The sequence below is a fragment of the Cryobacterium sp. TMT1-2-1 genome (assembly GCF_004403955.1).
GTDB lineage: Bacteria > Actinomycetota > Actinomycetes > Actinomycetales > Microbacteriaceae > Cryobacterium > Cryobacterium psychrotolerans.
This window is the reverse complement of the sequence record NZ_SOHC01000020.1, coordinates 1-57,671: the sequence shown is the minus strand read 5'-3', so window position 1 is coordinate 57,671 and position 57,671 is coordinate 1. Positions and strand designations below refer to the sequence as shown.

44 protein-coding genes, 4 tRNA genes and 1 pseudogene (1 of these 49 running past the window's edge) are annotated in these 57,671 nt (G+C 68.5%); 15 read left to right on the top strand and 34 right to left on the bottom strand.

The genetic code is table 11. From position 1 onward, the window contains the following. The 5 genes from alaS to E3T33_RS02670 form a co-directional block, all read right to left on the bottom strand. Positions 1-1,238 carry the start of an alanine--tRNA ligase gene (gene alaS, locus E3T33_RS02690; RefSeq protein WP_134574683.1) on the bottom strand. Its footprint begins 1,417 nt before the window's first position, so 1,238 of the gene's 2,655 nt are visible here — the first part of the coding sequence; it begins with the start codon at positions 1,236-1,238; its stop codon lies off the left edge, out of view. A 48-nt stretch (positions 1,239-1,286) separates the two neighbouring features. Then, positions 1,287-1,520, bottom strand: a complete 234-nt coding sequence (locus tag E3T33_RS02685; RefSeq protein ID WP_092322064.1) for a hypothetical protein — start codon at positions 1,518-1,520, stop codon at positions 1,287-1,289. 79 nt (positions 1,521-1,599) lie between these two features. Next, positions 1,600-1,974 (bottom strand): DUF948 domain-containing protein, encoded by a 375-nt coding sequence (locus tag E3T33_RS02680; protein WP_092322065.1) that lies wholly within the window; start codon positions 1,972-1,974, stop codon positions 1,600-1,602. 127 nt (positions 1,975-2,101) lie between these two features. Further along, positions 2,102-2,731, bottom strand: coding sequence for a 30S ribosomal protein S4 (rpsD, locus tag E3T33_RS02675; RefSeq protein WP_092322067.1), 630 nt, complete (start codon positions 2,729-2,731; stop codon positions 2,102-2,104). A gap of 191 nt (positions 2,732-2,922) precedes the next feature. After that, positions 2,923-4,308 carry a replication-associated recombination protein A gene (locus tag E3T33_RS02670; protein ID WP_134574682.1) on the bottom strand — a complete coding sequence of 462 codons (1,386 nt, stop codon included), beginning with the start codon at positions 4,306-4,308 and terminating at the stop codon, positions 2,923-2,925. A gap of 149 nt (positions 4,309-4,457) precedes the next feature. Here E3T33_RS02670 and E3T33_RS02665 point away from each other — a divergent pair, with 149 nt between their 5' ends. The 3 genes from E3T33_RS02665 (at position 4,458) to E3T33_RS02655 (ending at position 7,333) form a co-directional block, all read left to right on the top strand. Beyond that, positions 4,458-5,252, top strand: coding sequence for a peptidylprolyl isomerase (locus tag E3T33_RS02665; protein ID WP_134574681.1), 795 nt, complete (start codon positions 4,458-4,460; stop codon positions 5,250-5,252). 104 nt (positions 5,253-5,356) lie between these two features. Next, the gene (locus tag E3T33_RS02660) at positions 5,357-6,589 is read left to right on the top strand and encodes a DUF349 domain-containing protein (RefSeq protein WP_134574680.1); all 1,233 of its coding nucleotides are present in this window, start codon (positions 5,357-5,359) and stop codon (positions 6,587-6,589) included. A gap of 84 nt (positions 6,590-6,673) precedes the next feature. Continuing rightward, complete coding sequence (locus tag E3T33_RS02655; protein ID WP_134574679.1) at positions 6,674-7,333, top strand: hypothetical protein; 660 nt, start codon at positions 6,674-6,676, stop codon at positions 7,331-7,333. Between the two features lie 95 nt (positions 7,334-7,428). Here the strand turns inward: E3T33_RS02655 and E3T33_RS02650 are convergent, their stop codons facing one another. The 17 genes from E3T33_RS02650 to E3T33_RS02570 all read right to left on the bottom strand — a co-directional run bounded on the left by E3T33_RS02650 (position 7,429) and on the right by E3T33_RS02570 (position 22,555). Continuing rightward, a complete protein-coding gene (locus E3T33_RS02650) occupies positions 7,429-9,681 on the bottom strand; it encodes a bifunctional (p)ppGpp synthetase/guanosine-3',5'-bis(diphosphate) 3'-pyrophosphohydrolase (protein ID WP_092322074.1) in 2,253 nt (750 codons plus the stop codon). 155 nt (positions 9,682-9,836) lie between these two features. Then, positions 9,837-10,853, bottom strand: a complete 1,017-nt coding sequence (gene secF, locus E3T33_RS02645) for a protein translocase subunit SecF (RefSeq protein ID WP_134574678.1) — start codon at positions 10,851-10,853, stop codon at positions 9,837-9,839. Further along, the gene (gene secD / locus E3T33_RS02640; protein WP_092322077.1) at positions 10,853-12,580 is read right to left on the bottom strand and encodes a protein translocase subunit SecD; all 1,728 of its coding nucleotides are present in this window, start codon (positions 12,578-12,580) and stop codon (positions 10,853-10,855) included. Before secD ends, secF begins: the two co-directional genes overlap by 1 nt. A 66-nt stretch (positions 12,581-12,646) precedes the next feature. After that, positions 12,647-13,048 carry a preprotein translocase subunit YajC gene (gene yajC, locus E3T33_RS02635; protein WP_092322079.1) on the bottom strand — a complete coding sequence of 134 codons (402 nt, stop codon included), beginning with the start codon at positions 13,046-13,048 and terminating at the stop codon, positions 12,647-12,649. Positions 13,049-13,122: 74 nt separating this feature from the next. After that, positions 13,123-14,172: a Holliday junction branch migration DNA helicase RuvB gene (gene ruvB / locus E3T33_RS02630; RefSeq protein WP_134574677.1), complete on the bottom strand. Its 1,050-nt coding sequence runs from the start codon at positions 14,170-14,172 to the stop codon at positions 13,123-13,125. Beyond that, positions 14,169-14,807: a Holliday junction branch migration protein RuvA gene (ruvA, locus tag E3T33_RS02625; protein WP_134574676.1), complete on the bottom strand. Its 639-nt coding sequence runs from the start codon at positions 14,805-14,807 to the stop codon at positions 14,169-14,171. The genes ruvB and ruvA overlap by 4 nt, the downstream gene beginning before the upstream one ends. Continuing rightward, a complete protein-coding gene (gene ruvC / locus E3T33_RS02620; RefSeq protein WP_134574675.1) occupies positions 14,804-15,409 on the bottom strand; it encodes a crossover junction endodeoxyribonuclease RuvC in 606 nt (201 codons plus the stop codon). Before ruvC ends, ruvA begins: the two co-directional genes overlap by 4 nt. 7 nt (positions 15,410-15,416) lie before the next feature. Continuing rightward, positions 15,417-16,181, bottom strand: a complete 765-nt coding sequence (locus E3T33_RS02615; protein WP_134574674.1) for a YebC/PmpR family DNA-binding transcriptional regulator — start codon at positions 16,179-16,181, stop codon at positions 15,417-15,419. A 187-nt stretch (positions 16,182-16,368) separates the two neighbouring features. Next, positions 16,369-16,902: a DUF1697 domain-containing protein gene (locus E3T33_RS02610; RefSeq protein WP_134574673.1), complete on the bottom strand. Its 534-nt coding sequence runs from the start codon at positions 16,900-16,902 to the stop codon at positions 16,369-16,371. Between the two features lie 13 nt (positions 16,903-16,915). Further along, entirely contained in the window at positions 16,916-17,518 is a 603-nt protein-coding gene (gene pdxT, locus E3T33_RS02605; RefSeq protein ID WP_092322088.1) for a pyridoxal 5'-phosphate synthase glutaminase subunit PdxT, read from the bottom strand. Between the two features lie 11 nt (positions 17,519-17,529). Continuing rightward, positions 17,530-18,432: a pyridoxal 5'-phosphate synthase lyase subunit PdxS gene (gene pdxS, locus E3T33_RS02600; RefSeq protein ID WP_092322089.1), complete on the bottom strand. Its 903-nt coding sequence runs from the start codon at positions 18,430-18,432 to the stop codon at positions 17,530-17,532. A gap of 81 nt (positions 18,433-18,513) precedes the next feature. After that, positions 18,514-19,074: an HIT domain-containing protein gene (locus E3T33_RS02595; RefSeq protein ID WP_092322091.1), complete on the bottom strand. Its 561-nt coding sequence runs from the start codon at positions 19,072-19,074 to the stop codon at positions 18,514-18,516. Between the two features lies 1 nt (position 19,075). Further along, a complete protein-coding gene (thrS, locus tag E3T33_RS02590) occupies positions 19,076-20,998 on the bottom strand; it encodes a threonine--tRNA ligase (RefSeq protein WP_241982808.1) in 1,923 nt (640 codons plus the stop codon). Positions 20,999-21,122: 124 nt separating this feature from the next. After that, entirely contained in the window at positions 21,123-21,827 is a 705-nt protein-coding gene (locus E3T33_RS15420; RefSeq protein WP_198417235.1) for an HIRAN domain-containing protein, read from the bottom strand. A gap of 437 nt (positions 21,828-22,264) precedes the next feature. Then, a tRNA-Val gene (locus E3T33_RS02580) sits at positions 22,265-22,336 on the bottom strand. Between the two features lie 26 nt (positions 22,337-22,362). Next, positions 22,363-22,436, bottom strand: a tRNA-Cys gene (locus E3T33_RS02575). 47 nt (positions 22,437-22,483) lie between these two features. After that, positions 22,484-22,555, bottom strand: a tRNA-Gly gene (locus E3T33_RS02570). A 160-nt stretch (positions 22,556-22,715) separates the two neighbouring features. Between E3T33_RS02570 and E3T33_RS02565 the strand changes: the two genes are divergently transcribed. The 5 genes from E3T33_RS02565 (at position 22,716) to E3T33_RS02545 (ending at position 28,002) form a co-directional block, all read left to right on the top strand. Then, a tRNA-Val gene (locus tag E3T33_RS02565) sits at positions 22,716-22,788 on the top strand. A gap of 167 nt (positions 22,789-22,955) precedes the next feature. Beyond that, positions 22,956-24,206 (top strand): amidohydrolase, encoded by a 1,251-nt coding sequence (locus E3T33_RS02560; protein WP_198417234.1) that lies wholly within the window; start codon positions 22,956-22,958, stop codon positions 24,204-24,206. Between the two features lie 169 nt (positions 24,207-24,375). Then, positions 24,376-25,689 carry a phosphoribosyltransferase gene (locus E3T33_RS02555; protein WP_198417233.1) on the top strand — a complete coding sequence of 438 codons (1,314 nt, stop codon included), beginning with the start codon at positions 24,376-24,378 and terminating at the stop codon, positions 25,687-25,689. Beyond that, entirely contained in the window at positions 25,686-26,996 is a 1,311-nt protein-coding gene (locus tag E3T33_RS02550) for an erythromycin esterase family protein (protein WP_134574669.1), read from the top strand. Before E3T33_RS02555 ends, E3T33_RS02550 begins: the two co-directional genes overlap by 4 nt. A 10-nt stretch (positions 26,997-27,006) precedes the next feature. After that, entirely contained in the window at positions 27,007-28,002 is a 996-nt protein-coding gene (locus E3T33_RS02545; protein WP_134574668.1) for a CapA family protein, read from the top strand. Between the two features lie 39 nt (positions 28,003-28,041). Here E3T33_RS02545 and E3T33_RS02540 read toward each other — a convergent pair whose 3' ends face one another. The 8 genes from E3T33_RS02540 to zapE all read right to left on the bottom strand — a co-directional run bounded on the left by E3T33_RS02540 (position 28,042) and on the right by zapE (position 43,089). After that, positions 28,042-28,908 carry an ABC transporter permease gene (locus E3T33_RS02540; RefSeq protein ID WP_134574667.1) on the bottom strand — a complete coding sequence of 289 codons (867 nt, stop codon included), beginning with the start codon at positions 28,906-28,908 and terminating at the stop codon, positions 28,042-28,044. 25 nt (positions 28,909-28,933) lie between these two features. Further along, positions 28,934-29,938, bottom strand: a complete 1,005-nt coding sequence (locus E3T33_RS02535) for an ATP-binding cassette domain-containing protein (RefSeq protein ID WP_241982801.1) — start codon at positions 29,936-29,938, stop codon at positions 28,934-28,936. Then, on the bottom strand, positions 29,931-31,007 hold the full coding sequence (locus E3T33_RS02530) for a DUF2092 domain-containing protein (protein WP_174843266.1): 1,077 nt from the start codon (positions 31,005-31,007) through the stop codon (positions 29,931-29,933). Before E3T33_RS02530 ends, E3T33_RS02535 begins: the two co-directional genes overlap by 8 nt. A gap of 99 nt (positions 31,008-31,106) precedes the next feature. Beyond that, positions 31,107-31,838, bottom strand: coding sequence for a DUF2071 domain-containing protein (locus tag E3T33_RS02525; RefSeq protein ID WP_134574666.1), 732 nt, complete (start codon positions 31,836-31,838; stop codon positions 31,107-31,109). Between the two features lie 2 nt (positions 31,839-31,840). Further along, on the bottom strand, positions 31,841-38,488 hold the full coding sequence (locus tag E3T33_RS02520; protein WP_134574665.1) for a PxKF domain-containing protein: 6,648 nt from the start codon (positions 38,486-38,488) through the stop codon (positions 31,841-31,843). A gap of 217 nt (positions 38,489-38,705) precedes the next feature. Further along, on the bottom strand, positions 38,706-40,148 hold the full coding sequence (locus E3T33_RS02515; protein WP_134574664.1) for an HNH endonuclease signature motif containing protein: 1,443 nt from the start codon (positions 40,146-40,148) through the stop codon (positions 38,706-38,708). 481 nt (positions 40,149-40,629) lie between these two features. After that, entirely contained in the window at positions 40,630-41,850 is a 1,221-nt protein-coding gene (locus tag E3T33_RS02510; RefSeq protein WP_134474319.1) for an ammonium transporter, read from the bottom strand. A 186-nt stretch (positions 41,851-42,036) separates the two neighbouring features. Then, on the bottom strand, positions 42,037-43,089 hold the full coding sequence (gene zapE, locus E3T33_RS02505; RefSeq protein ID WP_092324723.1) for a cell division protein ZapE: 1,053 nt from the start codon (positions 43,087-43,089) through the stop codon (positions 42,037-42,039). A 147-nt stretch (positions 43,090-43,236) separates the two neighbouring features. On the opposite strand from zapE, the gene E3T33_RS02500 reads away from it, so the two are divergent. From E3T33_RS02500 to E3T33_RS02490, 3 genes are read left to right on the top strand one after another with little or no spacing between them, the layout of a single operon-like run. Beyond that, positions 43,237-44,145, top strand: a complete 909-nt coding sequence (locus tag E3T33_RS02500) for a sulfurtransferase (RefSeq protein ID WP_092324721.1) — start codon at positions 43,237-43,239, stop codon at positions 44,143-44,145. Continuing rightward, positions 44,142-44,582: a SufE family protein gene (locus E3T33_RS02495; protein WP_092324719.1), complete on the top strand. Its 441-nt coding sequence runs from the start codon at positions 44,142-44,144 to the stop codon at positions 44,580-44,582. Before E3T33_RS02500 ends, E3T33_RS02495 begins: the two co-directional genes overlap by 4 nt. Continuing rightward, the gene (locus tag E3T33_RS02490) at positions 44,579-45,361 is read left to right on the top strand and encodes a dihydrofolate reductase family protein (RefSeq protein WP_241982800.1); all 783 of its coding nucleotides are present in this window, start codon (positions 44,579-44,581) and stop codon (positions 45,359-45,361) included. The genes E3T33_RS02495 and E3T33_RS02490 overlap by 4 nt, the downstream gene beginning before the upstream one ends. Here the strand turns inward: E3T33_RS02490 and E3T33_RS02485 are convergent. Further along, on the bottom strand, positions 45,273-46,514 hold the full coding sequence (locus E3T33_RS02485; protein ID WP_134574663.1) for an alpha/beta fold hydrolase: 1,242 nt from the start codon (positions 46,512-46,514) through the stop codon (positions 45,273-45,275). The two genes, E3T33_RS02490 and E3T33_RS02485, sit on opposite strands and share 89 nt — an antisense overlap. Positions 46,515-46,579: 65 nt before the next feature. Here E3T33_RS02485 and E3T33_RS02480 point away from each other — a divergent pair, with 65 nt between their 5' ends. From E3T33_RS02480 to E3T33_RS02465, 4 genes and pseudogenes are all read left to right on the top strand, one after another. After that, positions 46,580-47,179: a DUF3000 domain-containing protein gene (locus tag E3T33_RS02480; RefSeq protein WP_134474324.1), complete on the top strand. Its 600-nt coding sequence runs from the start codon at positions 46,580-46,582 to the stop codon at positions 47,177-47,179. Next, positions 47,172-48,368, top strand: a pseudogene (locus E3T33_RS02475) (ribonuclease D). Before E3T33_RS02480 ends, E3T33_RS02475 begins: the two are co-directional and overlap by 8 nt. 78 nt (positions 48,369-48,446) lie before the next feature. Next, positions 48,447-49,652: a thiolase family protein gene (locus E3T33_RS02470; protein WP_134574662.1), complete on the top strand. Its 1,206-nt coding sequence runs from the start codon at positions 48,447-48,449 to the stop codon at positions 49,650-49,652. Further along, positions 49,649-51,805: a 3-hydroxyacyl-CoA dehydrogenase NAD-binding domain-containing protein gene (locus E3T33_RS02465; protein WP_092324709.1), complete on the top strand. Its 2,157-nt coding sequence runs from the start codon at positions 49,649-49,651 to the stop codon at positions 51,803-51,805. Before E3T33_RS02470 ends, E3T33_RS02465 begins: the two co-directional genes overlap by 4 nt. Before the next feature lie 88 nt (positions 51,806-51,893). Here E3T33_RS02465 and dxs read toward each other — a convergent pair whose 3' ends face one another. From dxs to E3T33_RS02450, 3 genes are all read right to left on the bottom strand, one after another. Continuing rightward, the gene (dxs, locus tag E3T33_RS02460) at positions 51,894-53,849 is read right to left on the bottom strand and encodes a 1-deoxy-D-xylulose-5-phosphate synthase (RefSeq protein ID WP_134574661.1); all 1,956 of its coding nucleotides are present in this window, start codon (positions 53,847-53,849) and stop codon (positions 51,894-51,896) included. Positions 53,850-53,953: 104 nt separating this feature from the next. Beyond that, positions 53,954-56,788 (bottom strand): aconitate hydratase AcnA, encoded by a 2,835-nt coding sequence (gene acnA / locus E3T33_RS02455; RefSeq protein ID WP_134574660.1) that lies wholly within the window; start codon positions 56,786-56,788, stop codon positions 53,954-53,956. A 183-nt stretch (positions 56,789-56,971) separates the two neighbouring features. Beyond that, positions 56,972-57,671: DUF3159 domain-containing protein (locus tag E3T33_RS02450; RefSeq protein ID WP_134574659.1), on the bottom strand; the 700-nt coding region annotated here is incomplete at its 5' end.

Here is a 57,671-nt window from a genome sequence, read left to right as displayed (position 1 = left end):
TCCGCCATCTCGAGGGTCAGTTCGATCGGGAAGCCGTAGGTGTCGTGCAGCAGGAACGCGGTGTCCCCCGGCAGTTCGGCCCCGGCCGCCTTCTTCGTTTTGGCCACGGCGACATCCAGCACGGCGCTGCCGCTGGTCAGCGTGCGGAGGAACGTCTCCTCCTCGGCGTACGCGGCCTGGCTGATCCGGTCGTAGTCGGACTTGACCTCCGGGTAGGCGTCGCTCATCGCGTCGCGCGACGCGGGGAACAGCTCGGGGAAGGTCGCGCCCTCGACACCGAGGAGTCGCATCGCACGCACGGTGCGGCGCATCAGGCGGCGCAGGATGTACCCACGGCCTTCGTTGGACGGCATGACGCCGTCGCTCATCAGCATCAGCGAGGAGCGCACGTGGTCGGCCACGATGCGCATCCGCACGTCGTCCTCATGGTCGGCGCCGTAGGCACGCCGGGAGAGCGCTGCGGCGCGGTCGAGGACCGGGCGGACCTGGTCGATCTCGTACATGTTCTCGACGCCCTGTTTGAGGAAGGCGACGCGCTCCAGGCCCATGCCGGTGTCGATGTTCTTCTTCGGCAGGTCGCCGAGGATTTCAAAGTCGTCCTTGCCGGTGCCCTCGCCGCGGAGGTACTGCATGAAGACGAGGTTCCAGATCTCGACATACCGGTCGTCGTCGGTGGCCGGGCCGCCGTCGGCGCCGTAGGCGGGGCCGCGGTCGAAGAAAATCTCCGAACACGGACCGGCGGGCCCTGACTGGCCGGTCGACCAGTAGTTGGATTCCTTGCCGAGACGCTGGATGCGGTCGGCGGGCACGCCGATCGCCCGCCAGTAGCCGAAAGCCTCATCGTCGTCGAGGTAGATCGTGACCCAGAGGTCCTTCTCGAGGAAGCCGTAGCCGCCTGCCGACTCCGGCGTGGTGAGGAGCTCCCAGGCGTACTGGATCGCCTGCTCCTTGAAGTAGTCGCCGAACGAGAAGTTTCCGGCCATCTGAAAGAAGGTGCCGTGGCGAGGAGTCTTGCCGACCTCTTCGATGTCGTTGGTACGGATGCACTTCTGCACGCTGGTGGCCCGCGGGTAGGGCGGCGGCACCAGGCCGGTCAGGTACGGCACGAACGGGACCATACCGGCCACGGTGAAGAGGAGGGTGGGGTCGTCGCTGACGAGGGACGCCGACGGCACGACCGTGTGTCCACGATCGGCGAAGAAGGCGAGCCAGCGCCCGCGAATTTCAGCAGTCTGCATGGGTTCCGTTGCTTGAAGAGAGGGCGAAAAAAGTGGAGGGGGTGCTGCCTACGGCTTCGTCACGCCGTCGAGGGCCTTGTCGACGGCCGTGTCGACGTCGCCGAGGGCGGCGCGCAGTTCGGCCTCCCGCTCGCGGTAACCATCCGAAATGGCTTCACCGAACTCGCGGGCCTTCGCGTCGAGGTCGTTGAAGAACTGCTTGCCCTGCTGGGTCTTGTTCGCCTCGTGCGCGAGGACGAAACCGACTGCTACGCCAACGGCCAGCCAGATGACATTCTTCATTTCGGTACTCCCTGATGTGTGTTGCGACTGTTCGGCGACTCGCGGCGGAGACGCAACGATCTGAATCCAGCGTAGCGGTCTAGGCTCGCCGGCGGCGGGCGCCGCCGGGGCGGCCGGCCCGGAACGCCGCACGCACACCGGCCGAGAAGCCGGCCAGCTTGATCAGCGGGCCACCCACCGTTGACGCGAACAGGGCGACGAGGGCGGAGGCGTTGCCGGTGGCATCCGCGATATTGCTGGTGATGGTGTCGACCCTGGCAAGCTGCTGGTTCGTTTCCCGGATGGTCGTCGTGCCTTCCTGGAGCAGGGGCGCGACCTCGCGGCTCAGCTCGCGGATGGCCAGGGTGGTCTCGTCGAAAACGCGCCCGAGCTTGACCAGCGGCAGGGCGAGGACGCCCACCAGGACCGCGAAAACTCCTGCGGCGATCAATCCGGCGATATCTCCACCTGACATTGACAACACCTTCCATTCCGGAATCGGCATGCATTGGTCGCGAAATACGCGAAGGGCGGGCCACCCACTGGGTGACCCGCCCTCAAGCGTAGTTCAGACGCGACACCCCAGGGGGGTGCCCGGTGAGCTAGCGCGCTGCGTAGTACTCGACGACGAGCTGGACTTCACACGTCACGGGGATTTCGATGCGCTTGGGGCGACGCACGAGGCGGGCCTGCAGCTTGTCGAGTTCGACCTCGAGGTAGACCGGGAGCTTGGGGAGCAGGTCGACGTGGCCGCCGGCGGCTGCAACCTGGAACGGCTCCATGCCCTCGCTCTTGGGCTTGACGTGCATGAGCTGACCCGGCTTCACGCGGAAGGACGGACGGTCGACCAGCTGGCCGTCGACAAGGATGTGACGGTGCACGATCATCTGACGGGCCTGGGCGGTCGTGCGGGCGATGGCCGAGCGCACGAGGAGAGCGTCGAGACGGGTCTCGAGGATCTCGACCAGGTTCTCACCGGTCAGGCCCTGGGCGCGACGCGCTTCCTGGAAGGCGATCTTGAGCTGAGCCTCGCGGATGCCGTACTGGGCACGCAAGCGCTGCTTTTCGCGTAGGCGCACGGCGTAGTCCGAGTCGGTCTTGCGCTTGGTACGGCCGTGCTCGCCCGGAGCGTACGGACGCTTCTCGAGGTACTTGGCCGCCTTCGGGGTCAGGGCGATGCCCAGTGCACGAGAGAGGCGGGTCTTGCTGCGGGTACGTGACTTGGTAGACACGGGTTCCTTTCGATGGAGACTCAAACACAGGGAAGCCAGGGCGCACGCGCTACAAACACACGGGCGTCATGGGAGATCAGAGGGTTGGTGCCACGGGCCGCTCGGCTACAGAGCGAATCCCATCCAAACCGGAGTTGGGCGCAGCCGCACGCCAAAACCAGTTGTAGGCAGCCTTCAGACTAACACAGCGTCTAACCGCCGCGGATGATCCGGCGCAGCTTCGCGAGGCGCGACGAGACCTCGCGCTCATGGCCGTGTTCGGTGGGTTCGTAATAACGCACGGTCTTGAGCTCGTTCGGCGGATACTGCTGGGCGAGCACGCCGAGCGCGTCGTCGTGCGGGTACTTGTAGCCCTTGCCGTGGCCGAGTCGCTTGGCGCCCGGGTAGTGCCCGTCGCGCAGGTGCTTGGGCACCCGGCCGGTCTTGCCCGCCCGCACGTCGGCGATGGCGGCATCCAGCGCCAGGTAGGCGGCGTTGGACTTGGGGGCCGTCGCGAGGTGCACCACGGCCTGGGCGAGCGGAATCCTGCCCTCGGGCATGCCGATGTACTGCACGGCGTCCGCGGCGGCGATCGCGATCACGAGCGACTGCGGGTCCGCCATCCCGATGTCTTCCGAGGCGAGAACGATGATGCGACGGCAGATGAAGCGCGGGTCTTCCCCGGCCTCGATCATGCGGGCCAGGTAGTGCAGCGACGCGTCGACGTCGGAGCCGCGCACCGACTTGATGAACGCGCTGATCACGTCGTAGTGCTCATCGCCATTGCGGTCATAACGGAGCAGCGCGCGGTCGACGGCGAGCGAGACGATCTCCGTGGTGATCACGGGCCTGGTGTCGGTGCCCTCATCGGTGGTCGTGGCGGCACTGGTCGTGGCGGCACTGGCCGTGGCGGCACTGGTTGTGGCGGCACTGACGGAAGCCGCCTCGAGCGCGGTGAGCGCGCGCCGGGCGTCTCCGGACGCGAGCCGGATGATCGCCGCGCGCGCCTCGCCGTCGAGCACGAACTTGTCGGCGAGACCCCGGGGATCCACGACGGCGCGGTCGACCACGATGGCGAGGTCGTCGTCGCTGAGCGTTTCGAGGGTCAGCAGGAGCGACCGGGACAGCAGCGGCGAGATGACCGAGAAGGAGGGATTCTCGGTGGTCGCCGCCACGAGGATGATCACCCCGTTCTCCACGCCCGGAAGCAGGGCATCCTGCTGGGCCTTGCTGAAACGGTGGATCTCGTCGAGGAAGAGCACCGTCGACAGCCCGTAGAGGTCGCGGCTGGTGCGTGCCTCCTCCATCACCTGGCGGACATCGCGCACACCGGCGGAGACGGCCGAGAGTTCGACGAAGCGGCGGCCGGAGCTGTGGGCGATGGCCTGGGCCAGGGTCGTCTTGCCCGTCCCGGGCGGGCCCCAGAGGATGACCGAAACCGAGCCCCGCTCCCCCGTCTTGTCACTGGCCAGGCTGACCAGCGGCGAGCCGGGGGTCAGCAGGTGCCGCTGACCGGCGACCTCGTCGAGGCTTTTCGGGCGCATCCGCACGGCGAGGGGGGTTGCGCCACTGCGCAGTCCCGGTTGGGCATCCGACATGACTCCAGCGTAGTTTGTGCCGCCGACCGCGGCTGCCCGGTCCCCGCGCGGCACTCTGCCCGCTTCCGCCGGGTTGCGTAGAATTCAAGCGGCGGCACCGCTGCCCCCTTTTTGCCTACCCGCCCGGTGGCGGCCCCTGGAGGATTGACGTGGTTCCGAGCACCAGGCAAGACCGTGTGTCCCGCGAGGCCAGGGCCAGGGCGCGCGCCTACCAGGCGCGGCAGGCCGTGCACGAACACCAGCAGAAGCGCCGGAAGCGCGACAACGTGCTCGCCTGGAGCGCGCTCGGCCTGGTGCTGATCCTCGCCGTGGGCGCGCAGCTGCTCTTCTTCACCGGCGGGCCGGGCACCCCGGCCCCGAGCGCGGGCGCGACGCCCACGCCCAGCTCGTCGGCCCCGGCGGGGGCGAACTCGGGCGACGTCCCGCCCAGCAGCCTGGCCGAGGGCCGCACCTGGACGGGCTCACTCACCCTCAACGACTCGGCTCTCGGTTTCGAACTCGACGGCAAACTGGCCCCGCAGGCCGTGTCGTCAACGGTCGACCTGGTCAGGACCGGCTTCTACGACGACGTTTCCTGCCACCGGCTCACCATGGGCGGCTTTTTCGTGCTGCAGTGCGGCGACCCCGACGGCACGGGCTCGGGCGGCCCCGGCTACAGCTACGGTCCGGTTGAGAACGCCCCGGCGGACGACGTGTACCCGGCGGGCACGATCGCCATGGCCCGCCAGGGCGGCAACGCGTACAGCATGGGCAGCCAGTTCTTCATCGTCTACGAGGACACGACCATCCCGGCCGACGCGGCCGGCGGATACACCGTGCTGGGCAAGATCACGAGCGGCCTCGATGAGTTGAAAGCAAAAATCACGGATGCCGGGACCAAGGACGGCAAAACGGACGGCGCGCCGAAGGTCCCGACCGCGATCACGGCGATAACAGTTCAGTAGTTTCAGGCGAGCGACGCGCGGGCTTGCAATAGGCTGGGTGCAGTATTGCCCCGTTCGGGGCCACGCAACTACTCAGCACGCAACTATTCAGCAAGGTGAGGCTCTTGACTCCGACAGATCAGCAACCATGGGGTCGCGTAGACGAAACCGGCACGGTCTACGTGCGCGAAGCGGCGGGCGAACGCGCCGTCGGCCAGTACCCGGACGCCACCCCCGAAGAGGCCCTGGCCTACTTCGAACGCAAATACGTTGAACTGAACGGGCAGGTCACCCTGCTCGAGCAGCGCGCCAAGGGTGGCGCTCCGGCCGCGGACATCGCCAAGACCGTCGCCAACCTGACCGCGACGGTGGCCACCGCCAACGCCGTCGGCAACCTCGCCGCCCTCGCCGAGCGGCTCGCCGCCCTCGGCGGCGCCGTGACCGAGCTCACCGAGCAGCAGGGCGCCGAGGCGAAGGCCGCCGCCGGTGCCGCGATCGCCGAACGCGCCGCGATCGTCGAAGAGGCCGAACGCCTCGCCGCCGAAGACCCCGCCAAGACGCAGTGGAAGCAGGCCAGCGCGGCGCTGGACGAGCTGTTCACCAAGTGGCAGGCCCACCAGCACGACGCGCCCCGCATCCCCAAGGGTGAGGCCAACGAACTGTGGAAGCGATTCCGCGCGGCCCGCACCACCATCGAACAGAACCGCAAGGCGTTCTTCGCCGACCTCGACAGTGCCCACAAGGACGTCCGCAACCGCAAGCAGCAGCTGATCGAGAAGGCCGAGGCCCTCGCGCCCAAGGGCGCCGACGGCATCCCGGCCTACCGGGGCCTGTTGGAGGACTGGAAGAACGCGGGCCGCTCCGGCAAGAAGCAGGACGACGCCATGTGGGCGAAGTTCAAGGCGGCCGGTGACGTGCTGTACGGCGCCAAGGGCGAAATCGACGCCCAGGACAATGAGGAATTCGCCGGCAACCTCACCACGAAGCTCGAACTCCTGACCGAGGCCGAGGCGCTCCTGACCGAAACCGACCGCACCAGGGCGCGCGAGACGCTCACGTCGATCCAGCGTCGCTGGGACGCCATCGGCAAGGTTCCCCGCGACCAGGTCAAGGTCGTCGACGAGCGCCTGCGCAAGGTGGAAGCCGCCGTGCGCAAGCTCGACGACGACCACTGGAAGCGCAACAACCCCGAGACGAAGGCGCGCGCCGAAGGTCTCGCCGGCCAGTTGAACGACGCCATCGCGAAGCTCGAAGCCGAGCTGGCCACGGCTCAGGAGAGCAAGGACGCCCAGGCGATCGCCGAGGCCACGGAGGCGCTCGAAACCCGCAAGGCGTGGCTGAAGGCCATCGGCCAGTAGTATCCACGCTGTCGAGTCCGGTGATCTGTCCACAGATCACCGGATCCGTCGGTTAACGGCACGATTGGCCCGCACTCTGGTCGGATGACCGGCATCCTTGCCCCGGTGCTCACTCCGGATGACCTTCCCCTCGCCGAACTGTGCGGCGCCCGTCTCGACGGCGAGGTCTACGCTCTCGGCGATTCCTGGTGCCCGGTCGACGAAGTGGACGGGCCCGTCGCCCGCGCCCTCGCCGCCGGCCTGCTCGTCCCCGGCCGGGCGATCGCCGAGCGGATGACCGCCGCCTGGGTCTATGGTCTCGCGCCCGAGCCGCACCGGCACCACTTCTGCGTCGATCTCGGCGCGCGCACCCACGTGCCGCCGTCACCGCGCCTTCAGCTGCGAGAGGTGCGCTGCCGGCCGGACGAGACCCTGGTGATCGCCGGGCTGCGGGTGACGACTCCCCTGCGCACCGTCATCGACCTGGCCCGGTCGCCGGGCCCCGACGTGTCGCGTCGCGACTGGTCCGACCCCGACGCCACCGGCCCAGTCTCGTCCGGCACCGACTCGGAACGGGGGCTCGTCGCGCTGCTGGCGGCACTCCTCCGGCTCGGCGGTTTCGCCGACGCCCACGCCGCGGAGCAGCTGTGCCGGCGCCAGAACCTGCCGCATAAGGTGATCGCGCTGGCGAGGCTGGAACGCGCCTCACAGCTGCTCGCCGCCGCGGCCGGCGCACGCGGCCCTCGAGTCTCGGCCCTGAGTTGACCCGTTGCGGTCGAGTTTGACTGGCACACCAGCCAACCTCGACCGGAACCGTCAAGGTCGGCGCAGGGCCGAACGGGCAGAGGGGAACGGACGGACTAGCCGTCACTGACGCGGTACACGTCGTACACGGTGTCGATCCGGCGCACCGCGTTCAGCACCCGGTCCAGGTGGGTCACATCGCCCATCTCGAAGACGAACCGGCTGAGGGCCAGCCGGTCGCTCGAGGTGTTGACCGTGGCGGAGAGGATGTTGACGTGGTGCTCGGACAGCACCCGCGTCACGTCCGAGAGCAGACCGGACCGGTCGAGGGCCTCGATCTGGATGTGCACGAGGAAGAGGCTCTTGGAGGTGGGCGCCCATTCCACGTCGATCATGCGCTCGGGCTCCTTGAGCAGCGAGTGCACGTTGTGGCACGCGGCCTGGTGCACCGACACCCCGGACCCGCGGGTGATGAAGCCGACGATCTTGTCACCCGGAACCGGGGTGCAGCAGCGGGCGAGCTTGACGAGGATGTCCGGGGCGCCCCGCACGAGCACCCCGGAGTCGCTGTTGCGCAGGGTCTGTGTGCGGCCACGAGGGGCGACGGGGAGGTCGGTGCTGTCGCTTTCTTCGACGCTTTGCAGCGAAGCCACGACCTTCTCGAGCACCGACTGGGTCGAGACATGGCCCTCGCCGACGGCGGCATACAGCGCCGAGACGTCCTCGTACTTCATCATCGCCGCGACTTCGGCGAAAGAATCCTGGTTCATCAGCTTCTGCAGCGGCAGGTTCTGCTTGCGCATCGCCCGGGCGATCGAGTCGCGACCCTGTTCGATGGCCTCGTCGCGGCGTTCCTTGGTGAACCACTGCCGGATCTTGTTCCGCGCCCGGGGGCTCTTGACGAAGTTCAGCCAGTCCTTGCTGGGGCCTGAGTCGGGGTTCTTCGACGTGAACACCTCGACCACGTCGCCGGTCTCGAGGGTGCTCTCAAGCGGCACGAGCCGCCCGTTGACCTTGGAACCCATGGTGCGGTGACCGACCTCGGTGTGCACGGCATAGGCGAAGTCGACCGGGGTCGCGCCGGCCGGCAGGCCGATGACGCGACCCTTCGGCGTGAACACGTACACCTCTTTGGCGCCGATCTCGAACCGGAGGGAGTCCAGGAACTCGCCGGGGTCTGCGGTCTCGGCCTGCCAGTCGGAGATGTGCGCCAGCCAGGCCATGTCGGTGTCGCTCTGCGGGCCGGGCCCGGTGCTCTTGCCGGTGGTCTGGTCCTTGTACTTCCAGTGCGCCGCGACGCCGAATTCGGCGCGCTGGTGCATCTCCTGGGTGCGGATCTGGATCTCGACCGGGCGACCGTTCGGCCCCAGGACCGTCGTGTGCAGCGACTGGTAGAGGTTGAACTTGGGCGTGGCTATGTAGTCCTTGAAGCGGCCGGGCAGCGGCGTCCACCTCGCGTGGATCGCACCCAGCACGGCGTAGCAGTCGCGCACCGAGTTAACCAGCACACGGATGCCCACCAGATCGTAGATCTCGTCGAACTCGCGGCCGCGCACGACCATTTTCTGGTAGATCGAGTAGTACTGCTTCGGGCGCCCGGCAACCTTGCCGCGGATCCGCGCCGCCTTGAGGTCGTCGTTGATCGACTCGATGATCTGCTGGACGAATTCCTCACGCTGCGGCGTGCGCTGTTTGACCAGGCTCTCGATCTCCGCGTAGAGCTTGGGGTAGAGCACGGCGAAGGAGAGGTCTTCGAGCTCCCACTTGATCGTCTGGATGCCCAGGCGGTGAGCCAGCGGCGCGTAGATCTCCAGCGTCTCCGTCGCCTTCCGCGTGGCGGATTCGGCCGGCACGAAGCCCCAGGTGCGCGCGTTGTGCAGGCGGTCGGCGAGTTTGATGATCAGCACGCGGATGTCCTTGGACATCGCGACGATCATCTTGCGCACCGTCTCGGCCTGCGTACTGTCGCCGTACTTGACCTTGTCGAGCTTGGTGACGCCGTCGACAAGCATCGCGATCTCGTCGCCGAAGTCGACCCTCAGGGCATCGAGCGTGTAGGCGGTGTCCTCGACGGTGTCGTGCAGCACCGCGGCGGCAATCGTCTTCGGCCCGATGCCGAGGTCGGCCAGGATCTGGGCGACGGCCACCGGGTGGGTGATGTACGGTTCCCCGCTCCGGCGAACCTGGCCCTCGTGGGCACGTTCGGCAGCGGTGTACGCACGCTCGATCACACCGAGATCGGCCTTGGGATGATGCATCCGCACGGTCTTCAGCAGGGTGTCGACGGCCCCGACCGGCTGGGCGCGGGAAAAGATGCGCGGTACCAGGCGGCGCAGTGAAGCGGTGGATGGCGTTGTTGTCTCCGTCATCGCTTCACCTCACTCTCCTCGGCCTATTATCGCTGATCCAGCCGAGAACATCGCCCGGGATCCCCTCCGGCCAGTATTGGCGGCCGGGACGAGGCGGCTGGCCTCCGGCGCGCCCGGCGAGGCATCCACCTCGGCCTACGCGTCCGGAGACCGGATCATACGGTCAGGTTCTCCTGCCTCGGCGCGGCCACGCCCGCCTTGGCGCGGAGGGCGAGCGCCTTCTTGTCGCGCTTGCGAACCTCCGGCTCCGCGGTACGGAGCTGTGCGTAGAGCGGAGCAGCAACGAAGATCGTCGAGTACGTGCCGACGAAGATGCCGATCAGGAGCGCCAGGGCGATGTCGCGCAGGGTTCCGGCCCCGAGGACGAAGGCGCCGATGAACAGAATGGACGCAACCGGGAGCATGGCCACGACCGAGGTGTTGATCGAGCGCACCAGGGTCTGGTTCACGGCCAGGTTGACCGACTCCGCGAACGTGCGGCGGGATTCGGGTCCATCCTCCGCGGTGTTCTCCCTGATCTTGTCGAAGACCACCACGGTGTCGTACAGCGAGTAACCCAGGATCGTGAGGAAGCCGATGACGGCCGCCGGCGTGATCTCGAAGCCGGTCAGGCCGTAGAAGCCGGCCGTGAGGATGAGGTCGTGCAGCAGGGCGACCATGGCGGCCAGGGACATCTTCCAGGTTCGGAAGTACAACGCCATGACGACGGAGGCGAGCACGAGGAACACCAGCAGGCCGCGGAGCGCCTGACCGGTGATGTCCGCGCCCCACGACGGGCCGATGAAGGACGATGTCACCTGGGTCTCCGGGACCGCGTAGGCCTCGGCCAGCGCAGCGCGCACCTCGCGGGACGCCCCAGGCTCCAGCTGATCCGTCTGCACCCGGACGCCCGAGTTGCTGACCGAAGAGATCTTCGGCACGGCCGCCGGGTCCACGCTGGCGACGGCTTCGGCTGCCGGAGCCTGGTCCTGCGTCTTGGCGTCGGACACGACGAACTCGGAACCGCCCGTGAACTCGATGCCGAAGACGAAGCCGCCGCGCAGCAGCGGTCCGACGACAGCGATGAGAATCATCACCGCGGCGATCAGGTACCAGAGCTTGCGGCGGCCGACGATGTCGAAGGAACGCTTGCCGGTGTAGAGGTCGTTGCCGAACTGGGCAAAGCTGGCCATTAGGAATCCTTCCCGTCGGTCGACCGATTCGTGCTGGAACCGACCTTTTCTGTCGCCTTGCGTTCGGCGATGGTCTGGCGTTTCGCGGCCTCACGGCTCGACGCGGCCGACTTCGAGGAGGCAACCTGCGGGGCGGGCAAGAACTTGGCCCGACCCCGATAGACGGCACCCAGGGCCCGCGGGTCGAGCCCGCTGAACCGGTGGCCCTCGGCGAAGAATCTCGTCCGTGCGAGGAGCTGCAGCATCGGGTGCGTGAACAGCATGACCACGATGAGGTCGACGATGGTGGTGAGGCCGAGGGTGAACGCGAATCCGCGCACGTTGCCGACGGCGAGGATGAACAGGACCGCGGCGGCGAGGAAGTTGACCGCGTCGGAGGCGATGATCGTGCGGATGGCCCGCCTCCAGCCGCTCTCGACCGCGGACTCGAGTCCGCGACCGTCCCGCAGCTCGTCCCGAACACGTTCGAAGTACACGATGAACGAGTCGGCGGTGATACCGATAGCCACGATCAACCCCGCGACACCGGCGAGGGACAATCGGTAGCCTTCCCGCCAGGACAGGATCGTGATCAGAAGGTAGGTGATCACCGCGGCCACGACGAGTGACGCGACGGTGACGAGCCCGAGCAGCCGGTATTGCGCGATCGAGTACAGCACGACCAGGACGAGCCCGATCAGGCCGGCGATCAGACCGCTGGTCAGCTGGGCGGTTCCGAGAGTCGCCGAAATCGTGTCCTGGCTCTGCACGGCGAAGCTCAGCGGCAGCGCGCCGAATTTGAGCTGGTCGGCCAGTGACTTGGACGTCACCTGGGTGAAGTTTCCGGTGATCTGCGGCTTGCCGTCGGTGATCACCGCGAGCGTGCGCGGCGCGGAGATGACCGAGCCGTCGAGCACGATCGCGAACTGGTTCTGCACACCCTGCAGCCCGCTCAGGCGGGTCGTGACGGTCGCGAAGTCCTTGGTGCCTGCGGCGTCGAAGACCATGTTCACGGCCCACTCGCCGGTGGTGGCTCCGGACTGTGTGGTCACCTGGCCGTTGGTCGCGTCCGCAATGTTGGAACCGCTGACTTCGACCGGGCCGAGCACGTACTTGACGGAGCCATCGGCCTCACAGGTAACGAGCGGCTTGTCGGCCGGGGCGACGACGGCGTTGTCGATCTTGCTGCAGTCGAAAGCGTCGTACTGCGCCTGGAGCGCCGGGGTGACGTAGTTGAGGTCGCTGGCGTTGGTGGGCTTGACGCTGGGCGTGCTCGGGAGGCTGCCCGGGTCGACGCTGGGCGTCGGAGTGGGCGTCGCCGCAGCGCCGTCCCCGCCGACGCTGTCTCCGGAGGGAGCCCCGGCCAGGAGCACCGGCCGGAACTCGAGCTTGGCCGAAGATTCGATCCGGTTGATCGTCGCGTCATCGGGAGTGCCCGGGATCGACACGACAATGTTCTTGCCACCCTGGGTGTTGATCTCCGACTCGGACACACCGGCGGAGTTGATGCGCTCCCGGATGATCGACACGGCCTGGTTCAGCTGCTCGGGCGAGACGGACTGGCCCGACTCGAGCTTGGGAGCCAGGATGATCTGAGTGCCGCCCTCGAGATCGAGCGCAAGCTTGGGCGCCCAGGAACCGCTACCGCCCATGACACCGGCCGCATTGAGGGCGAACAGGCCGACGATAATCACGCCTAACCAGGACAGGGAACGCCAGGCCTTCTTGACCGGGGTCGACTTTGCCACCTGTGAACTCAGCTTTCTATGCTCGTGCCCGCGCCCGTGAGGGCGCGGGCACGGGAGAGGGTTGTGTTACGCGTCGCCCTTGGCGCGCGTGCTGCCATCGATGCCGTCTTCGCCTGCTGCGCGCTGGCCGAACTCCGGCTCACCCATGACGGTGCCGCTGTCCTGGTTGAGCTCGGCGACGGGAGCCTCGTCGGCCTCGACGACGGTCGGCTCGACGACGCGGGCGATCGTCTGGCGGTGGATGTTGACCACGGTGCCCGGTGCGATCTCGAGCGCAACCTTGTTCTCGGCCTCGTCGATCGACACGATGGTGCCGTACATGCCGAAGTTGGTCATGACCTCGGCGCCGGCGACCATCTTGGACTGGAGGGCCTCGAGGTCCGCCTTGCGCTTGCGCCCGTTGCGGAACATGAAGAACACGAGGACCGCCAGGACGGCGAGCATGAGGATGGTGGTGATGTCTGGCATGAAACTTTTGTACCTTCCGATTGCGGTACGACGACCGCTACAGGTGAGTGCGGATCGCGGCGGACCAACTTGAATTATAGGGGATCGAGGTTCAGGCCGGCCTGAGGGCTGCTGAGACCGAAGTGTTGCCACGCCGCGGGTGTTGCCACCCGCCCCCTCGGGGTGCGCGTGAGGAAGCCTATCCGCACCAGGAAGGGCTCGACGACCGCTTCGACGGTTTCGGACTCCTCGCCGACGGAAACCGCCAGCGTATTCAGGCCAACCGGGCCTCCCCCAAAACGAGTCAGGATGATCCGCATGACTTCACGGTCGAGCCGATCCAGGCCGATCGGGTCGACGTCGTACAGCTCGAGCGCCGCATGGACGGCGGCCAGGTCTGCCTCTCCCCCGTGCACGAGTGCGTAGTCGCGCACGCGCCGGAGGAGCCGGTTCGCGATGCGCGGCGTTCCCCGGCAGCGGCCCGCGATCTCGGCGAGGGCGTCGCGGCCGATCGGCAGTTCGAGCAGTTTTGCCGCCCGGCCGAGCACCTGTTCCAGCTCGGCCTCGGAGTAGAACTCGAGGTGGGCGGTGAAGCCGAATCGGTCCCGGAGGGGGTTGGGCAGCAGTCCGGAGCGGGTGGTCGCCCCGACGAGCGTGAAGGGCGCCAGTTCCAGCGGCACGGAGGTCGCCCCCGCGCCCTTGCCCACCATGATGTCGATGCGGAAGTCTTCCATCGCCAGGTAGAGCATCTCTTCGGCCGAGCGCGCCATCCGGTGGATTTCGTCGATGAAGAGCACTTCGCCGGGCACGAGCGAGGAGAGCACCGCCGCGAGGTCGCCGGCGTGCTGGATGGCGGGCCCGCTGGACATGCGCAGCGGACGGTTGCCCTCGAAGGCCACGATCATGGCCAGCGTGGTCTTGCCGAGCCCAGGCGGGCCGGCCAGCAGGATGTGGTCGGGGGTGCGGCTCTGCATCGTCGCCGCGGTGAGCAGGAGCTGCAGCTGGCCGCGCACCTTCTGCTGGCCGACGAACTCGGCCATGCTGCGGGGCCGGAGGGCGCCTTCGAACGCGAGCTCGGCATCCCCTTCAAGCACCGGGTTCGTCACTTCGACACCCGGATCGTTGGCCAGTCCCTGGCCGGTCATGACCGGCGCTCCGACGACTGGTGAGCGGGGCTCTGGTGTGCGGGGCCCAGCCGGGCCAGGGCCAGGCGCAGCACGGTCGCGACGCCGGGATCCGCGCCGGATGCCTCGGCCAGCGTTTCATCGACGGCCTGCGCCGCCACTCGTTCCGACCAGCCCAGGCCGATCAGGGCGGCCTGCACGTTCGCGGCGACCGTGGCGGAACCGGCCGGACGCGGGTTCGCGGGCGCCCCGCTGGTCACCTGCACCTTGCCGGCCAGCGACAGGACGATCAGCTTGGCGGTCTTGGGTCCGATGCCGCTGACCTTGCGGAACGCCGCGTCGTCCTCGGCCTGGACGGCCAGGGCGATCTGGTTCGGGGTGAGCACCGCGAGCACGCCGAGGGCGGACTTCGGGCCGACACCGGTGACGCCGACGAGCAGCTCGAACACCGCAAGCTCCGGTGCGGTCGGGAAGCCGTAGAGGGCGAGGGAGTCTTCGCGCACGACCAGCGTCGTCGCGAGCCGGGCCTCGGCGCCGACGCGCACGGACAGCGCGGTCGTCGGGGTGACCTGCAGGGCGAGGCCGACTCCGCCGACCTCGATCACGACGGTCGAGCCCAGGGCGGACAGGACGGTGCCACGTACGGAGGAGATCACCGCTTAAGACTACGCGGCGGCACCGACGCTGCCGCGCTACGCTCCGCGGCGAGCCATGCCTTCTGGGCTGGGGTCTGGGCGCCCGGGGCGAGCGAAGCGGCCGTGGGCAGCGTTCCGCCGGAGGCCCCGGTGCGCCAGGCGTGGCAGATGGCCAGGGCGAGCGCGTCGGCGGCATCGGCCGGCTTGGGGATTTCGGCGAGGCCGAGGATGCGCGCGACCATCGTGCCGACCTGTTTCTTGTCGGCCGAGCCGTACCCGGTGATGGCCGCCTTGACCTCGCTCGGCGTGTGCAGCGACACCGGCAGGCCCCGCCGGGCGGCGAGCATCAGGGCGACGCCGCTGATCTGCGCGGTGCCCATGACCGTGCTCACGTTGTGCTGGGCGAACACGCGCTCGATGGCCACGAACGCGGGCTGGTGACGGTCGAGCATGTCTTCGATGCCGTCGCTGATCAGCAGCAGCCGGCGCTCGAGGGCCAGGCCGGGGTCGCTCCGCAGCACGGTGACGTCGACGAGGGTCGCCGAGCGGTTGCCGGAGACGTCGACGACGCCCACGCCGCAGCGAGTGAGGCCAGGGTCGATCCCGAGCACCCTGACCGGCATCGCGGCGTTACGCTGACTCGGCCTGGAGCTCCGCCTGCACCTCGGGCGACAGGTCGTAGTTGCTGTAGATGTTCTGCACGTCGTCGAGTTCCTCGAGGGCGTCGATGAGGTGGAAGACCTTGCGGGCGGTCTCGGCATCCACCTCCACCTTGAGCGACGGCACGAACGCGATGTCGGCGGAGTCGTAATCGACGCCCGCGTCCTGCAGCGCGGTGCGGGTGGCGACGAGGTCGTGGGCCTCGCTGAAAACCTCGAACTTGTCGCCGTCGTCGACCACCTCTTCGGCGCCGGCGTCGAGAACGGCGAGGAGAACGTCATCCTCGGTGAGGCCGTCGCTCTTGGGAACGACGACGATGCCCTTGCGGTGGAAGTTGTAGGCGACGCTGCCCGGGTCGGCCATGTTGCCGCCGTTGCGGGTGACCGTGGTGCGCACTTCGGCTGCCGCACGGTTCTTGTTGTCGGTGAGGCACTCGATCATGATGGCCACTCCGTGAGCCGCGTAGCCCTCGTACATGATCGTCGTGTAATCGACGGCGTCGCCGGTCAGGCCGGCGCCGCGCTTGACGGCGCGGTCGATGTTGTCGTTCGGAACGGAGGTCTTCTTGGCCTTCTGGATGGCGTCGACCAGGGTCGGGTTGCCGGAGAGGTCTGCGCCGCCCATGCGGGCCGCGACCTCGATGTTCTTGATCAGCTTTGCGAAGGCCTTGGCGCGCCGCGAATCGGTGATCGCCTTCTGGTGCTTCGTTGTCGCCCATTTGGAATGCCCGGACATACATCTCCCGTTTGTTTCACTCGTGTGCTGCCGCTGGTGTGTTGCAGCTGCCGCGTTGCAGCGCTGCTGTGTTGCAGAGCCTGTGCGGCGATCTGGCGCCGCCATGCGTGGTCGTCGCACCCGCCGGGTGCCCGCCCATTCTAACCCGGGGCACCCCGAACCGGCCGGAAGCCCCGGCCAACACGGCTCAGGCGATGAGCTTGTGCAGGGTGCGCAGGTTCCTGGTCGTTGTGCTCGAGCGGTATCTCGTCTTGCCGCTGAGTTTGCTGAACGGGCTCTTCACCCCGACCGCCCGCCGGACCTCCCAGTAGAGCACCCCGTCGCCGGCGGTGACCCGCTCGTCGCGCGGGTCGAGTCCGTCGGCACCGGCCAGGAGCTCGGTCAGGGCCGAGGGATCAGACGAGAAAACGACATACGGATGCCAGCCCTCGCGATTCGGGTCGAAGGGGTAGGCGTCGACGATCCGGCCGAGGGTCTCGACGCCCTGCAGCACGATCCAGGCCTCGTAGTCGTAGGCCTCGGACAGGGCGGCTTCGATCCGCGCCTTGAGCGCCGAAGCGTCGCTCTCCCCCGGCCCGGTCTCGAAGAGCACGTTCCCACTGGCCAGGACGGTCTGCACGCCGGCGAAGCCGAGCCCGCGGAACAGGTCCCGGAGCGACGACATGGTGATCGTGATGCCGTTCACGTTGATGCCCCGCAACAGGGCGACGTATGCGGTCACGACGCTGCGCCGGTCATGACGCTGCGCCGCGGAACTTCGCGTCGGACACCATCCGGAGGAAGTGCTCGTGGAACCGGTGCTCCCCCGTGATTTCGGGGTGGAACGAGGTGCCGAGCAGGTTGCCCTGCTGCACGGCGACGCAGCGGCCGTCCGCGAGCCTGGCCAGCGCGGTCGCGCGGGGCCCGACCACCTCCACCACCGGGGCGCGGATGAACACGGCGTGCACCGGAGGCGCGCCGAGCACCGGCACGTCCAGCTCCGTCTCGAAAGACTCCGCCTGCGAGCCGAACGCGTTGCGGCGCACCGAGATGTCGAGTCCGCCGATGCTCTGCTGGCCGGCGATGCCGTCGAGCACGGTGTCGGCCAGCATGATCAGCCCGGCGCAGGTGCCGTAGACCGGCAGGCCGGCGTGCACGGCGTCCCGGAGCGGCTCGGCCAGACCGAACGCGCGGGAGAGCTTGTCCATGACGCTGGACTCGCCGCCCGGGATCACCAGGCCGCTGACGCGGGCCAGTTCCTCCGGGCGACGAACGAGTTCCACTTCCGCGCCGAGCGCTGCGAGGACCGCGGCGTGCTCACGAAAGTCGCCCTGCAGGGCGAGAACTCCAACGGTCATCTTGGGTGCTGTTACCAGCCGCGCTCGGACAGGCGGTGCGGCGCGGCCAGGTCGGACACGTTGATGCCGACCATGGCCTCGCCCAGCCCGCGGGACACGGCAGCGACGACGCTCGGGTCGTCGTAGAACGTGACGGCCTTGACGATCGCGTTGGCGCGGGCCTGCGGGTTGCCCGACTTGAAGATGCCGGAGCCGACGAAGACGCCGTCGGCGCCGAGCTGCATCATCATGGCGGCGTCGGCGGGCGTGGAAACGCCACCGGCGACGAACAAGACGACGGGGAGCTTGCCGGTCGCGGCGATCTCGGCGACCAGTTCGTAGGGCGCCTGCAGTTCCTTGGCGGCGACGTACAGTTCGTCCTTGCTCAAAGCGGACAGGCGGGCGATCTCGCCCCTGATCGTGCGGATGTGCTTGGTGGCCTCCGAGACGTCGCCGGTGCCGGCCTCGCCCTTGGACCGGATCATGGCCGCGCCCTCGGTGATGCGGCGAAGCGCTTCACCCAGGTTGGTCGCGCCACAGACGAACGGCGTCTGGAAGTTCCACTTGTCGATGTGGTTGACGTAGTCGGCCGGGCTCAGCACCTCGGACTCGTCGATGTAGTCGACCTTGAGGGCCTCCAGCACCTGCGCCTCGACGAAGTGGCCGATCCGGGCCTTCGCCATGACCGGGATGGACACCTCGGCGATGATGCTGTCGATCAGGTCGGGGTCGCTCATCCGGGCGACACCACCCTGGGAACGGATGTCGGCGGGCACGCGCTCGAGGGCCATGACGGCAACCGCGCCGGCGTCCTCTGCGATTCGTGCCTGCTCTGCGGTGACGACGTCCATGATGACGCCGCCCTTCAGCATCTCGGCGAGTCCGCGCTTGACGCGGCTCGAGCCAAACTGCTCGGCGGAAGTGGTCTCAGTCATTTCTTGATTCTATTCCTTGCGTGGTGGGGCACTGGCGCAGCGGACCGCTGCCTGGACGGGGAGAAAGGATGGAGGAAACAGCTAGTCGCCGGCCGGCCAGCCGGCGGCCACCTCGCGGCGCACGTCGCCCAGCAGGCGGGGAATCGCCTTCGTGCCGGCGATGATCGGGAAGAAGTTCGAGTCGAGGGCCCAGCGCGGCACGATGTGCTGGTGGAGGTGCTCCGCGATGCCGGCGCCGGCGATCCGTCCCTGGTTCATCCCGATGTTGAAGCCGTCGCAGTGCGAAACGTTTTTGAGCACGCGCATGGCAACCTGGGTCAGGCTGCCGATCTCGGCGATCTCTTCCGGGGTGGCCTCGTCATAGGTCGCCACGTGGCGGTACGGGCAGACGAGCAGGTGGCCGCTGTTGTAGGGGAACAGGTTGAGCAGCACGTAGGCGTGTGTGCCGCGGGCGACGATGAGCGCCTTCTCGTCGTCCATGCTGGGCGCCAGGCAGAACGGGCACTCGTCGATATGCGGCTGCTGGCCCTCCTGGATGTAGACCAGGCGATGCGGCGTCCAGAGTCGTTGGAAGGCGTCGGGCACGGCCGCGAAGTCGGAGGAGTGCTCGACCCCTGTGTTTTCGTCACCGATCTCGGCCATGTCAGATCTGCCCCTGGCCGGTCACCTGTGCCCGAGAGCGGATGGATTCCACGATGCGGCTGACGGCGTCATCCACCGGCACGCCGTTCTCCTGCGTGCCGTCGCGGAAGCGGAAGCTCACCGAGCGATTGGAGCGGTCTTCCTCGCCGACGATGAGCTGGAACGGCACCTTCGCCTTGGTGTGCGTGCGAATCTTCTTCTGCATCCGGTCGTCGGAGTTGTCCACCTCGGCGCGCACGCCGGCCGCCTTCAGCCGGGCGATGATCTCGTCCAGGTACGGGCCGTACTGCTCGGCCACCGGGATGCCGACGACCTGCACCGGGGACAGCCAGACCGGGAACGCCCCGGCGTAGTGCTCGGTGAGCACGGCGAAGAAGCGTTCGATCGACCCGAACAGGGCGCGGTGGATCATGACCGGCCGCTGGCGAGTGCCGTCGGAGGCCGTGTATTCGAGGTCGAAGCGCTCCGGCAGGTTGAAGTCCAGCTGGATCGTGGACATCTGCCAGGTGCGGCCGATCGCGTCGCGAGCCTGCACCGAGATCTTCGGGCCGTAGAACGCGGCTCCACCCGGGTCGGAGACGAGTTCGAGACCGGATGCCTCGGCGACCTCGGCGAGGGTCTGCGTCGCCTCGTCCCATGCCTCGTCGCTGCCGACGAACTTCTTCGGGTCCTTGGTGGAGAGCTCGAGGTAGTAGTCCTCGAGACCGTAGTCGGCGAGCAGCTGCAGCACGAAGTTGAGCGTGTTGGTCAGCTCCTCCTTCATGTTCTCGCGGGTCGTGTAAATGTGCGCGTCGTCCTGCGTCATGCCGCGCACCCGGGTGAGGCCGTGCACCACGCCCGACTTCTCGTAGCGGTAGACCGAGCCGAATTCGAACAGGCGCATCGGCAGGTCGCGGTAGCTGCGGCCGCTCGAGCGGAAGATCAGGTTGTGGAACGGGCAGTTCATCGGCTTGAGGTAGTAGTCGACGCCCTGGCGGGTGACGTGGCCGTCGGCGTCGCGCTCCTCGTCGAGGTGCATCGGCGGGAACATCCCGTCGGCGTACCAGTCGAGGTGGCCGGACGTCTCGAACAGGTTCGACTTGGTGATGTGCGGTGAGTAGACGAAGTCGTAGCCGGCCTCGGTGTGGCGCTTGCGGGAGTAGTTCTCCATCTCCTGGCGGATGATGCCGCCGCGGGGGTGGAAGACGGGCAGGCCGGAGCCGATCTCCTCGGGGAAGCTGAACAGGTCCAGCTCGGCGCCGAGCTTGCGGTGGTCGCGCTTGGCGGCCTCTTCCTGGCGGGCCTGGTACGCGCGGAGTTCGTCCTTGCTGGGCCAGGCGGTGCCGTAGATGCGCTGCAGCTGCGGGTTCTTCTCCGAGCCGCGCCAGTACGCCGCGGCCAGGCGGGTGAGCGAGTAGCCGTTGCCGATCATGCGGGTGTTGGGCAGGTGCGGGCCGCGGCAGAGGTCCTTCCAGACCGTCTCCCCCGTCTTCGGGTCGACATTGTCGTAGATGGTGAGCTCGGCGCCGCCGACCTCGACCGACTCGTTGTCGCCGCCCTGGGCCGTGGCACCCTTGATCCCGATCAACTCGAGCTTGTACGGCTCGTCCGCGAGTTCGGCGCGGGCCTCGTCGTCGGTGACGACGCGACGCACGAAGCGCTGCCCGGAGCGGATGATCCGGTCCATGGCCTTCTCGAGCGCCTTGACGTCTTCGGGGGTGAAGGGCTCCGCCACGTCGAAGTCGTAGTAGAAACCGTCGGTGACGGGCGGACCGATGCCGAGCTTCGCCTCCGGGTTGATCGTCTGCACCGCCTGCGCGAGCACGTGTGCCGCCGAGTGGCGGAGGATGTTCAGTCCGTCGGTCGAATCGATGGTGACGGCTTCGACGGCATCCGTCGGCGTCACCGTCGTCGCCAGGTCCCTGAGCTCGCCGTTGACGCGCATTGCGACAACGGACCGGTCGGTGAATAGCTCAAAGCCGTCAACCACGTGTATGACTCCCTAGTTTTGCGAACCCTTCAACTTTAGTGGCGCGCGGGGAGTCTGGCGGCGTCCGCTGCGACCGGGCCTAACTTGCCAGGTCGAGGGGTGCGATCAGCCCGGCTCCCGGACGCTTCCGCAGAAGGTGGCGCACGAGTTCGGGCGAGGCGGCCAGCACCTTGACGCCGCCGGGCCGTCCGGCCGTGACGGAGTCGAAGGCGATCGAAATCGCCTCGAGCCTCATGCCGGTGTCGAGCAGCCTGGACAAGCCCGCGGCGGTCCTTCGGTTGAGGTATCCGACGGGGCGGCCTGCGGCGGCATGCACGGCGATGGCGTTGCCGTCGTGGGCGTTGTCGGGTTCGCGGACGAGTGACACCGGGGATCCGGGCTGCAGCAGGCCTTCGCGCACCGCGGTCTTGCGTGCGTCCACTCCGCCGAGGTCGACGGTCCAGATCCCCATCCGCCGGAGGTGATGGTTGCCGACGGCAACGAGCTTTCCGGTGGTGGGTTCGGTCAGCCGCAATTCGCCGGTGTGCATCTGCAGGTACAGGGTCGGCAAACCATCGCCGTCCGTGACGAGGAGTTCCTCCCAGTCTTCACTCGGCAGGTAGTGCGAAACGCCGGGCGTGCCCACCGGGGCGACGCGGTCATCCGGGGGCGCGGGCGCGGGTTCGATGCTCCGGTTCGGCGCCGATGTTGCCGTGGGCGCGCTCCTGGACCGTTTCGGAAGGGACAGTTTCGGAAGTCGGAACATACCGGTGGCGCGACGAGCGGCATCGAGCAAGTAGTCCATCTGTGAACCTCCTCCTCGAGAATGGCGCAGGGCCCGATCGGGGCGGTATCCCCAGTACGGTTGACACGGATTCCGTCGATCCTGGCCCATGAGGGGTCGCAAATCGACCTTCCCCGGCCAAACGAAGGTCGATTTGCGACCCCTCACGCGTGGCGCATTTCGCAGAATCCCTATCGCTCGTGGGGTGCGCTGGACTACGTTGTGCGAATGATTACTCAGACCTGCCCCGAATGCGGTTCCGGCGATGTCATCTTCGGAGCGTTGTCACATCGGGAATTCGGGTCGATGCAGTGGACGGATGCCTGCACAAACGACTCGTGCGACTGGGAACACACCGGCATCGAGGTGTAGCGGCATCGAGGTTTAGCGTCGTCGAGGTTTAGCGACCCGGACCAGCTGGCAACAAAAAAACCCCCGAGTTATCGGGGGTTTTGCTGTGGGCGATACTGGGATCGAACCAGTGACCTCTTCCGTGTCAGGGAAGCGCGCTACCGCTGCGCCAATCGCCCATTTCTCTGGAATATCTTCCACAGAATGGAGGTGGATACGGGATTCGAACCCGTGTATACGGCTTTGCAGGCCGCTGCCTCGCCTCTCGGCCAATCCACCCTGGGTTCACCACCAAAGAGAATCGGCCTTTCGGCCGATTCAATTCGAGCGGATGACGAGATTCGAACTCGCGACCCTCACCTTGGCAAGGTGATGCGCTACCACTGCGCCACATCCGCAACTTGTCGGCATTTCTGCTGACTTGAAGACTCTAGCCGATACTTCGGCCGAGGTCCAAACCGAGCAAACGCGGCGTGTTGCGCCCGTCTCGATGTGGTCCGGCCGCCCCGTCTGGTCTAGTATCGTGAGTCGCGGTTGAACTTGTTTCACCGCACAGTTGGGCGATTGGCGCAGTTGGTAGCGCGCTTCCTTCACACGGAAGAGGTCATCGGTTCGAGTCCGGTATCGCCCACCGAATAAGCCCCGGCCCACCGGGGCTTTTTTGCTGCCCCGAGCCGCCCCGGGACTGGCGGATCCGGACCGATTCGGCGCAGCCGTCAACTAGCCTGAGAGTCTTGCGGAGAACCGCGCGTTGGAGAACCGGGCGCTGCGGAGAACCGCGCAGACGCTTGAGGAGCGATGACGATGAACTCAGCAGCCGGAAGCAGCACCCCACTCGAAGAGCTCTATATGGACCTGCATCAGAACCCGGAACTCTCGTTCTCCGAGCACCGGACTTCGGCACTCATCGCCGAACGCCTGCTCGCGCTCGGACTCGATGTGACGACCGGGATCGGCGGCACCGGAGTGGTCGGTGTGCTGACGACCGGTGAGGGTCCCGTCGTCATGCTGCGGGCCGACATGGACGCCTTGCCGGTGAAGGAAGACACCGGGTTGCCGTACGCGAGCACCGCGCGCGGCATCGACGGCAACGGCACTGACGTGCCCGTCATGCATGCCTGCGGGCACGATATCCACATGGCCGCCCTCCTGGGGGCGCTCGAGCAGCTGGTCGCCACGCGAAGCCAGTGGTCCGGAACCCTCATCGCCCTCTTCCAGCCGGCAGAGGAGAACGGGGGCGGCGCGCAGGTCATGGTCGACGACGGCCTGTACACGAAGATTCCCCTGCCGGATGTCGTTCTCGGCCAGCACGTCTTCCCCTTCCCCGCGGGGAAGCTCGGCGCTCACCCCGGCCCGGCGATGGCCGCGGTGGACAGTCTCAACGTCAGGATGTTCGGCCGAGGGGGCCACGGCTCGGAGCCCGAGACCACCATTGACCCTGTGGTCATGGCCGCTGCGACGGTCATGCGCCTGCAGGGGGTCGTGGCCCGCGAGGTGGGCGCGCAGGAGGTGGCAGTTGTCTCGATCGGCAGCCTGCATGTCGGCGCCACGAGCAACATCATCTCGGACGAGGCTCGACTGGGGATCAGCATCCGCAGTTTCGATGAGGGCGTGCGGGCCCGGGTGATTGACGCCGTCGAACGAATCGTCACGGCCGAAGCGATGGCATCCGGCGCCACGACGCCGCCTGAATTCAGCTACGCCGAGCGGTATCCGGTCACGGTGAATGATCCCATCGCCTCCGAACGCACGATGGCGGCGTTCCGGGCGGCCTTCGGCGAGGCACGCATGTTCGATCCGGGGGCGCTCACCGGCAGCGAAGACGTGGGAAACCTGGCATCGGCTGCCGGCGCACCCCTCGTCTATTGGATGCTCGGCGGGTCCGATCCCGAGGAATACGCGGCGGCTGAGTCGGCGGGGACCATCCGCAGTGACATCCCGACCAACCATTCGCCGCACTACGCGCCCGTGATGCAACCGACACTCGCGACCGGCGTTGAGGCGCTCGTTGTCGCAGCACGAGAATGGCTGGGCCGCGCGGCCCGGTGACCGTGCGCGGCGCACGCGCCACTGACCTGATTGACCTGATCTGGTTCAGCGCACCTGATTCACGCCCGCGTCTGCCCTGCCGGCACTGGTGCACCCCCGCGCTCGGGACGATGATGTCCGCATGCCCCGCGCACCTGGGCGCGGGGCCCCACTTGGGAGGTGCAGGGCCGTGGTCGTGTTTTCTGACAGGGTGGCTGCCGGCAGGCAGCTGGCGGCACGACTGGAATACCTGCGCGGCGAGGATGTGGTCGTGCTGGGCCTCCCCCGCGGCGGCGTTCCCGTGGCGTTCGAAGTCGCCGAGGCCCTGAACGCCCCCCTCGACGTCATCGTCGTGCGCAAACTCGGCGTCCCCTTCCAGCCCGAGCTCGCCATGGGGGCCATCGGCGAGGGCGGAGCCCGGGTTCTTAACGACCGCGTGCTGCGGCAGATCCCGGTCACCGAACAGGAAATGCGTGCGGTGGAGGAACGCGAACGGGCGCTGCTGAACAGCCGCGTGGCGAGTTTTCGCGGCACACGCGAGCGCATCGCCCTGACCGGTCGCACCGCGGTCATCGTCGACGACGGCATTGCGACGGGGGCCACGGCGCGGGTCGCCTGCGAAGTCGCACGCCACCTCGGCGCCGCGAAGGTCGTCCTGGCGGTGCCGGTGGCGCCTGCGGACACCATCCGCACGTTCCCCGAGGCCGACGAAATCGTATGCATTTCGACGCCGGAATTCTTCGGCGCGGTGGGCGCCTTCTATCGCGACTTCTCGGCCACCGGCGACGATGAGGTCGTCTCCCTGCTCGAGGCCGCAGACCAGCGGATGCGCCGCACCCGGACCGACGCGCCCGACTTCGACGGCGACGTGCAGATCCCGCTCGGCGCCTTCGCCCTGGAGGGCCACCTCCACCTCCCCGAGCCCGCGACGGGCGTGGTGCTGTTCGCCCACGGCAGCGGCAGCAGCCGGCACAGTCCCCGAAACCGGTTCGTCGCCGAGGTGCTGCAGCAGGCCGGTCTGGGCACGCTGTTGCTCGACCTGCTCACGCCCGACGAGGAACTGGACCGGGCGAACGTGTTCGACATCGAACTGCTCGCACACCGGCTCGCCGCGGCGACACGGTGGCTGAAGAGCCGGCCGGATGCCGCGTCGTGCCGCATCGGCTACTTCGGGGCAAGCACGGGCGCCGGCGCCGCACTCTGGGCCGCAGCCGACGAGGGCGCCGAGATCTCGGCGGTCGTCTCGCGCGGCGGGAGGCCGGACCTCGCCGCGCCTCGGCTGGCCCAGGTGCAGGCTCCCACCCTGCTGATCGTCGGGAGTTTCGATCACACGGTCCTCGAACTCAACCGCTGGGCCCAGGCCCAGCTCACCTGCCCGAACGAACTGGAGGTCGTCGAGGGCGCCACCCACCTGTTCGAAGAGCCTGGTACCCTCAGCCAGGCTGCCTCCCTCGCCCGCGACTGGTTCGTGCGGCGCCTCCTGCCCGGCGACGAGCCGACATGACGCTCGGCGCGCATCCGGGTGAGTCCGATGCGGCCCGGGAGATTCGGTCCCTGGCCCGCCCGCTCGCCGGAACCGACGACCTCGACCCGCTGGTCGAGCGGATCGGCGGCGCGCGCTTCGTCGGCATCGGCGAGGCCTCGCACGGCACGCACGAGTACTACCGGTGGCGATGCCGCCTGGCCCGGCGGCTGATCGAGGAGCACGGTTTCACCTGGATCGGTGTCGAAGGCGACTGGCCCGACTGCTGGCGGATCAACCGCTGGGTGCGTGGACAGGACGACCGGGACCAGGACGCGGACGGGCTGCTGTCCCGCTTCGAGCGCTGGCCGACCTGGCTGTGGGCCAATCAGGACGTCGCCGAATTCCTCACCTGGCTGCGCGGATGGAACGCCACCAGGCCTCCCGCGGAGGCCGTCGGTTTCTACGGGCTCGACGTGTACTCGCTCTGGGACTCGCTGAGCGAGATCATCTCGTGGCTGGAGGTGCACGAACCCGACGCGGTGCACACCGCCCGGCTGGCCTGGCGCTGTTTCATGCCCTACCGGCACAACCCGCACAACTACGCCTGGAGCACCCGCCTGGTGCCCGAGTCGTGCGAGCCCGACGTCGTCGCCCTCCTCGCCGAGGTGCGGCAGCGCACCCGGCACGGCGACGAGGACGCCTTCGCCGCGGCGCAGAACGCCGAGGTCGCCGCCAACGCCGAACGCTATTACCGGGTCATGATTCGCGGTGACCACGAATCGTGGAACGTCCGGGAGATCCACATGGCGGACACCATCGACCGGCTGGCCGAGCACCACGGGCCGCGATCGAAGGGCATGATCTGGGAGCACAACACGCACGTCGGCGATGCCAGGGCCACCGACATGACCCGCGACGGCCTCGTCAACGTCGGCCAGCTCCTGCGCGAACGCCACGCCGACGAGGGGGTGGCGCTGGTGGGCTTCGCCTCGCACCGGGGCTCGGTACTCGCAGCCGGCGCGTGGGGCTCGCCGGAACAGGTGCTGACGGTTCCGGATGCCGGCCCGTCCAGCCACGAGGGCCTCCTGCACAACGTGCTCGGCACGGATGCCCTGCTCCTGTTCCCCGACGCCCGCGCCGGCCCCTGGCTCGGCGCGTGGCTGCCCCACCGGGCCATCGGCGTCGTCTACCAGCCCGGCCGCGAGGCCGGAAACTACGTGCCGACCCGGATGGGCGGCCGCTACGACGCGCTGATCTGGCTCGAGGAGACCACCGCGCTGGTTCCCCTGCACCATGAACCGCGTCCGGAAGAGCCCGAGTACGAAACGGAACCCACCGGATTCTAGGAGGCACGGGATGCTGATCGCCCTCGTCGGGGATGTCATGCTCGGGCGACTGGTCAATGACGCCCTGGCAGACGCCGAGTTCACCGGCGTCGGGCCCGCGTACCCCTGGGGCTCCACCCTTCCCCTGCTCGCAAGTGCGGACATCCGGGTCGGCAATCTCGAGTTCGTGCTGTCCGACGACGGCACCGCCTGGCCCGCGAAGGTCTTTCGCTTCCGTTCGGACACCCGGAACGTGGACAGCCTCCGGGCGGCCGGTTTCACCGTCGTCTCGCTGGCCAACAACCACGTGCTCGACTACGGCGCGGATGCCCTGCGCGAGATGCTCGGCACGCTGGACGCGCACGGGATCCTGCACTCGGGCGCCGGGGTCGACCTCGAGCACGCCCGCCGGCCGGCCATCTGCCAGGCGGACACGCTCAGCGTGGGCTTCCTGGCCGTGACCGACAACGAGCCGGGATGGGAAGCCGAGGCGGCGGCACCGGGAGTTCACTACGTGCCGATCGATGTCGACGACGCCCGGGCTCGGGAGCTGCTGGACCTCGTGCGGCACACCCGCAGCCGGGTCGACCTTCTCATCGTCTCCGCCCACTGGGGCGGGAACTGGGGCTTCGACGTGCCCGGCGATCACCGCACGTTCGCGCATGCCCTGATCGACGCAGGCGCGGGCGTCGTGTACGGGCATTCGCCGCACATCGTTCGCGGTGTGGAGGTCTACCGGGACCGGCCGATCATCTACAGCGCCGGCGACTTCATCGATGACTATGCCGTCGACGAGTTCGCCCGGAACGACCAGTCCTTCGTCTTCCTGCTGGAGACCGACGCCGGCATCCCGCGGGAGCTGCGCCTGTACCCCACGGTCATCATCGACTTCCAGGCGCGCCTCGCCAGGGGCAGCGCGCGGGCGATCGCCCAGCGGATGCAGACGCTCTGCGGTGAACTCGGAACGCATGCAGCCTGGTCGGATGCCCGAACCTGCCTCGTGATCCCGCTCGGCGGCACGGCCTGACCCGGCCGGGAACCGGCCGGGCCGTGGCCGGATCCCGGGTCAGGACAGGATGTCCTTGGTCACGAACCGGCCGTAGGCGAGGGCACCGAAGACCGCCGCGTAGCCGGCCTGCAGCAGGGCGTTGTCGCCGAACGAGGTCCAGGCGATCGGCTGGCGCAGCAGGTCGGCGAAGTCGAGCCAGTAGTGGCTGAACAGCCAGGGGTGCAGCCACTGGAGCTGGGGCAGGGCGCCGAGCACCTGGGCCACGACCGACAGCACGATTGTGGCGGCCATGGCGCCCACCGGCACGACGGTCAGGGTGGAGATGAACAGCCCGATGGCCGAGAGTCCGAGCAGGGACACGGTGACGTAGCCGGCTACCAGGAGCGATCTCAGGATGCTCTCGCCCACGCTGATCGTGTCGCCGGAGAGCAGGGTGACGGGCCCGACCGGGAAGAGCGCGGCGCCGATGGCCGCCCCCGAGGCGACGACCGTCAGGGTGGCGGCGAGGCAGAAGGCGGCGGCTCCCGCGAACTTGACGAGCAGCAGCCGCACGCGTCCGGCGGGGACCACGAGCAGATACCGCAGGGTGCCGAGGTTCGCCTCGCCGGCGATGGTGTCGCCGGCGACGACCCCGACGGTCAACGGCAGGAACAGCGGGATGCAGACCACGAGCGCGGTGATGCCCACGAAGAGCCCGTTCTGGGTGACCCGGTCGAGGAACGGCGGCCCCCTCCCCGGCTCCGGCGGCGACGATGACAACCGCACCGCCACGGCGATCAGCACCGGGACTGCCGCCAGCGCGAGCAGCATCGCCCAGGTCCGCCGGCGTCGGAACAACACGGCCAGCTCGGAGGCGAACAGCGCCCAGCCGATGGTCGGACGGGCGCGACGGATGCCCCCACTCACATCACTCGGCCCGCTCACCACACTGGGTCTCTCACTGGGTCTCTCACTGGGCAATGTCGAACCCCTCCCCCGTCAGCGCGACGAAGCGGTCCTCGAGGCTGGCCCGGTCGACCGTGAAGCCCCGCACCCGCACGCCGCCGGCGACCAGGGCCGCGACGATCGCCTCGGCCGGCCGGCTGTCCGGCGCGAGCGGCGCGCTGACCACCCCGTCGTCGTGGCTGTCGTCGTTGCCGTCGCCGCCGGCCCGCCCGGGCGGTTCCGTCTGCTCCGGCGCGAGCCCGAGCGCGGCGAGCACGCGGAGCGCGGCGGCGATGTCGGGGGTGCGCACGCGCACGCGCGACTCGCCCGCCCGCCGCAGCTCGTCGAGGGTGCCCTGGGCGACCAGGCTACCGACACTCATCACCGCGATGTGCGAGCAAATCTGCTCCACCTCCGCGAGCAGGTGGCTGGACACGAACACCGTCGTGCCCTCGGCCGCGAGCGACCGCACGAGGTTGCGCACCTCGCGGGTGCCCTGCGGGTCGAGCCCGTTGGTCGGCTCGTCCAGCACCAGCAGCTCGCGCGGCATCAGGAGGGCGTTGGCCAGCCCGAGCCGCTGCTTCATCCCGAGCGAATACGCGCCCACCTTCTTGCCGGCCGCGTGGCCGAGGCCGACGCGGTCGAGCGCCTCGCGAACGCGCGCCCGCCGGGTGGCCGAGGGTGCGTACCGGTCGGCCGAGTCGAGGCGGTGCAGGTTCGCCGCGCCGGAGAGGAACGGGTAGAAGCCGGGGCCTTCGACCAGCGCTCCGACGCGCGGCAGAACATCTTTCAGCCGGCCGGGCATCGTCTGGCCGAGCACGCTGACCTGCCCGCTGGTGGCCGCGGCCAGGCCGAGGGCCAGCCGGATCGTGGTGGTCTTCCCGGAGCCGTTCGGCCCGAGGAATCCGAACACCGACCCTCGAGGCACGGCGAGGTCGACGGCGTTGACGGCCGTCTGGTGGCCGAACCGCTTGGTCAGTCCACGGGTCTCGATCGCCAGTTCGACGGCGGGGTTCGGTTGCTCACCCACCGGCGGCTGCCGACTGCAGCCGTTCGACCGGGACCGATCCGACGTACACACGCCCGTCGTCGGTGATGAGAATGTTCAGCAGTGTGGTGGACAGCACCGCTCCCTCGTCCACGGCCTCCGTGGCCTGGGCGAACATAGGCGACTCGGTGAGCTCGGCGGGGGCAGATCCAGCGGGCAGCTCGATCACGGTGTCCCAGCCGCTTCCGCTGACCTCCCCCGGGAAGTCATCGTGGTCACCGTCGGTCTTTCCGTCCTTCGACGGGTGCTCGGGCAGCTCCTTCTCCTTCACTGTGGCACCAGGCGGCGGCTCGAACTCGAAGATGTCGGCATCCGGCGTCTCCAGGCTCAGCTCCGTGAACTCGAGCAGGAACGCCGGCTCGGTCTCGCCCTGGGCCGTGACCTGCACGCGCAGCGGCAGGCCGGTCTCCGAGTCGACCGCGATCGAGACGGATCCGACCAGGGTGTCCTCGGAACTGCGCGGGGTGAGCACGAGGTCGTAGGCCGTGCGTCCGGCCACCTCCGTGTCGTCATCGACGGTCACCTCGGTGGTGGGGTCGACCGCTTCGAGGAACTTCTCGGCCAGTTCAGCCGGCGTCGGTGTGTCGCCCGGCTTCGGGAAGTCTCCCTTGTCGTGCGGCGGGACGGCCACATGGGTGGCCGTGTTCTCCTTGGAATCCCAGAGCCACACGTCGTAGCCGTTGATGATCAGATCGCGCTCGGCCATCCGGTCCATCACCTGCACGCGTTTCTTGTCGTGGCCGTCGACGTAGACCCTCGCCGTGTGGTCTCCGGTGAGCAGCTCGAGCGCGGAGGCCGCCTCGTCGCCCCCTGCTGATCCGCCCGCTGATCCGCCCGCTGAGAGGTCGGGCAGGCCCAAATTGGAGGTCTGTTCGATCGTGCCGGAGAGCGAGTCCTTCGTGCTGTCGCCGATCAGCTCCAGGACTTCCTGCGGGGTCTTGTCGGGCAGGTCGACGGACGCGCCCGCCTGGAGCGGAACGGCCAGCGCGCCGGCAGTGATCACGGCGGTGACGACCGCGGCCGGAACCCAGCGGAGATACACGCGGGTCATGACATCCCCCCTCGACGAAAGCTACACATGCACACAGATTACGCCTGCCGCTCGCGGATGTGACCCCTTTTCCTGCCGACTCTCAGCGTGAGGCGCAGGTCAGGCCACCACGCCGAACCGCGTGGTCACGCCCGGTGAGTAGAGCACGGATTCCGGTGGCCGCGAGGCCAGGCCGGGGAAGCCGGCGGCGGCGAGCAGGGTGTCGTCAAGGCTGACCAGGTCGGCTGTGTAGAGCACCCACGGTTCGTGGTGATTGCGGAGACGGATCGTGCGCCCGCCCACTCGCGTGAAGAGCGCCCAGCGTGCGGTGAGGAAGTCGGCCAGGAGGTCTCCCTCGACGCGCGCATCCCGCGGGCGAACGACGATGTCGGAGTGCAGCGATCCGGCCAGGTGCCTGCGCGCGGCGTAGTGGTACTCCCCCGCAGAGATTTCAACGCTCGTTCGGGACCACCGGTACGGCAGCGAGAACAGCGCCCGTGCCGCGAGGACTGCGGCGAGGCGGGAGGCCTCGAGTGAGACGAAAACGACCCCGCGCCGACCCAGCGCATCGACTGCATAGAGCCGCACATTTACCTCGACGAAGGAACCGAAGTAGGGCACGGGCGGGCTGCCGAACACCGTGGCCCGGTCCAGCACGAAAGGAATCAGGCCGACCCAGCTCGTGCCCTCGAATTCGTCGGGGCGCAGGCCGGCCGGCAGCAGCGGGGCCACGGCCGCCGCGTCCACGCGCCAGTGCAGGAACGCGACGTGGGACCAGCGCTGCGTCGCGGATGCCCGTCCGAGGAGCGGCGCGGCGATAGACGAGACGGGTTCAGCGGCGGCATCGGCCATGGTTACTTGCGCAGTCCGATGCTGACGTAATAGACCTGCCCGTCGTCCAGCCTGACGCCAATACCGTAGTAGTTGCCCCCGGCGGGTGTCTTCCAGTTGTAGATGTACTGGGTTCCGTCGACCCGGAATACCAGTCCGGTGTCGGCCGTGATGGCGTAGACGGTCTCGTCGATCGCCATGGTCATCGCCGCGCCCTTGACCGGGGTGAGCCAGACCGGCGCCGTGTTCGAGAGCACCGGGGTTCCGTCCGCCTTGCGCAGCTGGAACTTTGCCGGAATGGTGCTGCCGCCCTTGAATACGCTGGTCGTGAGACCGACCTGGTGCGCGGTGTCGTTGATCGGCTGCAGGAACCCGTCGAAGCGGTAGATCACCTGGTAGGTCCCGGTCGTCGTCACGGTATTGCCGGCGGCGTCGGTGGCAGTGGCGGTCCAGATGAACGTGCCGACACCGTTCGGGCGTCCGCCGGTCACCGTCACCGTGCAGGTTCCGGCGAGACCGGAGACCGCATCGGTGGCCGTGCAGGTCGCGGCAGGGGCCGCGCCGAGCAGGTAGAACCCGCTGGCCACGTTGACGTTGGTGATGGTCGGCGCGGAGGAGTCGATCCTGATTCCTGACAGCGTGGCGGCGGCTGTGTTGCCCGCGTTGTCGGCCACCGTACGGGTGACCGTGTTGGTCCCGTTGTCGGTCAGCGTCACGTCGGCCGGGCAGGCGGCGATGCCGGAGAGGGCGTCGGCGCAGGCGAACCGCACCGTGACCGGCCCGGTGTACCAGCCCTGGCTGCCGCTGACGATCGCGGCAGTGATGGTCGGCGCCGTCTTGTCCAGTTTCACCGTGGCCGAATCTCTGCCGATGTTCCCGGCGGTGTCGGTGGCCTGGCCCTGGATGGTGAGCCCGGTCACGAGAGTCTCGGTGCCGACGGTCACCGGGGCGGTCACAGACCCTGCCACGAGGCCGGAGCCGGCGTCGTCGTCCCGGGCCGAGAACGTGACCGTGACGTCGCTCTTGTTCCAGTCGTTGCCGTTCGGCAGCGGCGAGAGCAGATGGGAAACCGTCGGGGCGATGTTGTCCCATTTGAGGGCGACCCCGCCCGCTGTCTCCCGGTTGCCGGCGTTGTCGACGGCCCAGAAGGCCACGTTGCCGGAACCACTGCCGGTCAGTGGAACGTTGACCGTCACGCTCGACCCGGCCGCGACCTGGGGCGCACCAGCATCAATCGTGTAGTGAATCTCCCTGACCCCGGACAGTCCGGCCTGGTCTACCGCGCTGAGCACCACGGCCGCGGTGGGGCCGGTGCAGTAGTCGTTGGTCTTGACGCACCGGTTGTCGGCCGTGGTGCTCGGGGCCGCGCCATCGATGTTGATGCCACCGACGGTCAGGACGGCACTCTCGTTGCCCGCGTTATCGGTGGCCGGGTCGCTGGTGACGCTCTGGTTCGCGCCGTTGCCGCTGACTACCCGGCTCGTCGGGCACAGGGCCATCCCGGACAGGGTGTCCGTGCAGGCGTAGCCAACGGTGACCTGGCCCTGGTACCAGCCGGCGGCATTGGGCTGGGTGGTCGCCCGGCCCTCGAGCACCGGTGCGGTGCGGTCGATCCGGATGCCCGTCACCATCGCGTGCTTCTCGTTCCCGGCGCGGTCGGCCACGTCCGCCGAGGAGCCGAGGTCCGCTCCCTCACCGGTGATCAGGCCGTCCGCCGGCTGGTGCGCGATTCCGGACAGGCCGTCGATGCCGGTCCAGTCGATCGTCACGTCGCCGCGGTACCAGCCGGCGGCGTTCGGGCCGGTCGTGGGGGTGCCGGAGAGGGTCGGCACGGTCTTGTCGACGCTGATCGGACCGACCGTGGCCGAGTTCGTGTTGCCGGCGACATCGGCCGTCGTGCCGGAAACCAGCTGGCCGGCCCCCTCGTTGGTGACTTTGGTATTCGGCCCGCAGCCGGCGATGCCGGAGTCGGCGTCGTCGCAGAGGAAGGTCACGTCCACGTCGGTGTTGTTCCAGCCGAAGCCGTTGGCGACTGGGCTGGCCGCGCCGGCGATCGTCGGCTTCACGGTGTCCACGCTCACGGACAGGTCGCGCTTCGCCTCGGTGTTGCCGGCGTGGTCGACGCTCCAGTAGGTGATCGTGTGACGGCCGGTGGCCAGGTCGGTCAGCAGGGGCTGGCCGTAGGTGACGGCGGGGCCGTCGTCGATCGTGAAGTAAGTTGCGGCAATGCCGGACCCGTCGTCGGTCGCCGAGAGCTCGATGGGGACGGCGCCGGTCAGGAACCAGCCGGACGCGGGGGCATCCGGGTTGATCACTGTCGTCACGGGAGCGACGCGGTCCACCTGGAAGGTGAGCGTGTTCACGCCCTCAACGTTGCCGGCGAGGTCGGTGCTCCAGAACGTCACGGTGTGCGTGCCCTGGCTGCCGACGGAGAGCGGGGCGGTGTACTTCGCCGCGTCCTGGCCGTCGAGGCTGTAGAACGTCGTGTCGATTCCAGACACCGTGTCCGTCCCCACGAGGGTCACCGACGCGAGGCCGGTGTACCAGCCGTGGGCGTTGGTGCCGGACACGTGGGCGCTCGTGCTCGGCATTTCCTGGTCGACGCGGATGCCGGCCACGGTGTCGTCGGCGGTGTTGCCGGCCGTGTCAGTGGCGATGCCGCTCGTCGAGTTGGAACCATTGTCGGTCAGCGTCACGTCGTCGGGGCAGGAAGCGACGCCGGAAAGGGCGTCGGAGCAGTCGAAGTGCACCGACACCGGGCCCAGGTACCAGCCGTTGGTGCCGGCGGTCCCGGAGGCGATCCCGCCGATGATGCCCGGATCGGTCTTGTCCAGCCGAACGGTGACCGAGTCGGTGCCGACGTTGCCGGCGGTGTCCTCCGCTGAGCCGGTGACGAGAAGCCCCGCCTGCGGGGTCTCGGCGTCGACGGTCACCGGGGCCGTGACGCTCGCCACGCCGGATCCGAGATCGTCGTCGGTGGCCTCAAAGGTCACCGTGACGTCGCTCCGGTTCCAGGCGCTTGCGTTGGGCGCGGGCGAGAGGGTGTGGGAAACCGTCGGGGCGATGTTGTCCCACTTGAGGTCGACGGTGTTCACGCTCTCCGCGTTGCCGGCGTTGTCGACCGCCCAGTAACTCACGGTGCCCGATCCGCTGCCGCTGAGGGGAACGGTGACCGTCGCGGTCGACCCGGCGGCCACCTGCACGGCTGCGTTGCCGATCGCGTAGCGGATTTCCCGGACGCCGGACAGCCCGGCCTGGTCTTCGGCTTCAAGCACGACCGTGGCCGTCTGGCCCTTGCACCAGCCGTTCACCGCCGTGCACTGGTTGTCGGCCGTGCTGCTCGGGGCGGAGGCGTCGATGTTGATGTCGCCGACGGTCAGGCCGGCGCTCTCGTTGCCCGCGTTGTCGGTGGCCGGGCCGCTGGTGACGTTCTGGTGGGGGCCGTTGCCGCTGACCAGTTCGCTGGTGGGGCACACCGCGACCCCGGACAGCAGGTCGCTGCAGGTGAAGTCGACGGTGACCTGGCCCCGGTACCAGCCGGCGGCATTGGGGTCGGTGGTCGCCTGTCCCTCGATGACCGGGGCGGTGCGGTCGATCCTGACGCCGCTCACCGTTGCGGTCGTCTCGTTCCCGGCACGGTCGGACACCGTCGCGGAGGCTCCGAGGCCGGCGCCCTCGCCGGTGATGAGGCTGGCTGCCGGCTGGTCCTCGATGCCGGACAGAAGGTCGGCTCCGGTCCAGTCGATGGTCACGTCGCCCCGGTACCAGCCGGCACCGTTGGCGGCGGTCGTGGCCGCACCGGAGAGCGTCGGCGCGGTCTTGTCGATGCTGATCGGGCCGACCGTGGCCGAGTTGGTGTTGCCGGCGACATCCGCCGTGACGCCCTCCGCGACCTGGTCCGCGCCCTCGGCGTCGAGGGTGACGTCGGGGCCGCAGTCGACGGCCGGGTTGATGCCGGAGACGGTATCCGTGCAGGTGAACGTGACGTTCACATCGGTGTTGTTCCAGCCGAAGCCGTTGGCGGCCGGGGAGGCCTCGCCGGTGATCGTCGGGCGGACCGTGTCGACCCAGACGGTCGTCGACCGGACAGTCTCGGCGTTGCCCGCGACGTCCACGCTCCAGTAGGCGATCGAGTGAGAGCCGACCGACAGTACGGCCTCAAACTCGTCGCCGCCGTAGGTGTAGGTGGGTCCGTTGTCGATGGAATACTGCGTCGCGGCGACGCCGGAGTGGTCGTCCGTCGCGGAGAAGGCGACCGGGATGCCGCTCGTCACGAACCAGCCGCTGGCCGGCGAGATCGGGTTGATCACCGTTGTGACCGGAGGCGCGACGTCGATACGGAGCGTGATCTCGCCGGTCGCCGCCTCGAGGTTGCCCGCAACATCCGTGCTCCAGAAGGCAATGGTGTGGGTTCCCGCTGTAGTGAACGTGAAGGGGGCGCCGTAGCCCTGCGTTGCTCCGCCATCGACGCTGTAGAAGGTGTCGTCAATGCCGGAGAGGGAGTCCTGACCGGCCAGGCTGACCAGGACGCCTGCGGTGTACCAGCCGCTGGCCGGGGCGACCGGGACGCTGGCGCTGGTCGTCGGGGCGGAACGGTCGATGGCGATCCCGTTCACGGTCTTCGTGGCCGTGTTGCCGGCCACATCGGTGCAGGAGCGGGTGGAGACCAGATCGTTCCCCTCGCCGTCCACCACGTCATCGGTGGGCGGAGTCGCGACCCCGGAGAGAGCGTCGGTGCAGGTCCAGTCGACGGCCACGTCGTCGGTGTGCCAGCCGCCGGGGAAGGATGCCGTGAGGACGGGCGCGGTCTTGTCGACGTGGATACCGGTGATCTCGGCGCTCGCGCTGTTGCCGGCGGCGTCGGTGGCCGTGCCGGAGGCCGACTGGTTCTCACCCTCGCCCAGGATTCGGGCGGCAGGAGAGCTCGCGATTCCGGAGAGGGCGTCTGCGGCTTCGAAGGAGACCGTGACGTCGTCGCGGTACCAGCCCGCGCCGTTCGGAGCGCGGTCGGCGCCTGCGGAAATCGTCGGCTGGGTCTTGTCGATGCTGACGACCGCCGTGTTGCTGGCGGAATTGCCGGCGTTGTCGGTGGCGGTTCCGACGACCTGCTGCGACGCGCCTTCGGTGCTCATCGTGGCCGGTGCGGTGCAGGCGGCGATGCCGGATCCCGAGTCGGTGCAGAGGAAGGTCACCGTGACGTTCGCGTTCGTCCAGGCGCCGTCGCTGTAACCGACCGGGGTGAACGTGTGGCCGATGGTGGGTGCGGTTTTGTCGATCTTGACGTGCGCGGTGCGCGTCTCCTCGACGTTCCCGGCGAGGTCGGTGCTGTGGAAGGTCACGATGTGGTCGCCCTCGGCGGCGAGCGTGAAGCCGGTACCGCTTTGCGCCGGGCCGCCATCGACGGCATACGAGGTGGATGCGACGCCGGAGAGGTTGTCACCCGGGGAGAAGGACACGGTGACGTTTCCGTTGGTCCAGATGTTCGAGGTTCCGCTGATGCCGGTCGTCGGCGGCGTCCGGTCGATCCTGACGGCCGGGCTCGTGGCGTTGCGCGTGTTGCCGGCCAGGTCGCCCACGCTGGCGCCGACGGTGAGTCCCGTTCCCTCGCCCGAGATCGTGCCGGACGCGGGGGCGGCGCCGGCGATGCCGGACAGCGCGTCGGTAGCGGTCCAGTCGATGGAGACGTCTCCGCGGTACCAGCCGGAGACGTTGGGCTGGGTGGTTGGGGCGCCCGTCAGGGACGGCGCCGTCTTGTCGATGTTGATGCCGGTCACGCCCGAGGTGTTGGTGTTGTCGGCGTTGTCGACGGCGGTCCCGGGGACGGACTGGTTCGCGCCCTCGGCGGAGAGGACGACGGACCCGCCGCCGGTGCAGGACTTTATTCCGGAAAGTGTGTCAGCGCAGGTGAATCCGACGGTGACGTTGGTGTTGTTCCAGCCGGCACCGTTGGCCGCCGGGCTGCGGTTGGCGTCGATGGATGGCTGGGTCTTGTCGAGCTTGACGGTGACGGATCCGTTCCCGGCGTTGCCCAGCCGGTCGGCTGCGGTGGCTGTCTTGACGGTGCCGGTGACTGCCGTGTTCGCGTTGACGGAGTCCGTCGAGGGCGTGGGTGCCGATGACATGCCGGAGCCGGCGTCGCTCGCGGACCAGGTGATTCCGACGTTCGCCTTGTTCCAGCCGGCCGCATTGGGTGCCGGGGCAAGGGTACCGGTGACGGTCGGACCGGTGTTGTCGAGTGTGTACGAGCCCTGGGCCGAACTCGACGGGCCGGTGCATTTGCCTTGCGCGTTGACGTTTGGTGAGGCGGCGGCGGTCACCGTTTGGCTTCCGTTTCCCGCACCGGCGGTCGTGGTGAACGTCCAGCTTGTCTTCCCTGTCGCCGACACGTCGCCGGCGGCGAACGCGCCGACGACCTCGACGCATTTCGTGTCGCTGCTCGTGGTGACGGTCAGTGTCAGCGCGCCGCCCTGCCTGGCGTAGAGGACTCCCCCGACCGACACCGTCCCGGTGCCGCCCGAGAAGACAGCACTGTTCGCGGTCGACGCGAACGCTGGCGGGGCGCCCAGCAGCCCGAGCACCAGCGCGAGCGTGGCGATGACGGCGAGCCGGGCACGAGTGCGGCCCCCGGAGAAAAAGCGTGCACGAATGGGGCTGCCGCCTGAAACCTGCATGGGGTCCTCCGGGTATGGCAGGCTTCGGGTCCCTGCCAAGGCCCACAGTCTCTTGGCGGAGTTGTCACCCGGTCAAGGGGGGTCAAACCCCCCATGGAGGGGGTGCCCGTGTCCCCCTTAGGGGGTAGACATCATGCCGGGGTGTGAGATTTGCTCATGCGGCTTCGACGTCGACTGCGACGACCCTCCGGGACCCTCCTGGGCCCAACTGCCCCCTCTACTCCTCGCTGGCCGGGTCGTCGGGCGCGTCGACTTTACGTCGGAGTTCGGCGCTGATGGCGGTGCGGATTATGGTCTCCGATTCGGTCACGTAGGTGTGGCCGGTCGGGGTTGTCCAGGTGAGGGTGCCGGTTCCGTCCTTGGCCTGGCTGACTTTCCAGCCGGCCTCGTGTTTGAGGGCGTGGCTGGCGGGGCAGAGGTGGGCGAGGTTGTTGTGGTCGGTTCGTCCGCCGAATGCCCAGTCGAGGCCGTGGTCGATGTCCGAGCGGCTGGCCGCCCGGCTGCACCCGGGGTGCCGGCAGGTTCCGTCCCGCACCTGAAGCATCGTGCGGAGCGAGGCTGGGATCGTGTACCGGTCCCGGCCCACCGAGAGCACCGCGCCGGTCTCCGGGTGGGTCAGGATCCGCACCGCGCTCGGACACTTCGCCGCCAGCGCCCTGGCCGTGTCGGGATCGATCGGCCCGTACCCGTCGAGGCTGCCGGGCTCCTCGGTGACACCGAGGAGGGTGAGCATCGGGACCGTCACGATCAGGTTCGGCCGCAGCCCGCCCAGGCTGCCGGCCGCCCCGGCCGTCTCCGTGCAGCCGGGCTCCGTGCCGCCGGCCTCCGTGCAACCGGCCTCCGTGCAGCCGGCTTCCGTGCAGCCAGTCTCCGCGCAGCCGGTCTGCAGGAGCAGGTCGCGGAACACGTCCGCCCGCAGCTGGGTGAGCGTGCGCGGCTCGTCCGGCCCCTGCAGGGCGATCGCCCGGTCCGTCACCTGGCCGTAAACGCCGAGAGCGTCCGACGCCGGCAGGTAGGCGCTGAGCCAGCCCATCCCGTCGCGTGCCGGGTCGAACCTGAGCGACCGGTCGGCCACGCTCCGCACATGCCGGGCCGTGATCGACTCCGGATGGATTCTCTCCCGCAGCTTCCTGGTCTTCCTTTCGAACTGCGACGCCGTCAACCGGCCGGCCGACGGCAACGCCTCCTGCTCGAGCTGCTTGGCTGCCTCGGCGGGCAGGCCGGTGATCTCATTGACGAGGATGATTGCCTGCCGGTAGCCGATCCGCCCCGCGGCCAGGGCCGCCAGGGTGTCCGGCAGGTCGTGGACCAGGGCCCGGCTGCTCTCCAGCAGCCCCGAAGCGGTCGACTCCGGGATCCGCAGCGCGCAGGCCAGCTCGGCCACCAGCGACCGGCGGGTCAACGCCGGACTGAACGCACTGCCGTCGAGCTCCCGCTCGCTGCAGACCCGCGCGGCGTCGATCGCGACCACCCGGGCCGCGGCCTGCACCGCCATCGCCCGGTCGATGGCGGTGACCTCGTCGATGAGCGCGCCGAGTTCCTCCAGGTGGACCGCGGCCGCTGTCAGCGGCTGACCCTGGTCGGTGGCGACACCCGGGTCAACGCCCGGGTTCGGGCCGGCCGGGAGTGCCCGACCGGGTGGTCCTTTGATGGTTTTCATACGCCAACGGTACGGCGAACCACCGACATTCCTCCGGCCCGAAACCACCCCTGACCGGCCCTTGTGCATAACTTCCGGCCCGCCCGACCTGTGGAGGACAGGCGCAGGCACGGCGCCACTCGCGCACCCCCGCACGCAGCGAGAGTCGCCGTTCCTGCCGACAATCGCCGTTGCAACGGCGACCCTGGGTAGAAATGGCGACTCTCGGCGGAAACGCCCCGTAAACGCAAAGATCCCGTCAAGGGACCGGACTAATCCGGATCCTTGACGGGGATTCTCGCGGTGTTCGGGTCCACCACCAGTTCCAACAGTGTGGCCGAGATTGATTCGAGGCGGCAGGGGGTAGAAATCTGCCACGGGGACGGCTATTAATGCGGCCCCGCTCACGCGACAGGGCGGCGAGCCGGTTCGATCTGCTGGTATCGAACCGCCCCACCGCCCCTGGCGTGGTGCGCGCGGCTACCGGCCGCGCGGGAATTTCCTAGACCCGGTCGAGGGCGTAGCCCTCCTCGCCGTGCACGATGGTGTCGATTCCGGCGAGTTCGTCTTCGCTCTTGATCCGGAAGCCGATGGTCTTCTCGATCGCCAGGCCGAGGAGGTAGGCCACGATGAACGAGTACACGAGCACCGAGAACGCGGCGATCGCCTGCACGACCAGCTGGCCGAAGTCGCCCCCCGTGAAGAGGCCGGTGTCGGTGGCGAAGAGGCCCAGGTACAGGGTGCCGATCACGCCGCCGACGAGGTGGATGCCGACCACGTCGAGAGAGTCGTCGAAGCCGAGCTTGAACTTCAGTTCGATCGCCAGGGCACACACGGCACCGGCAACGGCACCGAGCAGGAGCGCCCAGCCGGGCTCCAGGTTCGCGCAGGCCGGGGTGATCGCGACCAGGCCGGCAACGGCTCCGGAGGCGGCTCCGACCGAGGTGGCCTTGCCGTCCTTGAACTTCTCGACGATCATCCAGCCGAGGATCGCGGCCGCCGTCGCACCGAAGGTGTTGATGACGATGATGCCGACGTTCTCGAGGCCGTTCAGCCATTCCGCGCCGGCGTTGAAGCCGAACCAGCCGAACCACAGCACGGCCGCGCCGATCAGCACGAGCGGAACATTGTGCGGCTTGGTGATGCCCTTCTGGAAGCCGACGCGCTTGCCGAGGACCAGGGCGAGGGCGAGGGCCGCCGCGCCGGCGTTGATGTGCACCGCGGTACCGCCGGCGTAGTCGATGACGCCCGGGAGGCCGAGGGTTTCACCGAGGCTCATGATCCAGCCGCCGCCCCAGACCCACGCCGCGACGGGGAAGTAGACCAGTGTGGCCCAGATCCCGGCGAAGATCATCCAGGAGCCGAACTTGGCCCGGTCGGCGACGGCCCCGGAGATCAGGGCGACGGTGATGATGGCGAAGGTCGCGCCGTAGGTCGCGCCGAGGAGGTCGGTGTTGCCGGTCTCCCCGGATGCCAGCGCTGACAGGCCGAAGTCCGAGAAGGGGTTACCCGCGAACTGCAGCGGGCTGTCGACGGCGCTCATGTTGAAGCCGTAGAGGATCCACAGGACGCTGATCAGCCCCAGTGCCCCGAAGCTCATCATCATCATGCTGACGACGCTTTTCGCCTTCACCAGTCCGCCGTAGAAGAACGCGACTCCCGGAGTCATGAACAGCACCAGCGCGGTTGCTGTGATCCCCCATGCAATGCTTCCCGTGTCCATAGATTGTCCTCACACCTCTCGAATGTTTGCAGGGTGTACCGCGAGGTCCAAAAATGAACGCAGGTAGTCGACGGTCAGGTCTCGGGTACGGCATCATTCTGCGGCGCGGAGATTTCGCCGGGCCTACCGCAATGTTTCGTGCCGGTTACACGCGAGGCCCGTGGGTAAATAGCGTGTTTCGCCGGATCATTCGGCGTGCGGGGGAAGTTCCCCCGTCGTCAGCGCCACCATGCGCGATTGGGCGCGCAGGTACTTCTTCCGATATCCGCCGGCCATCATCTCGGCATCGAAGACCTCGCCGAGCGGCAGGCCGCTGGCGATGATCGGAATCTCGGCGTCGTAGACGCGGTCGATGAAGGCCACCAGGCGCAGGGCATCCGTCTGGTCGGTCAGCAGGAACACGTCGGTCAGGGCGATGACGTCGATCGCGCTGATCATTTTTATGTACTTCGACGGATGCACCGTGCCGAGGTGCCGGATCAGCGCGCCGAAGCCGTCCTCGGCCACCCGCGACCCGCGCCCCAGCAGCGTTCCGACCATGTGGCGGAGCGACTCGTCCGGAACCGCCACGGCGTTGCCGGCGGCGTCGCGGCGGCGGTAGTCGAGACCGTCGATCCTGACCGTCTCGAAGTTGGCGGACATCGCCTGAATTTCGCGGAGGAAGTCCACCGCGGCGAATCTGCCCTCGCCCAGGGAGTTCGGTGGTGTGTTGGAGGTGGCCGCCACCCGGGTGCCGGAGGCCACGAGCTCACCGAGCAGCCGGGTCATCACCATCGTGTCGCCCGGGTCGTCGAGTTCGAACTCGTCGATGCAGATCAGTTTCGCGCCCCGCAGCTGCTTGACCGTGTTGGCGTAGCCGAGCGCCCCGACGAGGGCGGTGTACTCGATGAACGTGCCGAAGTACTTCGGCCCGGGCGCCGTGTGCCAGAGCGCGGCGAGCAGGTGGGTCTTGCCGACCCCGAAGCCGCCGTCCAGGTAGATCCCCGGCAGGTCATCCTTCGGCTTCCGGGTGCGGGAGAAGAATCCGCTGGGCCGCTGGGACCGCCAGGCCGCGGCGAACGAGTTGAGCCGTTCGACCGCCTCCAGCTGTGACGGGAAGTTCAGGTCCGGCCGGTAGGACTCGAACGAGGCGTGTTCGAACTGCGGCGGGGGAACCAGCTCGGCGACGATTTCGGCACCGGTGATGCTCGGGGAGCGGTCGACGAGCCGGAGGGCCTGGCGGTGGGCCTCTGGGGCCATGGGGGAACACCCGTTTCTGTATGTAGGGATGACCGCGGTGCGGCCGGCGCCCACACCGCGTAGATTTAACGTGTGGGCAGGTGACAAGCCTAATCCGCACTCAATCCATATCTCGCGCCGCGTCAGTCGCCCTCCCGGAGGTCCCCCATGTCCGTTGAACTCGATCCGTCCCCGAAGTTCACCGCGTACGCGCACCCGGAGCGCCTCGTCTCCGCCAACTGGCTGCAGGAGCACCTGGGCACCCCCGGTCTCGTCGTCGTCGAATCCGATGAAGACGTGCTGCTCTACGAAGTCGGCCACATCCCCGGCTCGGTCAAGATCGACTGGCACACCGACCTCAACGACCCGGTGGAACGCGACTTCATCGGCAGCCGCGAGTTCGCGGCCATGATGAGCTCCAAGGGCATCTCCCGCGACTCCACCGTCGTCATCTACGGCGACAAGAACAACTGGTGGGCGGCCTACGCCCTGTGGGTGTTCACCCTCTTCGGCCACGAGGACGTGCGCCTGCTGGACGGCGGTCGGGACAAGTGGGTCGCCGAGGACCGCGACATGACCACCGACAAGACCGTGCTGACGAGCACGGCGGACTACCCGGTCGTCCCGCGCGAAGACGCCCCGATCCGGGCGTTCAGGGACGACGTGCTCGCTCACTTCGGAAACCCGTTGATCGACGTGCGCTCCCCGGAGGAGTACACCGGCGAACGCACCCACATGCCCGCGTACCCGGAGGAGGGCGCGCTCCGCGGCGGGCACATCCCTTCCGCCGTCTCTGTGCCGTGGGCCCGCGCCGCCGCCGACGACGCCACCTTCCGCACCCGCGAGGAACTGGATGCCATCTACCGCGGCGAGGCCGGCCTTGCCGAGGGCGACAACGTCATCGCCTACTGCCGCATCGGCGAGCGGTCCAGCCACACCTGGTTCGTCCTCACCCACTTGCTCGGCTTCCAGGGGGTGCGCAACTACGACGGCTCCTGGACCGAGTGGGGCAACGCCATCCGGGTTCCGATCGTGCTGGGCACCGAGCCGGGCGACGCGCCGAAGCCCCGCCGATGACATCCGTGGAACTGCCGGAGCAGCTGGCCGAGATCAGGAACGAGTTCCTCGAACTCGAAGAGAAGGACCGATTGCTGCTCCTGCTCGAGTTCGCCAACGAGCTGCCGGCGCTGCCCGCGCGCTTCGAGGACCACCCGGACCTGCTCGAACGGGTGGTCGAGTGCCAGTCGCCGGTGTACATCTTCGTCGAGGTGGATGAGGCCGGTGCGGTACACCTGCACGCCACCGCGCCGCGCGAATCCCCGACGACCCGCGGTTTCGTGTCGATCATCGCCCAGGGCGTCGAGGGGCTCACCGTCGAGCAGGCGCTGGCCGTGCCCGACGACTACCCGAGCTCCCTCGGGATCACCCGAGCCGTCTCCCCCCTGCGGATGCGCGGGATGACGGCCATGCTCGCCCGCACGAAGCGCCAGCTGCGGGCACTGGCGGCTGCGTGAACCTCACCCGCATCTTCCCGACCGAGCCGGGTGCCCCCACGCCGACGCTCGACGGGATGGATGCGGCCGGCCGCGACTGGCTCCTGGCCCACTACCGCCGCGGCGACGGTCCGTTCCTCCGCGTCAACATGATCGCCAGCCTCAACGGCAGCGCCACCGGCGACGACGGCACCTCCAACACGCTGACCAGCCGGCTCGATCGGCGCATCCTCGGCGTCATCCGGGAACTGTCCGATGTTGTGCTCGTCGGGGCGGGCAGCGTGCGCGCCGAAGGCTACGTCGTGCCCGCGAAGGCGGCCCTGGCCGTCGTCACCTCCAGCGGCGACCTCAGCGGGCACCGACTCGACGCCAGGCCGGCGGATGCCGCGGGGCATCCGGTGCTCATCTTGTGCGCCCGAAGCAACCTCGACCGTGCCCGGGCGAGCGTGGGGACCGCCCGCGCCACGATCGTGCCCCTCGACGACGAGGGCGGGGACATCACGGTGGCGGCGATCGTTCGCGCCCTGGCCGACCGGGGCCTTGACCGCATCGTCTGCGAGGGCGGCCCGGTGCTGGCCGGGCAGCTCTTCGCGGCGGACCTCGTCGACGAGTTCTGCCTGTCGACGAGCCCGCAGGTGACGCTCGGCGGCCGGCCGCTACTCGACTCCACGCCACTCGACTCCCCGCTGCTCGACTCCCCCGCAGCCGGGTCTACTCGGTTCGGTCTTCGCCAGCTGCTGGTGGATGATGCGGGGGCGACGTATGCCCGCTGGGAACGAGCGCGTCCAGCCAGCGCGTGATCGCCCGGTTCCAGCCCACCGGGTCGTAGTTCCACAGCTTGGTGTGCCGGGCGATGGTGAACGGCACGAAGGTCACGAGATCGGGCCGGCGCAGGGCCAGCGCCCGGGAGCCGGTCGACGGCACGTAGCCGTCGTCGTCGCTGTGCATGAGCAGGATCGGCAGGGACAGGTCGTCGGCCCTGGCCACGACATCCAGCCGCCGGAAGTCGATCGGCGTCGCCTGACCGGTCAGCAGGCCGCCCCAGCGTTGCCCCATCACCCTCATCGCCCCGGCCATGATCGGCGAGGGGAACCCGAGCGCCTCACCGTGGAAGCTCACGACATCGGCCCAATCGACGACGGGCGAATCGAGCACGATCCCGGCCAGGATGTCCTTGTGCTCGGTGCGGCTCGCCGCGTGCAGGGCGATGGCGCCGCCCATCGACCAGCCCATCAGCACGACGCTGGTCGCGCCATGGCTCCGGGTGAACCCGATGGCCTCCTCCACGTCCAGCCATTCGGTGTCGCCCAGCCCGTAGCGGCCGTCCAGGCTGGCCGGCGCCTCCCGGTCGTTGCGGTACGACACGAGCAGCGAGGTATACCCGGCCTCCCGGAAGGCCGGAACGGCGCGCAGGGTCTCCGGGCGCTGCACCCCGCGGCCGTGCACCTGGATCGCCCACCGGCCGTCCGGCTCCGCCGCGGGGATAAGCCAGGCCGGCGCGTCGCCGAGCCCGGTTTGAATGACGACGTCCTCGAAGGGGAAGCCGAGTTCTGCCGGGCCGAGGTAGTGGTAACCGGCCAGGCGGCCGAGCCGCGCACTCGCCAGGTCCCCGAAGTCGACGGCGGTCAGCCGCCGGGTGACGCCCGCGGCGTCGCTGCGGATGATCTCACCCAGCCGGGCGTGCCCGGTTTCGTCCGTGAACCAGAGACTGTACTCGCCCGGCAACACGGTATCCGGGGTGGTCTGCAGGGTGATCGTGCCGGCGGCGAGATCGACGGCATGGATGCGAGTGTCCTGCTCACGTTTGGTCGGCGGAGTGACGATGCGGCGGGCCATCACGGCCGACAGCACACTGACGGTAGCGGCCAGCAGGGCGGCCGTCCCGACCACGGCGGCGGCGGTGACGAGCAGGGCCGTGCCCGGCCCGCGTTCTCGTGAGCTTGTGCTGGTCACGTACACCTCCGAACCGGTCGGCGTGCCTCGCAGACAGCGCCCGAAAAAAACTCTAGTCTGCAAACGTGCCCGAATCAGAGGACAGGCAAACGCTTCCGCCGGAATTTGCCGCAGCGCTCGACGCGATTCGGCGCGCTCACCGACGGCCGGAACTCATCGTCACCGAAATCCCCGCGCCGGGCAGCCTCGCTCCGCACGCCGTGGCTCTGGCCGCCGATGTGCGCCCCGTCCGACACGGCAGCGACTCCGACCTCGGCACCGGCCGGTTCATCCTGCTCTACGACCCCGAAGAGCCCGAGGCCTGGGGCGGACGCTTCCGCGTCGTCTGTTTCGCACAGGCTCCGCTGGAGACCGACATCGGGCTCGATCCCTTCCTGGCTGAGGTCGCCTGGGCCTGGCTCGTTGACGCACTCGACGCCCACGGGGCGCAGTACACCGCGGCATCCGGCACCGCCACGAAGATCATCTCCTCCGGCTTCGGCGAACTCGCCAGCCAGGGCGACGGCGCCCAGATCGAGCTCAGAGCCTCGTGGACCCCCCTGGACCACAATCTCACCGCCCACGTCGAAGGCTGGGGTGAGCTTCTCTGTATGCTCGCCGGCCTTCCCCCTGCCGGCGGCGAAGGAGTCAGCACGTTGTCCGCGCGCCGAGCCAAACGTGGCTGAGCACGGTGTCGTCGAGACGCGAGACGCTTACTTCGAAGCGATAGAGACCCTGGCCGGTGGCACCGGGCCGATCGGTATCGACGCAGAACGCGCATCCGGTTTCACGTACTCCCAGCGCGCCTACCTGATCCAGATCTACCGGCGTGATGCCGGCACGTTCCTGTTCGACCCGCCCGCCATCGGTGACTTCAGTGAACTCAACGAGTCGCTGCGGGACGCAGAGTGGATCCTGCACGCCGCCAGCCAGGACCTCGCGTGCCTCCGCGAGGTGGGCCTGGACCCGGTCAACATGTTCGACACGGAGCTGGCCGCCCGGCTCCTGGGCCTCCCGCGCGTCGGCCTCGGAACGGTGGTCGAAGAGCTGCTCGGAATCCACCTCGCCAAGGAGCACTCGGCGGCCAACTGATCGACCCGGCCGCTCCCCGAGGCCTGGCTCGTCTATGCGGCGCTCGACGTCGAACTGCTGCCTGACCTGCGCGACCGGATGGTCGAGATGCTGGTCGAGTCCGAGAAGACCCAGATTGCGGCCGAGGAGTTCGCCGCCGTGCTCGCGCGAGAGACGAAGGCCCCCCGGGTGGACCCGTGGCGCCGACTGTCCGGGGTGCATTCCATCCGCGGCCAGCGGAACCTGGCGGTCGCCCGCGAGCTCTGGATCGCCCGGGATGCCCTGGCCCAGCACCTGGACGTCTCCCCCGGCCGGCTGGTACCCGACGCGTCCCTGGTCGCCGCGGCCAGGGTGATGCCCGAGAGCCGGCAGGCCCTGGCCGATTTGCGCGAATTCAGCGGCCGAGCCAGCCGCAGCGAACTTGACCGCTGGTGGGCCGCCATCCAGGCCGGTCTGTCCAGCCCCGACCTGCCGGCGCTCAAGGCGAGCAGCGATACGCTGCCGCCGCCCCGGGCCTGGGCCGAGCGCAATCCGGAGGCCGACGTGCGCTTCAAAGCGGCGCGCGCCGCCCTGGCGACCGTGTCGGACGAGCTGGCCATCCCATTGGAAAACCTGCTCACCCCCGATTTCCTGCGCCGGGTCGCCTGGTCGCCGCCCGAGTCGGTGAGCGCGGATTCGATCGGATCCGCCCTCGCGGACCTCGGTGCGCGTGCGTGGCAGGTTGCCGCAACCGCACAACTGATTGCCGATGCCTTTGTCGAGGTCCACCAAAGCATCTGCCTGCCTTCGGAGTCGGACTCGTAGGAAGAGTCAAAGGATTCCGTCGGCAAATTGGCGCCCCCATAGGATCGAATCAGACCTGAGCTGATTGATGGAGGCATTGTGGCCGAGAGAGCAGAAGTCGTCTTTGTGGACGGGGTTCGTACCCCGTTCGGACGCGCCGGCGAAAAGGGCATGTACTGGAACACCCGAGCCGATGACCTGGTGGTGAAGGCCATGATTGGCCTGCTGGAGCGGAATCCCTCCGTCCCCGGCGAGCGGATCGACGATGTCGCCATCGCCGCCACGACGCAGACCGGCGACCAGGGCCTCACCCTCGGGCGCACCGCGGCCCTCCTGGCCGGGCTGCCCAAGTCCGTCCCCGGATTCGCCATCGACCGGATGTGCGCCGGGGCGATGACCGCCGTGACCACGATGGGCTCGGCGATCGGCTACGGCGCCTACGACCTCGCCATCGCCGGCGGCGTGGAGCACATGGGACGACACCCGATGGGTGCCAACGCCGACCCGAACCCCCGGTTCCTGTCCGAGCGCCTGGTGAGCGAAGACGCGCTCGTCATGGGCGCCACGGCCGAACGCATCCACGACAGATTCCCCACATACACGAAGGAACGCTCGGACCGTTTCGCGCTGCGCAGCCAGCAGAAGGTGGCCGCCGCGTATGCCGCCGGCAAGATCCAGCCCGACCTGATCCCCGTCGCCACCCGCAGCGAGGCCGGCTGGGGCCTGGCCACGCAGGACGAGGCGCCCCGGCCGGAGACGACGATGGAGGGCCTCGCCGCCCTCCGGACGCCGTTCCGCCCGCACGGCCGCATCACCGCCGGAAACGCCTCCGGGCTCAATGACGGCGCGGCCGTCAGCCTGCTCGCCAGCGGGCACGCCGCCAAGGAACTTGGCCTCACCGTCAAAATGAAGATGGTCAGCTTCGCGTTCGCGGGCGTCGAGCCCGAGGTGATGGGCCTCGGCCCGGTGCCCTCGACCGAGAAGGCGCTGCGCAAGGCGGGCCTCGCGATCACCGACATCGGACTCTTCGAGCTGAACGAGGCATTCGCCGTGCAGGTCATCTCGTTCCTCGACCACTTCGGCATCGACGACGACGATCCCCGGGTCAACGAGTACGGGGGCGCGATCGCCATCGGGCATCCGCTCGCCTCGTCGGGCGTTCGCCTGATGAACCAGCTCGCGCACCAGTTCGAAGCCCACCCCGAGGTGCGCTACGGCCTGACCGCCATGTGCATCGGCCTGGGCATGGGCGGCACCATCATTTGGGAGAACCCGCACTTCAACCGGAAGGCAAAAAAGCGATGACCGACTACTCCGCAATCGACTTCACCCCGCTGCTTGCCCTCTCCGAAGACGAGGTGGTCACGCACAGTTTCGTTCGCGACATTCCCCTCTCCGGCAATCGCACGCTCGCCCTCGTCACGCTGGACAACGGCCGTGACCACACCCGTCCGAACACGATCGGCGCCGCCACCCTGCTCGAGTTCGCGGCGACGCTGGACGAGCTACGCGCCCGCGCCGGCCGGGGCGAGATCCATGGCGTCGCGATCACCGGCAAGCCGTTCATCCTGGCCGCCGGCGCCGACCTCAGCAAGGTCGGCGAGATCCCGTCGCAGGAGGCCGGCAAGCTGCTCGCGCAGCTCGGCCACTACGCCTTCGGCAAGGAGGCCGACCTGGGCGTGCCCTCGTTCGTCTTCATCAACGGCCTCGCCCTCGGCGGCGGACTGGAGATTGCCCTCAACGCCGATTACCGCACCGTCGACGCATCCGTGCCGGCGATCGCCCTGCCGGAGGTCTCCCTCGGGCTCATCCCCGGCTGGGGCGGGTCGTACCTGCTGCCGAACCTGATCGGCATCGAGAACGCGCTCAAGGTGATCATCGAGAACCCGCTCAAATACCGCACGCTCAAGGGCGCCGACGCGCTCGCGCTCGGCATCGCCGACGTGATGTTCGATTCGGTCTCGTTCCTGGAGAACTCGATCGCCTGGGCCGACGGCGTCATCGCCGGCAGCACGAAGGTGGAGCGGCCGAACCGGCCGAGCAAGATCGAGCGCCTGGTGAAATGGGACGTCGCCATCGGCATCGCCCGCAAGTCGCTCGAGTCCAGCATCGGCACCGTCGCGCTCGCTCCCTACGCCGCCCTCGACCTGCTCAAGGCGGCGAAGAGCGGCACGAAGGCCGAGGGTTTCGAGCGCGAAGACGACGCCCTCGCCGAGCTCATCGCCAGCGACCAGCTGCAGGCCAGCATCTACGCGTTCAACCTCGTGCAGAAGCGGGCCAAGCGGCCGGCCGGAGCGCCCGACAAGGCGCTCGCCCGGCCGATCACCAAGGTGGGTGTCATCGGCGCCGGCCTGATGGCCAGCCAGTTCGCCCTGCTGTTCGTGCGTCGCCTGCGCGTACCCGTGGTCATCACCGACCTCGACCAGGCCCGCGTCGACAAGGGCGTCGAATACATCCATGGTGAGATCGCGACCCTCCTGGCCAAGAAGCGCATCAGCGCGGATGAGGCCAACCGCCTCCGCGCGCTCGTCACCGGCACCACGGACAAGGCCGACTTCGCCGACGCCGACTGGGTCATCGAGGCCGTCTTCGAGGAACTCGGCGTCAAGCAGGACGTCTTCGCCGAGATCGAGAAGCACATCTCACCCGAGGCGATCCTGGCCACCAACACCTCTTCCCTGTCGGTGGAGAAGATCGGCGCAAAGCTCGCCCACCCGGAACGGCTCGTCGGTTTCCACTTCTTCAACCCGGTCGCGATCATGCCCCTGATCGAGGTCGTGAAGACGCCCGTGACCAACGACGCCACGCTCTCGACGGCCATGGTCGTCGCGGGCAAACTGCGGAAGAACGCCGTGATCACAAGGGACACCCCCGGCTTCGTGGTCAACCGGCTGCTGGCGAAGCTGCTCGGCGAGGCCATGCACGCGGTCGACACGGGCACTTCATTCGAGGTCGTCGACGGCGCCCTGGCGCCGTTCGGCCTCCCGATGACCCCGTTCCAGCTGCTCGAGCTGGTCGGGCTGAAGGTCGGGGCGCACGTGCTCGACACCCACCATGCGGCGTTCCCGGAGCGGTTCTTCGAAAGCGCGAACCTGCACACGCTCGCCGAGTACGGCAAGGTCCTCGACCGCGACGCCAAGGGCAAGATCAAGGGCTTCGACAAGGGCGCCGTCAAGATCGTCGCGGGCGGCACATCGCCGATGACGGCGGAGGAGATCCAGCAGCGGGTCGAGGACGGCCTCGCGGACGAGATCAAGCGGATGCTGGACGACGACGTCGTGCACGCGGCCGAAGACATCGACCTGTGCATGATCCTCGGCGCGAACTGGCCCTCACAGATGGGCGGGGTCACGCCCTACCTCGACCGGGTCGGCGCGAGCGAGCGCACCTTCGGCGCCGCCTTCCACACCCCGCCGATCCGCGGCGTGGGCGTCGCTGCTCCCTCCCCCGTCGTCTAATCCCCGCGAAACTGCAGTTGTGCGCGCTAAACTTGCCTCATAACGCGCACAACTGCAGTTTCGCGTAACAGGCCCTTCGCGGGGTCGGTTAGTCGCGGCGGGGGCGGGTGACGGGGATCGAGCCGGTGGGCGTGTGGCCCTCGGGCAGCGGGCGGGCGTGCGGGATCTTGCTGCCGAGCACCATCGCAACGACGTCGCGCGCGATGTGCTGCGGGGTCAGGCCGACGCGTTCGAGGATCTCGGCGCGTGAGCCGTGGTCGAGGAATTCGTCGGGCAGGCCCAGCTCGGTGACCGCGGTGTCGACACCGGCCTCGCGCAGGTCCTGGCGGATGCGGGTGCCGATGCCGCCGACCCGGATGCCGTCTTCGATGCTGACCACGATCCGGTGCTCGGCGGCGAGGCGGATGATGCTCTTCGGCACCGGAACGACCCAGCGCGGGTCCACGACGGTGGCACCGATGCCCTGGGCGGCGAGCCGCTCGGCCACCTCGAGCCCCATGCCGGCCATCGGGCCGACGGTCACGATCAGCACGTCCTTCTGGGAACCGGCGTGCAGCACGTCCACCCCGTCCTCCAGCCGCTCGACCGCCTCGAACTCGACGCCGACGCTGCCCTTGGGGAAGCGCAGAACGGTGGGCCCGTCATCGACGGCCACGGCCTCCCCGAGCTCCTCGCGCAGCCGGGTCGAGTCCCGGGGCGCGGCCAGGCGGATTCCCGGCACGGCCTGCAGGATCGCGAGGTCCCACATGCCGTGGTGGCTCGGTCCGTCCGGCCCGGTCACACCGGCCCGGTCGAGTACGAAGGTGACGCCGGCCTTGTGCAGGGCGACATCCATCAGCACCTGGTCGAAGGCGCGGTTGATGAAGGTCGCGTACAGCGCGACCACGGGGTGGAGGCCGCCGAAGGCAAGGCCGGCGGCGGATGCCACGGCGTGCTGCTCCGCGATGCCCACGTCGTGCACGCGGCCGGGGAACCGCTCGGCCATCTTGTGCAGGCCGGTCGGCCGCAGCATCGCGGCGGTGATCCCGACAAGGCGCTCGTTCGCGCTGGCGAGGGTCACGAGCTCGTCGGCGAAGACCGAGGTCCACGATGGAGCGCCGGCCGATTCGGTCGACTCCCCCGTCTCCGGGTCGATCTGGCCGACCGCGTGGAACTGGTCGGCGGCATCCTGCACGGCCGGGTCGTAGCCCTTGCCCTTCTGGGTGATGGCGTGCACGATGACCGGGGCGCCGTAGCCCCTGGCCTGGCGGAGCGCCTCGAGCATGGCGTCCATGTCGTGGCCGTCGACCGGCCCGATGTACTTGATGTCGAGGTTTGAGTACAGCGCCTCGTTGTTCGAGAATCGGCTGAGGAAGCCGTGCAGTCCGCCGCGCATGCCGCGGTAGAGCGCCCGCCCGGGCGCGCCGAGCCGGTCGAAGGCCCGCTGGCTGGTCAGGTAGAGGCTGCGGTAGCTGCGGCGGGTGCGCACGGTGTTGAGGAACCGCGCCATCCCGCCGATGGTCGGCGCGTAGGAGCGGCCGTTGTCGTTGACGACGATGATCAGCCGCCGGGTGTTGTCGTCGCTGATGTTGTTGAGCGCTTCCCAGGTCATGCCGCCCGTGAGCGCGCCGTCGCCGACGACGGCGACGACGTGGCGGTCGTCCTGACCGGTCATTTCGAAGGCGCGGGAGATGCCGTCCGCCCAGGAGAGCGAACTGGAGGCGTGCGAGCTCTCGACGATGTCGTGCACGGATTCGGAGCGCTGCGGGTAGCCGGCGAGTCCGCCGAGCTGGCGCAGCCTGCTGAAGTCCTGCCGACCGGTGAGCAGCTTGTGCACGTATGACTGGTGCCCGGTGTCGAACACGATCGAGTCCCGCGGCGACTCGAAGACCCGGTGGATCGCGATGGTCAGTTCGACGACGCCGAGGTTGGGGCCGAGGTGCCCGCCGGTCTTCGAGATCTCACTGACCAGGAACGCGCGGACCTCGGCCGCGAGCTGGACCAGCTGCTCCTTCGAGAGGGCGTCGAGGTCGCGAGGACCCGTGATCGTCTCCAGAAGGGACATCGATACCACCTTTCGCGTTGCCGCACTCGCGCCCGAAAATGCCGCTGGCGCGCACACTCGAACAGGTCGAGTCTACGCGCCAGGGGCGGGAGGAGCTGGGAGCCTTAGGCCACCAGGGACCGCAGCACGTACTGCAGGATGCCGCCGTTGCGGTAGTAGTCCGCCTCACCCGGTGTGTCGATCCGGACGACCGCGTCGAACTCCACGGTCTCCTTGCCGGCCGCGGAGTTCGCGCTCGGCGCGGCGGTGACGCGGACCGTCTTCGGCGTGCTGCCGTTGTTCAGCTCGTCGATGCCCGTGATCGTGACGACCTCGGTGCCGTCCAGCCCGAGCGAGCCCCAGCTCTTGCCGGCCGGGAACTGCAGCGGAACGACGCCCATCCCGATCAGGTTCGAGCGGTGGATGCGCTCGAAGCTCTCGACGATGACGGCCTTGACGCCCAGCAGGCTGGTGCCCTTGGCCGCCCAGTCGCGGGACGAACCCGAACCGTACTCCTTGCCGCCGAAGATGACGAGCGGGGTGCCGGCGGCCTCGTAGTTCTGGGCCGCGTCGTAGATGAACGCCTGCGGAGCACCCTCCACGGTGAAATCGCGGGTGTAGCCACCCTCGACGCCATCCAGCAGCTGGTTACGGAGACGGATGTTCGCGAAGGTTCCGCGAATCATGATCTCGTGGTTTCCGCGGCGCGAACCGTAGGAGTTGAAGTCGCCGCGAGCCACGCCGTGCTCCAGCAGGTAGGCACCGGCCGGGCTGTCGGCCTTGATGTTGCCCGCGGGGCTGATGTGGTCGGTCGTGACGGAGTCGCCGAGCTTGGCGAGAACGCGCGCCCCGACGATGTTGGTGACCGGGCTGGTCTCCAGCGTCATGCCGTCGAAGTACGGGGGCTTCCGCACGTAAGTCGACTCGGGGTCCCACTCGAAGACCTCGCTGTCGGGCGTCGGCAGTGAGCGCCAGCGCTCGTCTCCCTCGAAGACCTCGCCGTACTCCTTCGTGAACATGGCCGTGTCGATCGAGCTGTCGATCGTGGCCTGCACCTCGGCGGAGTCGGGCCAGATGTCCCGGAGGAACACGTCGTTGCCGTCGGTGCCCTTGCCGAGGGCATCCGTCTCGAAGTCGAAGTTCATCGACCCGGCGAGGGCGTAGGCGATGACCAGCGGCGGGCTGGCGAGGTAATTCATCTTCACGTCGGGGCTGATCCGGCCCTCGAAGTTGCGGTTGCCCGAGAGCACCGCGGTGACGGCCAGGTCGTTCTCGTTGATCGCGGCCGACACCTCGTCGATGAGCGGACCGGTGTTGCCGATGCAGACGGTGCAGCCGTAGCCGACGGTGTAGAAGCCGAGGGCCTCCAGGTCGTCGGTGAGGCCGGCCTTCGCGTAGTAATCGGTGACGACCTTCGAGCCCGGTGCCAGCGTGGTCTTGACCCACGGCTTGCTCGTGAGGCCCTTCTTGACCGCGTTGCGGGCGAGCAGGCCCGCGGCGAGCATCACGCTCGGGTTGGACGTGTTCGTGCACGACGTGATGGCCGCGACGGCGACCGCTCCGTGGTCGAGGGTGTAGCTCGCGCCGTCCTTGGTGGTGATCGGGACGGGGCTGGACACCGACGCGGGAGCGTGGCTCACGTGCTGGTGCGAGAGCTGGTGGGCGCTCTGCTCGTCCTCGGCGGTGAAGCCGATCGGGTCAGAGGCGGGGAAGGTCGCCTCGACGGCGGCATCCACCCGGGACAGGTCCTGGGTCGCGTAGCTCTGCAGGTCCGTCTCGAATTGCTCCTTCGCGCGGCTGAGCTCGACGCGGTCCTGCGGACGCTTCGGTCCGGCGATCGAGGGAACCACGGTTCCGAGGTCGATCTCCAGGTACTCGCTGAAGGCGGGCTCCTGCGCGGGGTCGTGCCAGAGGCCCTGCAGCTTCGAGTACGCCTCGACCAGGGCGACCTGCTCGTCGCTGCGGCCGGTGAGGCGCAGGTAGTCGAGGGTCACGTCGTCGATCGGGAACATGGCGGCCGTCGAGCCGAACTCGGGGCTCATGTTGCCGATGGTGGCGCGGTTGGCCAGCGGAACCTGGGCGACGCCCTCTCCGTAGAACTCGACGAACTTGCCGACCACGCCGTGCTTTCGCAGCATCTGCGTGATGGTGAGCACGACATCCGTCGCGGTGACGCCGGCCGGGATGGAGCCCTTGAGCTTGAACCCGACGACCTTGGGGATGAGCATCGAGACGGGCTGGCCGAGCATGGCCGCCTCGGCCTCGATTCCGCCGACGCCCCAGCCGAGCACGCCGAGGCCGTTGACCATGGTCGTGTGCGAGTCGGTGCCGACGCAGGTGTCGGGGTAGGCACGGAGCACGCTGTTGCCCGCGGCATCCAGCACAGTGCGGGTCATCGTGACGCGGGCCAGGTATTCGATGTTGACCTGGTGCACGATCCCGGTTCCCGGCGGGACGACCTTGAAGTCGTCGAACGCAGTCTGGCCCCAGCGGAGGAACTGGTAACGCTCGCCGTTGCGCTGGTACTCGATCTCGACGTTGCGCTCGAGGGCGTCTTCCGAGCCGAACAGGTCCGCGATGACGGAGTGGTCGATGACGAGCTCCGCCGGTGCGAGCGGGTTGATCTTGTTCGCGTCGCCGCCGAGCTCGGCGACGGCCTCGCGCATGGTGGCGAGGTCGACGATGCAGGGCACGCCGGTGAAGTCCTGCATGATCACGCGGGCGGGCGTGAACTGGATCTCGGTGTCGGGGTCCGCGGAAGGAACCCACTGGCCGAGGGCACGGATGTGATCGGCGGTGATGTTGGCGCCGTCCTCGGTGCGGAGAAGGTTCTCCAGCAGCACCTTCAGGCTGAACGGCAACTTCTCGTAGCCTGCGACGGTGTCGAGTCGAAAGACTTCATAGTCCGTCGAGCCAACGCGCAGGGTGTCCTTTGCTCCAAAACTGTTAACCGCAGACACGAGGTCCTCTCCTTTGTGGGAAACCGCCCGGGAAACCCGGCGGCCATCCTCAATCCGTGTGGCCGAACACACCCGGTGCCGGCATGGTCAGCCTAGCTGGGCGGGTGTTGATCGGCCGAGTCTGAGCGTCAAACTATCTTGACGTCGAGATAACTCTAGCATTCCCGGGAACGGATTCCCGCCCTATTCGGGCTCGGGCGGTTCGCTCTGCTTGGGGTAGATCGAGCGCACCATCAGCCAGGAGACGACCAGCAGCGGGGCATACAGCGGAAGCCCCATCAGGAGCTTCATCGCGCCGAGGGCCTCGACATTGCCCGAGTAGTACAGCGGCAGCTGCACGATCAGCCGCGCCGCGAACAGCCCGGCCCAGCAGAGGGTGAGGATCGTGAGCACCCGGCGCTTCGACGGGTTGGTCCGCCAGGCGATCCCCTCGCCCATCAGGAAGCCGACGGCGAGACCGATCAGCGGCCAGCCGATCAGCGCCGAGACGAGCAGGACGAAGCCGTAGACGCCGTTGGTCCAGAATCCGGGAAGGTAGAAGTCCTCGGCCTTCCCGGTGAACAAGGCGAGCACGGCGCTGATGCCGATGCCGACGAGCCCCCCGATCGACTGGGAGAGGGTCTGTTTCGCGGCCAGGCGGAAGGCGACGAAGACGAGCCCGACCGCAACCGGGGCGATCAGCGACAGGACCAGGTCACGGGTGAGCGTGTAGATGACCAGGAAGACCAGGCCGGGCAGCACCGCCTCGACGAGACCGCGGATGCCGCCCATCGAGGCCAGCAGCGTGTGCCCGCTGATCGGTTCCCCCTCGGCCGCCGAGGCGAAGCCGGCGCGCCGGGCCGCCGCGGCCATCCCGTCGGCGAAGGCAGCGCCGGGGGCGCCG

What these genes read in the sequence shown, in the direction of transcription:
- E3T33_RS02495 (WP_092324719.1), top strand. Translation starts at nt 44,142, where the DNA reads ATGACATCCGTGGAACTGCCGGAGCAGCTGGCCGAGATCAGGAACGAG.
- zapE (WP_092324723.1), bottom strand. Translation starts at nt 43,089, where the DNA reads ATGGCCCCAGAGGCCCACCGCCAGGCCCTCCGGCTCGTCGACCGCTCC.
- E3T33_RS02515 (WP_134574664.1), bottom strand. Translation starts at nt 40,148, where the DNA reads ATGAAAACCATCAAAGGACCACCCGGTCGGGCACTCCCGGCCGGCCCG.
- dxs (WP_134574661.1), bottom strand. Translation starts at nt 53,849, where the DNA reads ATGTCCCTTCTGGAGACGATCACGGGTCCTCGCGACCTCGACGCCCTC.
- E3T33_RS02560 (WP_198417234.1), top strand. Translation starts at nt 22,956, where the DNA reads ATGACGATGAACTCAGCAGCCGGAAGCAGCACCCCACTCGAAGAGCTC.
- E3T33_RS02545 (WP_134574668.1), top strand. Translation starts at nt 27,007, where the DNA reads ATGCTGATCGCCCTCGTCGGGGATGTCATGCTCGGGCGACTGGTCAAT.
- E3T33_RS02530 (WP_174843266.1), bottom strand. Translation starts at nt 31,007, where the DNA reads ATGACCCGCGTGTATCTCCGCTGGGTTCCGGCCGCGGTCGTCACCGCC.
- E3T33_RS02670 (WP_134574682.1), bottom strand. Translation starts at nt 4,308, where the DNA reads ATGTCGGATGCCCAACCGGGACTGCGCAGTGGCGCAACCCCCCTCGCC.
- thrS (WP_241982808.1), bottom strand. Translation starts at nt 20,998, where the DNA reads ATGCGCGTCAACGGCGAGCTCAGGGACCTGGCGACGACGGTGACGCCG.
- E3T33_RS02680 (WP_092322065.1), bottom strand. Translation starts at nt 1,974, where the DNA reads ATGTCAGGTGGAGATATCGCCGGATTGATCGCCGCAGGAGTTTTCGCG.
- E3T33_RS02615 (WP_134574674.1), bottom strand. Translation starts at nt 16,181, where the DNA reads ATGTCCGGGCATTCCAAATGGGCGACAACGAAGCACCAGAAGGCGATC.
- ruvB (WP_134574677.1), bottom strand. Translation starts at nt 14,172, where the DNA reads ATGACCGGCCAGGGACTGGCCAACGATCCGGGTGTCGAAGTGACGAAC.
- pdxS (WP_092322089.1), bottom strand. Translation starts at nt 18,432, where the DNA reads ATGACTGAGACCACTTCCGCCGAGCAGTTTGGCTCGAGCCGCGTCAAG.
- E3T33_RS02595 (WP_092322091.1), bottom strand. Translation starts at nt 19,074, where the DNA reads ATGGCCGAGATCGGTGACGAAAACACAGGGGTCGAGCACTCCTCCGAC.
- E3T33_RS02550 (WP_134574669.1), top strand. Translation starts at nt 25,686, where the DNA reads ATGACGCTCGGCGCGCATCCGGGTGAGTCCGATGCGGCCCGGGAGATT.
- E3T33_RS02655 (WP_134574679.1), top strand. Translation starts at nt 6,674, where the DNA reads ATGACCGGCATCCTTGCCCCGGTGCTCACTCCGGATGACCTTCCCCTC.
- ruvC (WP_134574675.1), bottom strand. Translation starts at nt 15,409, where the DNA reads ATGCCGGTCAGGGTGCTCGGGATCGACCCTGGCCTCACTCGCTGCGGC.
- E3T33_RS02685 (WP_092322064.1), bottom strand. Translation starts at nt 1,520, where the DNA reads ATGAAGAATGTCATCTGGCTGGCCGTTGGCGTAGCAGTCGGTTTCGTC.
- E3T33_RS02520 (WP_134574665.1), bottom strand. Translation starts at nt 38,488, where the DNA reads ATGCAGGTTTCAGGCGGCAGCCCCATTCGTGCACGCTTTTTCTCCGGG.
- E3T33_RS02510 (WP_134474319.1), bottom strand. Translation starts at nt 41,850, where the DNA reads ATGGACACGGGAAGCATTGCATGGGGGATCACAGCAACCGCGCTGGTG.
- E3T33_RS02500 (WP_092324721.1), top strand. Translation starts at nt 43,237, where the DNA reads ATGTCCGTTGAACTCGATCCGTCCCCGAAGTTCACCGCGTACGCGCAC.
- E3T33_RS02650 (WP_092322074.1), bottom strand. Translation starts at nt 9,681, where the DNA reads ATGACGGAGACAACAACGCCATCCACCGCTTCACTGCGCCGCCTGGTA.
- yajC (WP_092322079.1), bottom strand. Translation starts at nt 13,048, where the DNA reads ATGCCAGACATCACCACCATCCTCATGCTCGCCGTCCTGGCGGTCCTC.
- E3T33_RS02525 (WP_134574666.1), bottom strand. Translation starts at nt 31,838, where the DNA reads ATGGCCGATGCCGCCGCTGAACCCGTCTCGTCTATCGCCGCGCCGCTC.
- E3T33_RS15420 (WP_198417235.1), bottom strand. Translation starts at nt 21,827, where the DNA reads ATGGACTACTTGCTCGATGCCGCTCGTCGCGCCACCGGTATGTTCCGA.
- secF (WP_134574678.1), bottom strand. Translation starts at nt 10,853, where the DNA reads ATGGCCAGCTTTGCCCAGTTCGGCAACGACCTCTACACCGGCAAGCGT.
- pdxT (WP_092322088.1), bottom strand. Translation starts at nt 17,518, where the DNA reads ATGACCGTTGGAGTTCTCGCCCTGCAGGGCGACTTTCGTGAGCACGCC.
- E3T33_RS02465 (WP_092324709.1), top strand. Translation starts at nt 49,649, where the DNA reads ATGACCGACTACTCCGCAATCGACTTCACCCCGCTGCTTGCCCTCTCC.